The sequence below is a fragment of the Luteimonas padinae genome, from assembly GCF_014652935.1.
Classification (GTDB): Bacteria; Pseudomonadota; Gammaproteobacteria; order Xanthomonadales; family Xanthomonadaceae; genus Luteimonas; species Luteimonas padinae.
Window position 1 is genome coordinate 1 of record NZ_BMZT01000006.1, and the last position, 54,551, is coordinate 54,551.

Here is a 54,551-nt window from a genome sequence, read left to right on the forward strand (position 1 = left end):
CTTGGGCAGATCAACGCCATGCTCAGGGATGGCGGGCAGTGGCAGCCAACCCCCGCCTGATCAAAAGACAGTTGCTCCTACAGCCGGGTCTCCGGGGCCTGGTCCGCCTGGTAGACAGGCTTGCCGTCGACCCAGGTCGAGCGCACGACGATGTCGTCGAGCTCGCTCCCGGGCACCGCCAGCGGATCGCGGTCGAGCACCACGAAATCCGCGCGCAGCCCCGGCGCCAGCCGGCCGACCCGGCCCTCGTCGAACGCCGACCACGCCGCACCCGAGGTGAAGCCGTGCAGCGCCTCGGCCGCCGTCAGCACCTGTCCCGGCAGCCAGCCGCCCGGCGGCTGGCCATGCACGTCCTGGCGCGTTACCGCCGCCAGCAGGCCCAGTCGCGGGTCGGCGAACTCCACCGGGAAGTCCGACCCCAGCGCCAGCGGCACGCCGGCCTCGACGAAGCTGCGCCAGGCGTAGGCACCGGCCAGCCTCGCCTCGCCGAGGCGGTCGCCGGCCCAGCCCATGTCCGAGGTCGCGTGCGTGGGCTGCATCGAGGCCACCAGCTTCAGGCCGGCAAAGCGCGCGATGTCGCCCGGCGCGAGCACCTGCGCATGCTCGATGCGCCAGCGGTGGTCGCTCCCGGCCTGGTCGCCCAGCACGCGCGCGTAGGTGTCGAGCACGATGCGGTTGCCGCGGTCGCCGATGGCATGCGTCGCCACCTGCAGTCCGCAGTCGCGCGCGCGGCGCACGGCGGCTTCGAAGCCGGCCTCGTCCTGCACCAGCAGGCCGCGATTGCCGGGATCGTCGCTGTAGTCCTCGATCAGCGCGGCGCCGCGGCTGCCCAGCGCGCCGTCGATCATCAGCTTCACCCCGCGCATGTCCAGGCGCCCGGATGGATGCCGGTACGCACCGTCGCGGCACATCGCCTCGATCGCGTCCGCGCCGCGGCTGGCATAGGCCTGCACGCGCACGCTGAGCGCGCCACGGTCGGCGAAGCGCTGCATCAGCGCGAAGCCGTCGTCACCGGTGCCCATGTCGTGCACGCCGGTCAGGCCGAGGCTGGCCACGTGCTCCAGCGCGCGCGCGAAGGCCTGTTCCTGCCAGGCCGCGCCAGGCTCCGGCGCGGCCGCGTAGACCAGGTTCGCGGCCATGTCGACGAACACGCCCGTGGGCTTGCCGTCCTCGCGCACCACCAGGCCACCGTCGGGCTGCCAGTCGCCGGCGAGGTCGCGGTCGATCGCGCGCATCGCGGCGCTGTTGGCCCAGGTGGCGTGCCCGTCGATGCGCTCCAGCACCACGGGCCGGTCGGGGAAGGCGGCGTCGAGCACGGCCGCGGTCGGGAACGCGGTGTCGGGCCACAGGTTCTGGTCCCAGCCGCGGCCCATCAGCCAGGCGTCTGCCGGCAGGTCGCGCGCGAAGGCCTGCAGCCGCTCGACGACCTCCGCCGTGCTGCGCGCCCCGACCAGGTCGGCCTGCATCAGCGCATGCCCCAGCCCGACCAGGTGCGCGTGCGCGTCGATCAGGCCCGGCACCACCGTGGCGTCACCGGCATCGATGCGCTCGGCGTCCGGATGGCGTGCAACCAGCTCGGCCGCGTCGCCCAGCGCCAGGATGCGGCCGTCCGCGTCCCAGACCACGGCCGTGGCCACGGGCATGTCCGCGTCGGAGGTGTGGATGCGGGTCGCGGTGAGCAGGCGTTCGCCGCTGGCGGCGGCCGCGGTGGCGGACAGCGCCAGCAGGATGCCCGCTGACACGGGCGCGAAGGATGCGGAAACGATGCGGCGCATGCGGCGGACTCTCCCTGGACGATCCGCCGACTATGTCCACGAACGCGGCGCGGGGCAATGTTCCGCGCCGCGCCGGACGCGCCGCGGCTTATTCCGGGCGCACGTCCACGCGCACGCGGATGGTGTCGCCGGGGTGGTAATCGGTGCGCGTGGTGTACTGGCGGCCGCCGTATTCGTAGGTCACGTCGTAGGCGCTGACGCCGCCATAGCGGTCGGACGCCGGGTAGCTGGCCGGCACCGGATCGCAGACCGTCACCTGGCCGCGGCGCTCCTGGCGGTCGCGACGCGTGGCCTCGTAGATCTCGCGCCCGGCCATGCCGCCGACCATGGTGCCGATGGCGGAGGTGGCGTAGCGCCCCGAGCCCCCGCCCACCTTGCTTCCGAGCACGGCGCCGACCACGCCGCCGACGACGGTGGCGACCATGCGCCCGTTCCCGGCGTCGCGGTCATTGCCATACCGGTCACGGCCGTACGGGTCGTAGCCGTCGTAGCCGCCGCCGTCCACGTAGCTGTCCTCGCGCGTGTAGCAGCGCTGGCCGTATCCGTCGAACACCGGGTCCACGCGCACCACGCGCGCGACGTCGTAGCCGGCGTCGCGCTGCTGGCCGTAGCGGTCGTACTGCGGATATCCGGCATCGTAGCCGAGCGGCTGCGCGGAGGCGGCGCCGGTGGCGGCGACCAGGGTGATGGCGAGTACGGAGGCGACGACGGCACGCATGGCAGGCTCCCGCGCCGGGAGCGGCGCACCGGCCCACGCTAGGATGCACGGCTTGACGCGCCGCTGAACCAGGCCGCCCTGCAGGGCGGCCCTTGCCCGCGGTTCATCTACGAGGCGAAGGCGCCCGGCGGCGCCCCGCGGCCTCAGGACAGCAGCTCGGCCTCCAGCGTGATCGGCACCGCCGACAGCGCCTTCGACACCGGGCAGTTGGTCTTGGCGTCGTCGGCGACGGCGCGGAATTTCGCCTCGTCGATCCCCGGCACCTTCGCCTTCGTGAAGAGCCGGATCGCGCTCATCGTCGGCCCGCCTTCCATCGACAGGTCGACCTCTGCGCGCGAGTCCAGCGACTCCGCCGGGTGCCCGGCCTCGGCCAGGGCATTGGCCAGCGCCATGGTGAAGCAGCCGGCGTGCGCGGCGGCGATCAGCTCCTCGGGGTTGGTGCCCTTCTCGTCGCCGAAACGGCTGTTGAAACCGTAGCGGGTGTCCTGCATCAGCCCGCTGGCCGGGGTGCTGATGGTGCCGCGGCCGGACTTGAGGTCGCCTTCCCAGTGCGCGGTGGCCTTGCGCGAGATGCCCATGTGCGTGTTCTCCGTGGATGCGTTCGGGCCTGCCATCCTGGCGGCGCGTCCGTTACGCGGGTGTCTGCCGGCGTGGATGCTGCGACGCAACGCGACGCCCGCGCGGCGCCCGCGCTACTGTGCCTGTCCGCCATGACAACCCGCCGCTCGCAGGCCCGGTCGCAGCATGCGACGGACAGCCATGACGTCCTTTCCATCCCTCCAGGGAGAAACGGACCCATGTCCCACGCCACCGAACAGATCCGCAACGTGGCCCTCGCAGGCCACCCCGGCGCCGGCAAGACCACGCTCTTCGAAGCCCTGCTGCATGCCGGCGGCACGATCCAGGCGGCAGGCAGCATCGAGCGCGGCAGCACCACGTCGGACTTCGACCCGCAGGAGCGCAACCGCGGCCACTCCATCGACGCCGCCATCGCCGGCATCGACCACCGCGCGGCCGACGGCACGCGGGTCCACGTCAACCTGCTCGACACCCCCGGCTATCCGGATTTCCGCGGCGCGGCGCTGTCGGCGCTGTCGGCGGTGGACACGGTCGCCGTGGTCGTCGACGCCACCACTGGAATCGGCCACGGCACGCGCCGGATCATGGACCACGCGGCGCGGCGCGGGCTGTGCCGCGCGATCGTGGTCAACCGCATCGACGCCGACGGCGCAGACTGCGCAAGCCTGCTCCACGAGCTGCGCGAGGAATTCGGCGCCTTCGTGCTGCCGGTCAACCTGCCCGCCGACGGCGGCACGCGGGTGGTGGACTGCTTCGCCGGAGACGGCGGCGACAGCGACCTCGGCCCGGTGGCGGACTGGCACCGCCGCATCCTCGACCAGGTGGTCGAGGTCGACGAAGCGGTGATGGAGCACTATCTCGACGCGGGCGAGGGCTCGCTGGGCCGGCAGGAGCTGCATGACGCCTTCGAGCAGTGCCTGCGCGAGGGCCACCTGGTGCCGGTGTGCTTCGCGTCCGCGCGCAGCGGCACCGGCGTGCGCGAGCTGCTCGACGCCATCGCCGGGCTGTTCCCGCACCCGGGCGAAGCCAATCCGCCGCCGTTCCGGCGCGGCGAAGGCGACGCCGCGGAACCGGTGCTGTCGCGCCCCGACCCGTCCGCGCACGTCATCGCCGACGTCTTCAAGGTCGTCAACGATCCCTTCGTCGGCAAGCTGGGCATCTTCCGCGTGCACCAGGGCACGGTGCGGCGCGACCAGCAGCTGTTCGTCGACGACGGCCGCAAGCCATTCAAGGTGGCGCACCTGTACCGCATCCAGGGCCGCGACCACGTCGAGATCGACCAGGCCGTGCCGGGCGACATCGCGGCGGTGGCCAAGGTCGAGGACCTGCACTTCGACGCGGTGCTGCACGACAGCCACGACGAGGACCACATCCACCTGGCGCCGATGGAATACCCGCGGCCGATGTTCGGCCTCGCGGTCGAGGCCGGCAGCCGCGGCCAGGAGCAGAAGCTCGCGACCGCGCTGCACAAGCTGTCGGAAGAGAATCCGTGCTTCCGCGTCGAGCAGGACCCCGACACCCACGAGACCGTCGTGCGCGGCCTCTCCGAACTGCACTTGCGCATCCAGCTCGAACGCCTGCGCGAGCGCCACGGCGTCGAGGTCGAGTCGCGGCCGCCGCGCATCGCCTACCGCGAAACCGTCGGCGCCGCGGCCGAAGGCCACCACCGGCACAAGAAGCAGACCGGCGGCGCGGGCCAGTTCGGCGAGGTCATGCTGCGCGTCGAGCCGCTGCCGCGCGGCGCCGGCTTCGAGTTCGTCGATGCGGTCAAGGGCGGCACCATCCCCGGGCAGTTCATCCCCGCCGTGGAGAAGGGCGTGCGCCAGGCGCTGGCCACCGGCGCGGTGGCCGGGCATCCGATCCAGGACGTGCGCGTCATCGTGCACGACGGCAAGCACCACCCGGTCGACAGCAAGGAGGTCGCGTTCGCGACCGCGGGCCGCAAGGCCTTCCTGGACGCGGTGGCCAAGGCCTCGCCGAAGGTGCTCGAGCCCATCGTCGACCTGGTGGTGACCGCGCCGGAGGTGCACATGGGCGACATCAGCGGCGGGCTGGCCGGGCGCCGCGCGCGCATCCTGGGCACCGGCGCCGCGCGTGGCGGCGACATCGTGGTCAAGGCCCAGGTGCCGCTGTCGGAGCTCGACGGCTACCCCGCCGAGCTGCAGTCGGTGACCGCGGGCCGCGGGCGTTATTCGCTGGATTTCAGCCATTACGAGCCCGTGCCGGCAGCGCTGCAGCAGAAGCTCGCGGATGCCTGGCATCCCGGCCAGGAGGACGATTGAGCGCCGCATGCGCCACCACCGCCGGGGAAACTCGAGGTTTTCTGCGCTTTCCCACTTGGCGCGGCCCCGGGCATGCCCTACATTGCGATTGCCGACGGGGTCGGCCGACATCCCATCTACCGATAAACGGAATCACACTCACATGGCGAAGAAAGCAACCAAGGCGGTGAAGAAGGCCGCCCCGAAGAAGGCCGCCGCCGCTGCCAAGCCGGCCGCCGCTCCGAAGGCGATCAAGGAAGCCCTGACCAAGTCGGGCCTGGTGTCCCACATCGCCGAGTCCACCGGCGTCGCCGCCAAGGACGTCCGCGCGGTGCTGGCCTCGCTGGAAGGCGCGGTGCACGGCTCGATCAGCAAGAAGGGCGTCGGCAGCTTCACCCTGCCCGGCCTGCTGAAGATCACCTCGGTCAAGGTGCCGGCCAAGCCGAAGCGCAAGGGCATCAACCCCTTCACCAAGGAAGAGCAGTGGTTCGCCGCCAAGCCGGCCTCGGTCAAGGTGAAGGTGCGTCCGCTGAAGAAGCTCAAGGACGCCGCCGCCTGACCGCGACGCGTCACCGCTTCATCCTGCTCGGGACGGCATTGCCGTCCCGAGTCGTTTCCGGGCCACGCAACGCGCGCGAAACACCGCCTCGTGCATGCTGGGCATCCCGGCACCGCGCCAGCCCCTCCACGCACGACACGGAACACGCATGAACCTGCAAGGCTTCCTCGACCACCTCCTCAAGTCGCAGTCACAGTCCCTGTCCGCCGCGCCCGGCAGCGGAACCTCGCCCGGCGGCGGCCTGCTCAACGCCGACTTCGGCAAGGGCGCGATCACCGGCGGCGCGCTCGGCCTGCTGCTGGGCAAGAACAAGACCACGCGCAAGCTCGCCACCTACGGCGGCCTGGCCGCGATCGGCGTGATGGCCTACAAGGCCTACGGCGACTACAAGGCGCAGCAGGGCGGCCAGGCCGTGCAGCCGCAGACCGTGGACCGCCTGCCGCCGCCTCAGGCGGCGCTGCACAGCGAGGCGATCCTGCGCGCGCTGGTTGGTGCGGCAAAGGCCGACGGCCACATCGACGACCGCGAACGCAGCGTCATCGAGGGCGAGTTCGCCCGCCTCAATCCGGACCGCGAAGTGCAGCAGTGGCTGCACGCCGAGCTCGCCAAGCCGCTGGATCCCGCCGAGGTCGCACGCGCGGCGACCACGCCGGAGATCGCGTCGGAGATGTACCTCGCCAGCCTGCTGGCGGCCGACGAGCAAAGCTTCATGGAGCGCGCCTACCTCGACGAGCTCGCGCGCCAGCTCAGGCTCGACGACGACCTGCGCCAGCGCCTCGAACGCGAACTCCAGCGCGGCTGAGCATGCGCGGGCTGCTGCGCCTGCTCGCCTGGCTGCTGGTGCTGGCAGCACTCGCGGTCGTCGCCGACTGGGCGTGGCGGCAGCCGTTCATGGACCGGCCGCGCACGCTGTGGGAACTGTCGCGGATGCCGCCACCGGACGCCGTCGCGATGCCGGTGGCCGGCGTTCGCGCGCGACAGGTGGCCGACACCTTCGGTGCGGCGCGCGGCCGCGACCGCACGCACCAAGGCGTGGACATCTTCGCCACCCGTGGTACCGACGTGGTGAGCGCGACCCGCGGGGTGGTGTCCTCGGTGCGCGAGGGCGGCCTGGGCGGGCGCCAGGTGTGGGTCCTCGGGCCCGCCGGCCAACGCCACTACTACGCCCACCTCGACGACTGGGCGCCGGGACTGGCGGCAGGCGACGTGGTGGAGGAAGGCCACGTGCTGGGCAGCGTCGGCGACACCGGCAACGCACGCGGCACGCCCCCGCACCTGCACTACGGCATCTACGGCGACGACGGCGCCATCGATCCGCTGCCGCTGCTGCGGGCCGCGGCACGCGACGGCGAAGCCGCGCCTGACGCACCGGACGCGCCGGACGCGCCGGCCAGATGATCGACGCCGTCATCCCTTGACGCTAGGCTGCGACAGGTCGCGAAGGCACCCACGGGGACGATGGATGGACAAGCGCTTCTGGATCTGCGGGATCGTCGTGGGCGCGGCCGCGCTGATCCTCGGCATGCTGGTCCACGGCGTGCTGCTGCGCGCCGACTACCAGGCCATGGCCGCCCTCTACCGCACGCAGGCGCAGGCGAACGCGCACGCGGCGTGGATCCTGCCGGCCTACCTGCTGCTCGGCCTCGCGATGACCTGGCTGTACCGTCGTATGCCGGCCAGCGACGGCGTCGAGCTTGCGCGCGGCGCGCGCTTCGGACTCGCGATCGCGCTGGTCTCGTTCGTGCCCTGGCACATGCTGGCCTTCGTCGCGCAGCCGCTGCCACTGTCGCTGATGCTGCGCCAGGTGGTGCTGGACCTGGTGGCCATGGTGCTGCTCGGCATGCTGCTGGCGTGGCTGCAGCCGCACCGCCGCGTGCTCGCGCCGCCGCCCTGATCCGGCACTGACGATGCGTTCATCGTGCGCGCGTATGGTTCGGCGCTGCCCCCCACCCGCGATCGACGCCATGCCTCCTGCCAGCCGCCTCGTTCCCGTCCTGCTGTGCCTCGCGCTCGTCGCCTGCGGCGGCGACGACCAGGTCGCGCCCGCCGCCGCCACCGATGGCAACCCGGCCGAGGCCCTGCCCGCTCCGGGGCAGGCCACGGGATCCGTCACCGGCATGCCGGATGGCCCGGGGCCCGGCGACGTGCCGCTCGGCGGTGCGACGCCGGTGCCGACCACCGTCGACGGCGTCGCGATGGTGGTGCCGATTCCCGGCGTCGCTTCTACGGACGGACTGCCGCCGCTGGAGGACGAACCGGAAGCCGGGCTGGCCAGCGGCGGGCCGCCGGTGATCCTGGTGGGCGAAGCGCTGCTCCCCGCCGCCGACGCGGGCCTCGACCCCTCCGTGCCGATGGCAGCGGGACCATCGGCCACCGCGCCAGCCGAACCCTCCGCGGCCGACGCCGTCGCGGTGGTCCGCGCGTACTACGCCGCGATCTCCGCCGGCCGCCACGCCCAGGCCTACGCGCTGTGGTCGGACGGCGGCCGCAGCAGTGGCCAGACGCCGGAGCAATTCGCGGCAGGCTTCGCCGACACGCGCGCGGTCACGGTGCAGCCGGGGGAAGCGGGCCGCATCGAGGGCGCCGCCGGTTCGCGCTATATCGAAATCCCGGTGTCGGTCACGGCCACCCGCGCCGACGGCAGCGAACAGCGCTACGTCGGTGCCTACGTCCTGCGGCGCGCGGTGGCCGATGGCGCCAGCCCCGGACAGCGCGCGTGGCGCATCGCCTCGGCCGAGCTGCGCGAATACCAGCCCTGAGCGGGCCTGCAGCTCGAAGCGGTAGCTCAGCTTGACCAGCAGCTGCTCGTCGCCGCGCAGGTCGAAGCTGTCGCGCAGTCCGTCGAGCGACGCGAGCGCCCGAAGTCCTCGCGGTAGCCGCCACGTGCATGCCGGCGGCCAGGGCAAAGCGGATCGCGTTGTACGCCCGCCTCAGCGCTTGGGCTGGAGCATCGTCCCGGTGCAGTCCGGCGCGCCGCAGCGGCAGCCCCAGAGCTTCTTCAGCTTCGGCGTGTAGCGCTCCTCGAGCACGATGCCGTAGTTGTAGGTCAGCTCCTCGCCGGGCTCGATCCGGCGCAGGGCCTCGATGAAGACCTTGTCCTTGTGCCGGCGGTCGCGGTCGTCCTCCTCCACCACCGCCTCGCAGTTGGGCGCGCAGCTGTGGTTGATCCAGCGCGCGACGTTGCCGTCGATGTTGCCGTCGATGACGTAGTCGTCGTTGAGCGTGAACAGGAAGGTATGGCCGTTCTCGTCGATGTCGCCGTATGCCTCGTCGACCTCGTCGTGGCTGCGCAGCAGGCCCTTGTAGCGGATGATGCGCTCGCCGGCCTCGATCACGTCGGTGGCGAAGACGCCGTTGCCGTGGATCTCCGAGCGGCGGGCCTCGATCTTCTTTTTCTTCTTGTCCGACTTGTCCTTGCTGGCCATCGGCAACATCGTCTCGCGGGGAAAGGGGGCATTGTGGCCGCGACACCGCGCCTGCGCCACCGCGCCCGGACCGCGTGCCGGCGGGCGCGACCGGAACACGGCGTTCAGGGCCGGGCTTGGACCGGCGCGGCGCAAAAGCGTACAATTTCGGTCCTGATTGATGGACCCCGCCCCGGCATGCTCCGCGTCACCCGCCTCACCGACTACGCCACCGTCGTGCTCACCGTGCTTGCGGTCGAGCCCGATCGCGTGCTCAGCGCGGCCGAGCTGGCCGAGCGCGCGGGGCTGGAGCCGCCGACGGTGAGCAAGGTGCTCCGTCCGCTGGCGCAGGCCGGCCTGCTGGAGGCCTTCCGCGGCGCGCACGGCGGCTACCGCCTGTCGCGCGCGCCGGAGGAGATCAGCCTGATCGCCATCGTCGAGGCCATGGAAGGTCCGCTGGCGATGACCGAATGCAGCCTCGACGACACCAGCTGCGGCATCGCCAGCCAGTGCGGCGCCCGCGCCAACTGGCGGCGCATCAACGACATCGTCGCCGACGCCCTGCGCGGCGTCAGCCTGGCGCAGATGCTGGACGCGCCGCCCCACCCCGATCCCGAGGCCGGCGGAACGCGCCGCATCCCCGCCCGCCTCGCCACCGTTTGAATACCAGGCAGCCCGCAATGGCCACCCAGATCGACACCCCCATCGAAGAACCGGTCGCGAACCGGGAGATCCACGAACAGCTCGGCCGCAAGTACGAGGCCGGCTTCGTCACCGACATCGAGTCCGACTCGCTGCCGCCCGGCCTGGACGAGGACGTGATCCGCGCGCTCTCGGCCAAGAAGGAGGAGCCGGAGTGGATGACCGAATGGCGCCTCGAAGCCTACCGCCACTGGCTGACCATGCCGGTGCCGCACTGGGCGAAGCTTTCGATCGCGCCGATCGACTTCCAGGCGCTCAGCTACTACTCCGCGCCCAAGGGTCCGAAGTACAAGTCGCTCGACGAGGTCCCGCAGGAGCTGCTCGACACCTACGACAAGCTCGGCGTGCCGCTGCACGAGCGCGCGAAGCTCGCCGGCGTGGCCGTGGACGCGGTGTTCGACTCGGTCTCGGTCGGCACCACGTTCCAGAAGGAGCTGCAGGAGAAGGGCGTGATCTTCTGCTCCATGTCCGAGGCCATCAAGAGCCATCCGGAGCTGGTGAAGAAGTACCTGGGCACCGTGGTGCCGGTGGGCGACAACTACTTCGCGGCGCTGAACTCGGCGGTGTTCTCGGACGGCTCGTTCGTGTTCATCCCGAAGGGCGTGCGCTGCCCGATGGAGCTTTCCACCTACTTCCGCATCAACGCCGGCCACACCGGCCAGTTCGAGCGCACCCTGATCATCTGCGAGGACAGGGGCCACGTCTCCTACCTCGAAGGCTGCACCGCGCCGATGCGCGACGAGAACCAGCTGCACGCCGCGGTGGTCGAGCTGGTGGCGCTGGAAGACGCGGAAATCAAGTACTCCACCGTGCAGAACTGGTATCCCGGCGACGAGAACGGCGTCGGCGGCATCTACAATTTCGTGACCAAGCGCGCCGAGTGCCGCGGCGACCGCAGCAAGGTGATCTGGACCCAGGTCGAGACCGGCTCGGCGATCACCTGGAAGTACCCGAGCTGCGTGCTGCTGGGCGACGAGTCGTCGGGCGAGTTCCACTCGGTGGCGCTGACCCACCACCGCCAGCAGGCCGACACCGGCACCAAGATGATCCACCTGGGCAAGCGCACCAAGTCGAAGATCATCAGCAAGGGCATCAGCGCCGGGCGTGGCCAGAACACCTACCGCGGCCTGGTCAAGGTCGGCTCGAAGGCCGAGGGCGCGCGCAACTACACCCAGTGCGATTCCCTGCTGATCGGCAAGGAGTGCGGCGCGCACACCTTCCCCTACATCGAGGTGAAGCACCCGACCGCCACCGTCGAGCACGAGGCCACGACCTCGAAGATCAGCGACGACCAGATGTTCTATTGCCGCAGCCGCGGGCTGGGCGAGGAGGACGCGGTCAGCCTGATCGTGGACGGCTTCTGCAAGCAGGTGTTCCGCGAACTGCCGATGGAGTTCGCGGTGGAGGCGAAGAAGCTGCTGGAAGTGAGCCTCGAGGGCTCGGTGGGCTGAGACCGGGCGGTCGCGGGTGCGGCTGCCGCGAGGGCGGGTCGCAGCTGTAGCTGCTCCTACAGGAATCGGGAGGTCGGTCGGTTGGCCGGTCGTCCCAGACACGAGAGAACGAAATGCTGAAGATCGACAACCTGCACGCCACCGTCGGCGGCGGCCGCGAAATCCTCAAGGGCCTCTCGCTGGAGGTGAAGCCCGGCGAGGTGCACGCCATCATGGGCCCCAACGGCGCCGGCAAGTCCACGCTGGGCAACATCATTTCCGGGCGTGACGGCTACGAGGTCACCGACGGCAGCGTCGCCTTCGAGGGCGCCGACCTGCTGGCGCTGGAGCCCGAGGAGCGCGCCGCCGCCGGCGTCTTCCTCGCCTTCCAGTACCCGGTCGAGATCCCTGGCGTGAACAACACCTACTTCCTGCGCAGCGCGCTCAACGCGCAGCGCAAGGCGCGCGGCCAGGACGAGCTGGACTCGATGCAGTTCCTGAAGGTGGTGCGCGAGAAGCTCGGCGTGCTGCACCTGGACGACAAGCTGCTGCACCGCGGCGTCAACGAGGGCTTCAGCGGCGGCGAGAAGAAGCGCAACGAGATCTTCCAGATGGCGGTGCTGGAGCCGAAGCTGGCGATCCTGGACGAGACCGACTCCGGACTCGACATCGACGCCCTGCGCCAGGTCGCCGACGGCGTCAACGCGCTGCGCTCGCCCGAGCGCGCCTTCCTGGTGATCACCCACTATCAGCGCCTGCTCGAGTACATCAAGCCGGACTTCGTGCACGTGCTGGCCGACGGCCGCATCGTCGAGTCCGGCGGCCCGGAGCTGGCCCTGCAGCTGGAAGCCCAGGGCTACGAATGGCTGCGCGAGCGCAAGGTGCCGGAGGCGGTGGCGTAATGGCGACCCTGCTCGATTCGCTGGCCGCGGGCTTCAGCGGCGGGGGCGCGCGCCGCGCCGCGATGGAGGCCGCGCTGCGCGACGGCCTGCCGCATGCGCGCAGCGAGGCCTGGAAGTACACCTCGCTGCGCCAGCTCGAGCGCCGCGGCTTCTCGCCGGTACCTCTAGCCCACGCCGGCGTCGACCCGGCGCTGCTCGCCGGCATCCCGGCGCCGCGGCTGGTGTTCGTCAACGGTCGCCATGATGCGGCGCTGTCCGATCTGTCCGGCTTGCCCGAGGGCGCGCGCCTGCTGACCATGGCCCAGGCGCTTGCCGATCCCGACCCGCGCGAAAGCAACGTGCTCGCACGCAGCTATGAGCGCGCGGACGAAGTCTTCGCGCGCCTCAACGCCGCACTCGCCGACGACGGCGCGGTGCTGCGCATCGCCGAAGGCGTGGCGGTGGAGGCGCCGGTGCACCTGGTCTTCATCGGCCTGCCCGCAGAAGGCGACCTCGCCTGGCATTCGCGCCACCTGGTCGAACTGCGCCGCGGCGCCTCGGCCACGGTGATCGAGCACCACGTCGCCGGCGGCGAGCATGCCCACCTCGGCAACACCGTCGCCCACGTGCACCTGGCCGCGAACGCCACGCTGCGCCACGCCCGCGTGCAGGACGAGTCGGACCGCGCGACGCTGTTCACCCACACCGACGCCGTGCTCGCACGCGAGTCCAGCTACCGCCGCCTCGACCTCGAGCTGGGCGGCGCGCTGTCGCGCCACGAGCTCAACGTGCGCCTGGAAGGCGAGCGCGCCGAGCTGGTCGCCAACGGCGTGCTGCTGGCCTCGGGCCGGCGCCACCTCGACACCCGCCTGGGCATCGTCCACATCGCCCGCGACACCCGCTGCGAACTGGGCTGGCGCGGCATGGCCGCCGGCCGCGGCCGCGCGGTCTTTCACGGCGGCATCGAGATCCGCGAGGGCGCCGACGGCACCGACGCCAGGCTGTCGAACAAGAACCTGCTGCTGTCCGACACCGCCGAGATCGACACCCAGCCGGTGCTGGTGATCCACGCCGACGAAGTCACTGCCGCACACGGCGCCACCGTCGGCCAGCTCGACGACAACGCGATGTTCTACCTGCGTTCGCGCGGCCTGCCGGAAGACGAGGCGCGGGCGCTGCTGACCGCGGCCTTCGTGCGCGAGCCGCTGGTGTCGGTGGTCGGGACGCCGGCGATGCGGGAGATGCTGGAGGAATGGCTGGACCGGGCGATTGCCGGGCAGGTGCTGGCGTGAGCGAGGCCGGCAAGCTTCGCCCCCGTCCGCCCTCCGGGCACCTTCCGCCGCAGGGGGAAGAGGGAGCGGGCTCCGGGATCGATTGGGCCAGGGTGCGCGGGGACTTCCCGCTGCTGGCGCGCGAGGTCCACGGCAAGCCGCTGGTCTACCTCGATTCCGCCAACACCGGGCAGAAGCCCGCGGCGGTGATCGAGGCGGTCGACGGCTTCTACCGCCGCCACAACGCCAACGTCAGCCGCGCCGTGCACCAGCTCGGCAGCGAGGCCACCGAGGCCTACGAGGGCGCGCGGGCCAAGCTGGCGCGCTTCATCAACGTGCGCGCCGACGAGCTGGTGCTGACCAGCGGCACCACCTTCGCGATCAACCTGGTGGCCTATTCCTGGGCGCTGCCGCGGCTCAAGGCCGGCGACGTGATCCTGCTCACGCGCATGGAGCACCACGCCAACATCGTGCCCTGGCAACTGGTGGCGCAGCGCACCGGCGCGCGCATCGAGGTGGTCGACCTGTTGCCCGACGGCCGCCTCGACCTCGACATGCTGCGCGCGAAGATGACCGGCGAGGTGAAGCTGCTGGCCGTGACCCATGTCAGCAACGTGCTCGGCACCGTCAACCCGGTGGCCGACATCTGCCGCGAGGCGCGCAGGCGCGGGATCGTCACCGTGGTCGACGGCTCGCAGGCGCTGCCGCACCGCCCGGTGGACGTCGCCGCCATCGGCTGCGATTTCTATGCGCTCACCGGCCACAAGATGTGCGCGCCCACCGGCACCGGCGCGCTGTGGGCGCGGCGCGAGCACCTCGAGGCCATGCCGCCCTTCATCGGCGGCGGCGAGATGATCAAGGAGGTGCGGCTGGACGGCGGCACCGTGTTCAACGACCCGCCGCGCAAGTTCGAGGCCGGCACGCCCAACATCGCCGGCTTCGTCGGCATCGGCGCGGCGGTGGACTACCTGTGCGCGCTCGGCATGGAGAACATCGAGGCGCGCGAGCGCGAGCTGCTGGCGCATCTGGACGAGGAGTTCGGAAAGGTCGAAGGCTTGCGCGTCTTCGGCACCGCGCCCGGCAAGGCCGCCGTGGTGTCGTTCGCGATCGACGGCGTGCATTCGCACGACCTCGCCACCCTGCTCGACCTGGAGGGCGTGGCGGTACGCTCCGGCCAGCACTGCGCGCATCCGCTGCTGGAATGGCTGGGCGTCACCGCCACCTGCCGCGCGTCGCTGGCCTTCTACAACACCCACGCCGAGATCGAGGCCTTCATCGCCGCGCTGCGCAAGGTGCGTGGGCTTCTGGCGTAGGGCCGCCGGCCGGCGGCACAATCGCGCGATGACCGACCTGCACTTCCGCCCCGCCACCGACGCCGACATCGACGCGATCATTCTGCTGGTGACCCGCGCCTACCGCGGCGACGCCAGCCGTGCCGGCTGGACCACCGAAGCCGACCTGCTCGACGGCGAGCGCATCGACGCCGACGTATTGCGCGCGGACATCGGCCGCCCCGGCAGCCGCGTGGTGCTGGGCCTGCGCGACGGCGCGCTGCTGGCCTGCGCCCACGCCGCCGACCTCGGCGGGCGCGCCTACTTCGGCATGTTCGCGGTCGAACCGACCTGCCAGGGCGGCGGTATCGGCCGGGCCACGCTGGCCGAGTGCGAGCGCATCGCCCGCGACGAGTGGCGCCTGCCGAAGATGCAGATGACGGTGATCGACCTGCGCGACGAGCTGATCGCCTGGTACCAGCGCCTCGGCTACCGGCGCACCGGCGTCCACCACCCGTTTCCCTATGGCGACGCCCGCTTCGGCATTCCGAAGCGCGACGACCTGCGCTTCGAGGTCCTGGAGAAGATGCTGTGAGCGAGACCTGGACCTTCGTCTGCACCAGCGCCGAGCTGCTGCCGGGCGAGATGCAGACGGCCTTCGACGAGGTCACCGGCGCCCCGATCCTGGTGCTCAACCTGGACGGCGAGCTGTACGCGCTGGAGGACGTCTGCAGCCACGAGGACTTCGAGCTCTCCGCCGGTGCCTTCGACCCGGCCGAAGGCACCATCGAATGCGTGCTGCACGGGGCGAAGTTCGACGTCCGCGACGGCCGCGCGCTCTGCGCCCCGGCCTACGAGCCTGTGGCCAAGTTCCCGGTGAAGCGCGAACACGACGGCATCTGGACCCGCGACGACCGGGACTGAGCACGGCGCCGCATCCAGGCTGGCGGCACCCGATCCCCGATACCCGGCACGCGGCACGCGGCGCGCAAATGGGATCACGAATCCATTGCACATGCTAATGGTTCTCATTAAGATGCAGCCCATTCATGGAGCCGCCCGGCCGCCTGCAGGCCCGGCGCCCCTCCACGCGTCCAGCAGCCGCCAGTGACGCGGGCCCGTCAAAACCCCGCTCCGGAGCACTCCGTCCCATGTCCATCCACGCCGCCCGCCTCCCCGCGCGACGTGCGCCCGTGCGCACCCTCCTGTCCGCCTCGATCGCCCTGCTGCTGCCGCTGTCGCACGCCGTGGCGCAGGAGGCCATGCCCGACGGTGGCGCCGATGCCACCGACTTCGACACCATCGTGGTGACCGCCGCCGGCTTCGAGCAGAAGATCACCGACGCGCCGGCCAGCATCAGCGTGATCACGCGCGATGAGCTGGAAAAGCGCCCCTACGTCACCCTGATCGACGCCGTGCGCGACCTCGAGGGCGTGGACGTGGGCGAGACCTCGGACAAGACCGGGCAGAAGACGATCAGCATGCGCGGCATGGGCTCGGACTACACCCTGATCCTCATCGACGGCCGCCGCCAGAACAACCACGGCGACATCTACCCGAACAACTTCGGCGGCAACCAGTTCAACCATATCCCGCCGCTGGACATGATCGAGCGCATCGAAGTGATCCGCGGGCCCGCATCGACCCTGTACGGCGCCGACGCCCTGGGCGGCGTGATCAACATCATCACCCGCAAGGTCGGCCAGCGCTGGTACGGCTCGGCCACGGTGTCGCGCAATTTCCAGGAGGACGACCAGTTCGGCACCGACAGCACCATCGACTTCGCCATCAGCGGCCCGCTGGTGAAGGACACGCTGGGCCTTGGCGTGCGCGGCTCCTGGTACGAGCGCGACGCATCCACGCCCGAATACGAGCTCATCACCGCGCCCGACGGCACGGAGCATGAGCGCTCGCTGGGCTTCGGCGGCGGCGGCAAGACCGTGGACAACACCAACAAGACCGCCGGCGTGACCCTGAGCTGGACGCCGGGCGAGTTCCAGAGCGTGGTGTTCGACTACGACGTCTCGCGGCAGGACTACGACAACACGCCGTACATCAACAACCTCGGCACCGAGACCTATCCGCTGGGCACCGTCGACGGCATCGAGGGCCTGTGGCGTTCGGCGCCGCGCGTGGGCTACGCCGCCGACCAGGAGTTCACCCGCGACCAGTGGGCGCTGACCTGGAACGGGCAGTGGGACTGGGGCAACAGCTTCGTCTCGCTGGCCCGCATCCAGACCGGGAACAACGGCCGCACCCTGCCCTTCACCGTGGCCGAGCGCCTGCAGCACCTGGACATGTACTGCGACAACGCCGCGGTGTGCGATACCGGCCCCTATGCCGGGCTGACCCGCGACGAGCGCCGCCAGCTGGTCGAGGACACCTTCCTGCCGCGGCCCAAGCGCACCATGGAAAGCAGCCAGTACACCCTGGACGCCAAGGTCGACGTCGCCGTGGGCGAGCAGCACCACCTCATCGTCGGCGGCCAGCTGATCGACGGTGAGCTCGAGGACGGCGTGTTCGGCATGGAAGGCGGCGGTGACGGCGGCGGCACCGTGCAGGACCACGAGATGTGGTCGCTGTTCGCCGAGGACAACTGGAGCCCGACCGAGGCCCTGACCATCACCCTGGGCCTGCGCCACGACGACCACAACGTCTTCGGCAGCCACCTCAGCCCGCGCGCGTACGCGGTCTGGGACCTGAGCCCGGGCTGGACCCTGAAGGGCGGCGTCAGCACCGGCTACAAGACCCCCAAGACCACCGACCTGTACGACGGCATCACGGGCTTCGGCGGACAGGGCACCTCGCCCTTCGTCGGCAACCCGGACCTCGAGCCGGAAACCAGCGTCAACAGCGAGATCGCGCTGTACTGGACCTCGCCCGACAGCCTCCACAGTTTCAACGCCACCATTTTCCGCAACGACTTCGAGGACAAGATCGCCCGCGGCGAAGGCAACCTGAGCTGCGAGCAGACCGGAGGCGTGCGGCCCTGTGCCAACCTCGGCGACTTCGGCATGCTCGGCTACACCACCTACGCGCAGAACATCAACATCGACGAAGTCCGCATCCAGGGCGCCGAGCTGGCCGGGCGCTGGGGCATCACCGAGACCTGGTCGCTGCGCGCCAACTACACCTACACCGACAGCGAGCAGCTCAGCGGCGCCGACCAGGGCCTGCCGCTGACCGACACCGCCAGGCACATGGCCAATGCCAGCCTGGCCTGGCAGGCCACCGACCGCTTCAGCATGCAGCTGGTCTCCGAAACCCGCTCCAAGCGCTACCGCGACGTGGTCGATGGCGTCCGCCGCGACTACGAGGACTACACCGTGCTCCACCTGGCCGCGCAGTACCGCTTCAATGACCACGTCAGCGTCAATGCCCGGATCAACAACCTGCTCGACGAGGACTTCACCTCGTTCCAGACCCTGTGGACGCAGGACCCGAACACCGGCGAGTGGGCGCCGACCTATCTCGACGACTACAACAACAAGGACAAGGCGCGGAACCTCTGGCTCAGCCTGAACGTGCGGTTCTGAGCGCAGCCTTCAGGCCGTCCCGTTGCCGGCACCCCGGTGACGGGGCGCAGGCCTGCCGGCTCAGTCATATGAGAACGCTTCTCATCAGCAGCTATACTTCCGCCCCCCCAGTTCCGGTATCGACGTGACAGCATCGTCCCCGACCACCGACACCGCGGCGGCCCGCCAGCGCCGCGGCTTCTGGCTGCGCACCCTGCACCAGTGGCACTGGATCAGCTCGGCGGTGTGCCTGGTCGGCATGCTGCTGTTCGCGATCACCGGGATCACGCTCAACCACGCCGCGAAGATCGAGGGCAGCCCGGAGGTCGACAACCGCCAGCTCGAGCTGCCCGCGGAGCTCCTCCCGCAGCTCGACGCCCACGCCGAAGGCAACGCGCCGCTGCCGCGCGAACTCGAGCGCTGGCTGCGCGACGAACTGGGCGCCTCCACCGGTGGCCGCGAGGCCGAGTGGTCGGAGGACGAGGTCTACCTGTCGATGCCCGGCCCCGGCCGCGACGCCTGGCTGGCGATCGACAAGGCCGGCGGCACGGTCGAGTACGAACGCACCGACCGCGGCTGGGTCTCCTACCTCAACGACCTGCACAAGGGCCGCAATTCCGGGCCGGCCTGGGGCTGGTTCATCGACGTCTTCGCCATCGCCTGCATCGTGTTCACGCTGACCGGGCTGTTCCTGCTGCAGATGCACGCCCGGCAGCGGCCCGGCACCTGGCCCTGGGTGGGCCTGGGCCTGGTGGTCCCCGTGCTGCTGGCGCTGCTGTTCATCCATTGACCCACTTCAACCCAGGAACCCGCATATGCGCATTCCCCTGACCATCGTCATCGGCGGCCTGCTGGCCACGCCGGCCTATGCCGCGGAGCTGACCGTCGAGGTCGAGGTGCCGTCGATGTCCGTCGCCGAGTACCACCGGCCCTACGTCGCGGTCTATGTCGAAGGCGCCGACGGCAAGGCCGCGGCCGACCTGTCGGTCTGGTACATGATGAAGGACACCGCCGAAGGCCACGGCACCAAGTGGCTGCCCGACCTGCGCCAGTGGTGGCGCAAGTCGGGGCGCGCGCAGCAGATGCCGGTGGACGGCGTCAGCGGCCCGACCCGGCCCGCCGGACGCCATGCGCTGAAGTTCAACGCCCGCGACCCGCGGCTGTCCGGCCTCGCGCCCGGGCGCTACAGCGTCGTGGTGGAAGCCGTGCGCGAAGTCGGCGGCCGCGAGCTGCTGAAGATCCCCTTCGACTGGCCGGCAACCGCCGCGCAGTCGGGCAAGGCCCAGGGCAAGACCGAGCTCGGCGCGGTGAGCCTCGCCATCCGGCCCTGACGCCCGCCCGCACGCCGCGCCGCACGCACGCCGCGACGGCGACTCCACCGCATTTCCTTCCGGAGACATGATGATGAAGAAGACCCTCGCCCTCGCGCTCGCCCTGGCCACCGCACTGCCCATGGCCGCCTCCGCGCACAAGCAGTGGATCATCCCCTCGCAGGCCGTGGTCGCCGGTGGCGACGTCTGGGTGACCTTCGACGCCGCGGTGTCCAACCAGCTGTTCTTCCCCGACCACGTGCCGATGCGCCTGGACGGCATCACCGTCACCGCCCCCGACGGCAGCCGCGCGGAACTGGCCAACGGCGCCACCGGCAAGTACCGCAGCACCTTCGACGTGCAGCTCGCGCAGCAGGGCACCTACCGCATCGCCAACGCCGGCAGCGGCATGGCGGCGCGCTGGGACACTGCCGAGAGCCTGGCCGCGAAGGCGAAGGCCGAGGCCGACGGCACGCCCCCCGGCCCGGCCGCCCGCGGCGGCTTCCTGCGCAGTGCCACCGCCGAGGACCTGGCCACCAAGGTGCCGAAGGACGCGCGCAACCTTGAAGTCACCGAGACCGTCCGCCGCGTCGAGACCTTCGTCACCAACGGCGCGCCGAACGCCACCGCGCTGGCCCCGACCGGCAAGGGCATCGAGCTGGAGCCGGTGACCCATCCCAACGATCTGTTCGCCGGCGAGGAGGCGACCTTCCGCATCCTGGTCGACGGCAAGCCGGCCGCCGGCCTCGAGTTCGAGATCGTCCGCGGCGGCACCCGCTACCGCAACGCCCAGGACGACATCGCCGCGACCACCGACGCCGAAGGCCTGCTCCGCGTGACCTGGCCCGAGGCCGGCATCTACTGGCTGGAAACCGGCCTGCAGGACGACAAGGCCAGCCTGCCGCAGGCCACCGGCCGCCGCCTCGGCTACGTCGCCACCCTGGAAGTGCTGCCGCAGTAATGGGCCCGCACGGCGCCGTCGATGCGCGTCCCGCCCTCGCGGTGCACGCGCTGGGCGGCGCCACCATGGGCACGCGCTGGCACGCGTCGGTCGCGGCTGCGCCGGGCGCGGACCTGCATCCGCTGCACGACGGCGTCCAGGCCTGCCTGGACCGCGTGGTCGCGCAGATGAGCCCCTGGGAGCGCGACTCCGACATCAGCCTCTACAACCGTGCACCCGCCGGCAGCTGGCAGGCGCTGCCGCAGCAGTTCTTCGACGTGCTGCGCGAGGCGCTGGCGATCGCCGCCGCCAGCGGCGGCGCGTTCGACCCGACCGTCGGCGCCTTGGTCGAGGCCTGGGGCTTCGGCCCCGGCGGCGCGGGCGGGCGCGTGCCGGACGCGGACACGCTGGCCTCGGCGCGCGAGCGCAGCGGCTGGCAGCGGCTGGTCCTCCACCCGCCCGGCCAGCGGCTGCTGCAGCCCGGCGGCGTGTCCCTCGACCTGTCCGGCATCGCCAAGGGCCATGGCGTGGACGCGGTGGTGGACTGGCTGCAGGCCCGGGGCGTGCCCGCCGCGCTGGTCGAGGTCGGCGGCGAGCTGCGCGGCTACGGCCGCAAGCCGGACGGCAGCGCCTGGAAGGTGCTGGCCGAAGCCTGGCCGGACGCCGACGGCGACGGCGACGGCGACACCGGCACCGGCACCGGCACCGGCACCGGCACCGGCCCCGGTCCCGGATCCGGGGACGACGGGCACCGCGACGACGCCGGGGAGGCCACCACGGCCTGCGTGATCGAGCTCGACGACGCCGCGGTCGCCACTTCGGGCGACCACTGGCACCGCTTCGAGCACGGCGGCCGCCTGTATTCGCACACGATCGACCCGCGCAGCGGCGCGCCCGTCGCCCACGCACCGGCGGCGGTCACCGTGGTGGCCGACACCGCGCAGGCCGCCGACGCCTGGGCCACCGCACTGACGGTGCTGGGGCCCGACGCGGGCCTGGCGCTGGCACAGGCGCGCGGCCTGGCTGCGCGCTGGGTGATGCGCGCGGCCGACGGCGTCCGCGTGCAGGCCACCGCCGCCTTCCAGCGGCGGCTGGCCCCGTGACCGGCGCGCGCACGTCCACCGCCGCACGCGCGGCGCAGGCCGGCGTGCTGCTGGCGCTGTGCGCGGCCGCGCTGGCCTTCCTGCCCCTGCACGACGAGGCCTGGTGGCCGGGCCGCCCGACCGGCGGACGCGGCATCGCCGCCGTCCTGGTCGCACTCGCCTGGCTGCTGGCCAGCGCCACCATCCTGCTGCGCGCCCGCCGCGCCGCCCGCGCCGATGCCGCAACGTCGGCAGCCGACGCGGCCCTGCCGGCCGCCGGCGACTGGCTCGTGGTCCACGCCAGCCAGACCGGCCAGGCGGCGGAAATCGCGCAGCGCACGGCGACGTCGCTGCAGGCGGCCGGCCTCGCGGTGCGCACCTGCGGTATCGCATCGCTGGACGCTGAGACCCTGGCGGCCACGCGGCAGCTACTGTTGATCGCGAGCACCACCGGCGAGGGCGATCCGCCCGACGCCGCCGCCGGCTTCATCGGCACCTGCATGCGCGACGACGTCCGCCTGCCCGGGCTGCGCTACGCCGTGCTGGCGCTCGGCGACCGCGGCTACCGCAACTACTGCGCCTTCGGGCACGCGCTCGACCAGTGGCTGCGCCAGGCCGGCGCGAGCCCCCTGTTCGACCTGGTCGAAGTCGACAATGGCGATCCTGCGGCGCTGCGCCACTGGCAGCACCATCTGGGCGTTGCAGCCGACGCCCCCGCCCTGCCCGACTGGACACCGGTGGCCTACCAGCCCTGGCCCCTGTCCGGGCGCCGCGAAGTCAACCCGGGCAGCGAGGGCGCGCCGGTATTCGAACTGCGAATGCTGCCGCCGGACGGATCCGCCAGCTGGCGCGCGGGCGACATCGCCGAAGTCGGACCGCAGCAGGCGCCCGCCGCGGTGGCCGCGCTGCTCGCCGAAGCGGGCCTCGACGCCGCTTCGCCGGTTCGCGTCGACGGGATCACGCACACGCTCGGCGCGCGGCTGTCGCGCTCGCAGCTCCCGGACGCCGACGCGATCCGCGGCCTGGCCCCGCAGGCCGTGGCCGACCGGCTGCAGCCCCTGCCCTCGCGCGAGTATTCGATCGCCTCCATCCCCGGCGAAGGCAGCCTGCGCCTGCTGCTGCGGCGCATGCTGCGCCCCGACGGCACGCCCGGCGTCGGCAGCGGCTGGCTGTGCGACCACGTGCAGGCCGGCGGCGACATCGACCTGCGCATCCGCGCCAACCCCGGCTTCCACGGCCCGCCGGCCACCACGCCGATGGTGCTCGTCGGCAACGGCACCGGCATCGCCGGCCTGCGCGCGCACCTCGCCGAGCGTCAGGCCGGCAGCCACGCGCGCAGCTGGCTGCTGTTCGGCGAGCGCCACGGCGACCGCGACTTCCACCAGCGCGATGACATCCTGCGCTGGCTCGGCGATGGCGGACTCGAGCGCCTGGACCTGGCCTTTTCCCGCGGCACCGAGGGCAGCGGCGTGCCCGCCGATGCGCTGTCTTCCGGCCGCGCGGCCGTGCACCGCGGCTACGTGCAGGATGCGCTCCGCGCCGAAGCCTCCCGCCTGCGCGACTGGGTCGACGCGGGCGCGATCATCCTGGTCTGCGGCAGCCTCCAGGGCATGGCCTCGGGCGTCGATGGCGCGCTGCGCGAAATCCTCGGCGACACATGCGTCGACGGCCTGCTGGCCGCCGGCCGCTACCGCCGCGACGTCTACTGAGCGACGTCTACTGAGCGACGTCTATTGAGCGACGTCTATTGAGCGACGCCGGCGCCGGCACCGGAGCCCGCCGCGACCTGCACCAGCAGCAGCTCGCCGCTGCCTTCCAGCATGTACCGGCTGCGCGCGTGCGAGGCGTCGAGCAGGACGCTGTCACCGCGCTCGAGCAGCGGCGCCGCGCGTCCGCCATCCAGCATCGCCTGGCCGGCCATGACGTGCACCGCCCAGCAGTCCCCGGGTTCGGCGAACAGCAGCATCGACCCCACCAGCGGGCGGTGCCACAGCCGCGGTGCAGCGCGTGCGGGACGCCACATCAGGTTGAACACCTCGGCCCGGCCTAACTGCAGGCGCGCGGTGACCGGGACCTCGCCGCCGAAGCGCTGGCGGCCGTGCGGCGGCAGCAGCGGTCGCAGGTCGCCGTGGCCGAAGTCCAGCACCAGGCCATCGCCCGACAGCAGCACCTGCTCGCGATCGGTGCCGGGGAAGGCCGAGTACGCGGCATCGGCCTCGATCTCGGCGATCGACAGCCGCCAGTCCCAGCCATCCCCGCCCGGACCCTCCGACCCGGCCGCATGGATCTCCCGCGTCCAGCCGAGGCCGTTGCGCCAGCGCAGGCGCCGGTACCCGCACGCGGGGAGATGCCGCACGGAATCGACGTCGCTGCGCATCCGAGAAGTGTAGCCGTGCACGAGGCGCGGGACGCCTCCATGCGTCCCGGACCTCGTCCATGGCCGGGGACACGGCACGCGATGTCGCGCCGCGCCACCGCCCTCCCGGCGCGTCCCTGCGCCGGATGCATTCCCGGGCGTCAGGACTTGCCGGGCGCACCCGTGGCCGCGGACTTCGCCGCGGGCCGGGTTGCGGCCGCCGGCTTGCCCGCCGCGCCGCCACCCACCACGATCCGGTCGCGGTTGCGCTCCACCGTCTTCAGGCCCACGCCCTTGACCTTGACCAGCTCGTCGGCGCTCTTGAAGGCGCCGTTGGCCTTGCGGTAGGCGACGATGGCCTCGGCCTTGGACATGCCGATGTTGACCATGACCCGCTCGATGGTCGCGGCGTCGGCGGTGTTGATGTTGACCTTCTCGCTGGCGAAGGCGCTGCCGGCCATCAGCAGCGACAGCAGCACGGGGGCAAGCACGGATTTCAGGGGCTTCATGGCGCTCTCCTTGCGTTGTGGATTCCGTTGACCGCCGGGGCCTTCCTGGCACCGGCGCGGCCAGTCTCCGACGTCGCCGGGGAGCCACGGCATCGCCGCAATGCCCGCCTGCCTGCCAGCCGCCCGCGCCGACTGCTGTCCGGAAAGCCCGACGCCGGGGGCGTAGAATGCGCGTTTCACCGCAGAACACAGGACGCCGCCATGGACACCAGCCTGATCGACCCGACCCGCGCCGAGCGCTTCGTCTCGTCCAAGTGGGACGACGAGATCGTGCCGCAGCTGGTGGAATACATCCGCATCCCCAACAAGTCGCCGATGTTCGACGCCGACTGGGTCGCCAACGGCTACATGGAGGACGCGGTGCGCCTGATGGAAGGCTGGGCGCGCGCACAGGACATCCCCGGCATGCAGCTCGAGGTGATCCGCCTGGAAGGCCGCACGCCGCTGATCTTCATCGACATCCCGGCGGCCAACGGCGGCAACGCCGACGACTGCGTGCTGCTTTACGGCCACCTCGACAAGCAGCCGGAGATGACCGGCTGGGACGAGGACCTTGGCCCCTGGAAGCCGGTGCTGCGCGACGGCAAGCTCTACGGCCGCGGCGGCGCCGACGACGGCTACGCCATCTATGGCTCGCTGGCCGCGATCATGGCGCTGCAGGAGCAGAAGCTGCCGCACGCGCGCTGCGTGGTGCTGATCGAGGCCTGCGAGGAGTCCGGCAGCTACGACCTGCCCGCCTACGTCGACCACCTGGCCGACCGCATCGGCCAGCCGTCGCTGGTGGTCTGCCTGGACTCGGGCTGCGGCAACTACGACCAGCTGTGGTGCACCACCTCGCTGCGCGGCCTGGCCGGCGGCAACTTCACCGTGAAGGTGCTGGAGGAAGGCGTGCATTCGGGCGACGCCTCGGGCGTGGTGCCATCGAGCTTCCGTCTGCTGCGCCAGCTGCTGTCGCGCATCGAGGACGAGAAGACCGGCCGCATCCTGCTCGAGGGCCTGCACGTCGAGATCCCGGCCGAGCGCCAGCAGCAGGCGGAGAAGTGCGCCGAAGTGCTTGATACGGCGGTGTTCGACAAGTTCCCCTTCCTGCCGGGCATGACCCCGATGAGCGACGAGCTCGCCGAACTGGTGCTCAACCGCACCTGGCGCCCGGCGCTGTCGGTGACCGGCATCGGCGGCATGCCGCAGCTGGAATCGGCCGGCAACGTGCTGCGCCCGCACACCGCGGTGAAGCTGTCGCTGCGCCTGCCGCCCACGCTCGACGGCAAGCGCGCCGGCGAGCTGCTGCAGGAAGCGCTGCTCAGCGATCCGCCGAACGGCGCCAAGGTCACCCTCGAGCTCGAGAAGGCCTCCTCGGGCTGGAACGCCCCGGCGATGGCGCCGTGGCTGGAAAGCGCGGTGGACGCCGCCAGCCAGGCCTTCTACGGCCGGCCGGCGATGTACATGGGCGAAGGCGGCTCGATCCCGTTCATGGGCATGCTCGGCGAGAAGTTCCCCGGCGCGCAGTTCATGATCACCGGCGTGCTCGGCCCGCATTCCAACGCCCACGGCCCGAACGAGTTCCTGCACATCGACATGGGCAAGCGGGTCACCGCCTGCGTGGCCCACGTGATCGCGGCACACCAGGCGGCGAGCAGCCGCGGCGAAACCACCGGCTCCGCGGTCGCGGCCGACAGCGGCACGCGCCACGGCGACCACGGCTGCTGCTGATCGCGGCACGGGGCGGTCGCCCGCTGGCACCGCCCCGGGGCCTGTTAAGCTCCCGACCTCATCGACTCGAAGGGGGCGGCAATGGAAGGTGTGTTCGGCGGCAGCAGCTGGCTCTGGATCATCCTGGTGGGCTTCGTGGTCGGCGTGCTGGCGCGCCTGATCAAGCCCGGCAAGCAGGACATCGGCATCATCCTCACGGTGGTCCTCGGCATCGTCGGCGCGCTGTTCGCCGGCTGGATCGGGCGCCTGCTGGGCTGGTACGCCGAGGGCGAAAAGGTCGGCTTCATCGCCTCGCTGGTCGGCGCGATCGTGATCCTGTTCATCGCGGAGGCGATCAACGGCAAGCGCCGGCGCTGACGGACTTCGGAGCTGCGAAAAGCCGGGGCATGCCCCGGCTTTTTCGTGGTGATCCGCGCGGGACCGGGCGCAGGTCAAATCGCATGCCGGCTGCGCCCGGCCACAGCTAGTCGAGCAACCGCGCGATGACGCGCTCCGCAAGCGCTTCCGGGCCCCCGGACATCGTGTCCAGCACCAGCTCCGCCGCCTCGGGCGGCTCGTAGGGCGAGTCGATGCCGGTGAAGTTGGGCAGCTCGCCGCGGCGCGCCTTGGCGTAGAGGCCCTTGACGTCGCGGCGCTCGGCTTCGGCCAGCGTCGTGTCGACGAACACTTCGATGAAGTCGCCGTCGTCGAACAGCGCGCGCGCCGAGGCGCGCTCGGCGCGGAACGGCGAGATGAAGCTCACCAGCACGATCAGGCCGGCGTCGGTCATCAGCCGCGCCACGTGGGCGATGCGGCGCAGGTTCTCTACCCGGTCCTCGTCGGTGAAGCCGAGGTCGCGGTTGAGGCCGTGGCGGACGTTGTCGCCGTCGAGCAGGTAGGTGTGGCAGCCGCGCGCGACCAGGCCGCGTTCGACGAGGTTGGCGATGGTCGACTTGCCGGCGCCGGACAGGCCGGTGAACCAGACGCAGCGCGGACGCTGGCCCTTGAGCGCGGCGCGCACCGCGGGCGTCACGTCCAGCGCCTGCCAGTGCAGGTTGTCGGCGCGGCGCAGGCCGTGGCGCACCATGCCGGCGCCCACGGTCGCGCGGGTAAGCATGTCGACCAGGATGAAGCTGCCCAGCGCCGGCTCTTCGGCATACGGGGCGAACGGGATCGGCGCGTCCAGCGCCAGCGCGACCTCGCCGATGTCGTTGGCCTCGAGGCGCTTGGCGGCCAGCGGCTGCAGGGTTTCCGGATCCAGCAGGTGCTTGATCTCGCCCACGCGCGCGCCGACGACGCGGGTACCGGCCTGCAGCTGGTAGCGGCGACCGGGCAGCAGCGCGGCCTCGTCGAACCACAGCAGGTCGGCGACGAACTGGTCGGTGGCGGCCAGCGGCGCGGACGCGGCGGCCAGCACGTCGCCGCGCGCGGCGTCGACGTCCTCGGCCAGCCGCACCGAGACCGCTTCGCCCGCGTGGGCTTCCGCGGCGGACTCGCCCGAGCGGCGCAGCGCCGCCACGGTCGCGGCCACGCCGTCGGGCTCGATGCGCATGGCATCGCCCGGGCGCAGCGTGCCGGAGGCCAGGGTCCCGGCCAGCCAGCGGCCGCCGTCGCCGTCGCGCAGCACCAGCTGCACCGGCAGCCGCGCCGGGAGGCCGGCGCCGCGCGGCGTGACCACCACCGATTCGAGGTGTTCCAGCACCGTCGGGCCGGGGTACCAGGGCATGGCGTCGCGCGCGGGCGTGGTGACGTTGGCGCCCGTGGCGGCGGCCAGCGGGATCACCGCGACGTCGGCGATGCCGAGCTTCCCGGCGTGCGCGCGGTAGGCATCGGCGATGGCCTCGAACACCGCCCGGTCGTGGCCGACGCGGTCCATCTTGTTCACCGCCAGCAGCACGTGGCGCACGCCGAACATCGAGGCGATGGCGGTGTGGCGGAAGGTCTGCGGCAGCAGCCCGCGGGTGGCGTCGACCAGCACGATCGCGAGGTCGGCGACCGAGGCGCCGGTGGCCATGTTGCGCGTGTACTGCACGTGCCCGGGGCAGTCGGCGATCAGGAAGCGGCGGCGCGGCGTGTCCAGGTGGCGCCAGGCGACGTCGATGGTGATGCCCTGCTCGCGCTCGGCCTCCAGGCCGTCGAGCAGCAGCGCGTAGTCGATGTCGCCGCCGCGCGTGCCGTGGGTCGCGCTGGCCTTCGCGAGCGCGGCGCGCTCGTCGTCGGGCACGCGCCCGGCCTCGGCGAGCAGGCGGCCGATCAGGGTGCTCTTGCCGTCGTCGACGCTGCCGCAGGCGACGATTCGCAGGAAATCGCGCGCCATCAGAAGTAGCCCTCGCGCTTCTTCTTCTCCATCGAATCGCCCTCGGCGTGGTCGATCAGGCGGCCGGCGCGCTCGGACTGCGTCCCGGCTTCCATCTCGGCGATGATCGCGTCGAGGTCGGCGGCATCGGATTCCACCGCGCCGGTCAGCGGGTAGCAGCCGAGGGTGCGGAAGCGCACGCGGCGCATCGCGGGCGCCTCGCCCTCGCGCAGCCGGAAGCGGTCGTCGTCGACCATCACCAGGGTGCCGTCGCGTTCCACCACCGGGCGCTCGGCGGCGAAATACAGCGGCACTACCGGGATGCCTTCGCGGCGGATGTAGCGCCAGACGTCCAGCTCGGTCCAGTTCGACAGCGGGAACACGCGCGTGCTCTCGCCGGGATTGACCCGCGCGTTGTACAGGTTCCAGAGCTCCGGGCGCTGCCGGCGCGGATCCCAGCGCTGGTTGCCGTCGCGGAAGGAGAACACGCGCTCCTTGGCGCGCGACTTCTCCTCGTCGCGGCGCGCGCCGCCGATCGCGGCGTCGTACGCACCCGCGGCCAGGGCCTGCTTCAGCGCCAGCGTCTTCATCACCTCGGTGTGGCGGCTGGCGCCGTGGCTCTGCGGGCCGATGCCCTCGCGCACGCCGTCGGGATTGATGTGCACGCGCAGGTCCACGCCGGTGTCCGCCGCGCGCTGGTCGCGGAAGGCGATCATCTCGCGGAACTTCCACGTGGTGTCGACGTGCAGCAGCGGGATCGGCGGCTTCGCCGGCGCGAAGGCCTTCAGCAGCAGGTGCAGCAGCACCGAGCTGTCCTTGCCGATCGAATACAGCATCACCGGCCGGCGGCACTGGCCGGCGACCTCGCGCAGGATGTGCAGGCTCTCCGCCTCGAGGCGGTCGAGCTGCCGGTCGATCGCGCCCGCGTCGCTCACGAGCGGCCGTAGACGTCTTCGTAGCGGACGATGTCGTCCTCGCCCAGGTAGTCGCCCGACTGCACCTCGATCAGCTCCAGCACCTCGGTGCCGGGGTTTTCCAGCCGGTGCTTCGCGCCCAGCGGGATGTAGGTCGACTGGTTGGCATGCAGTTCGAAGACATCGTTGTCGCGGGTGACGCGCGCGGTGCCGCGGACCACGATCCAGTGTTCGGCGCGGCACCTGTGGGACTGCAGGGAGAGCCGCCCGCCGGGCTTGACCTTGATGCGCTTGACCTGGAATCCCTCGTCCTGATCGATCGAGTCGTAGCTGCCCCAGGGGCGATGCACCTCGCGGTGGAGCACGGCGTGGCTGCGGTCGTCGGCCTTCAGCCGCGCGACCACGTCCTTGACCTGCTGCACGCGGTCCTTGGCGGCGACCAGCACCGCGTCGTCGGTCTCGACCACCACCAGGTCGTCGACGCCGACCAGGGCCACCATGCGCCGCGACCAGACGTAGCTGCCGTGGCTGTCGACGGCGATGACCTCGCCGTTGTGCGCGTTGCCGTCGGCGTCCTGTTCGCTCACCGCCCACAGCGCCGACCACGAGCCGACGTCGTTCCAGCCGATGTCCACCGGCAGCACCATCGCGCGGTCGGTCTTCTCCATCACCGCGTAGTCGATAGAATCCGAGGGCGCGGCGGCGAAGGCGTCCTTGCCCAGGCGCACGAAGTCGCCGTCGCGCGCGGCGCCGTCGAACGCAGCGCGCACCGCATCGAGCATGTCCGGGCGGAAGCGGCCGAGCTCCTCGAGGTAGCGCGAGGCCCGGAACAGGAACATGCCGCTGTTCCAGTAGTAGCCGCCGTCGTCGACATAGGCCTGCGCGGTGGCGGCGTCGGGCTTCTCGACGAAGCGCAGCACCTCGCGCACGCCTTCGCCCGCCTGGCCCGCCCCCGCCTGGCCCGCCCCCGCCTGGATGTAGCCGAAGCCGGTCTCGGCCGCCTCGGGCACGATGCCGAAGGTCACCAGCGCACCGGACTCCGCTGCCGGCATCGCCTCGCGCACGGCCGCCTGGAAGGCAGGAGCGTCGCGCACGACGTGGTCGGACGGCAGCACCAGCAGCAGCGGATCGGCGCCGCCGGCCATGGCCTGCAGCGCGGCCGCGGCGATCGCCGGCGCCGTGTTGCGGCCGACCGGCTCGAGCACGATCGCCGCGCCGTCCACGCCGGCCTGGCGCAGCTGTTCGCCGGCCAGGAACCGGTGCTCTTCGTTCGCGACCACGATCGGCGCCAGCGTCGCCAGCGGCGCCACCCGCAGCCAGGTGTCCTGCAGCATGGTGCGGTCGCCCGACAGCGCCAGGAACTGCTTCGGATAGGCCTCGCGCGAGAGCGGCCAGAGCCGCGTGCCGGAGCCTCCGGACAGGAGCACGGGTTGCAGCTGGGTCATGGTGCGGCGGGCCTGTGGTGTCGTGCGGGAAGCCCGCAGTTTACCCTGTGCGCGACGCCGCCCCGCCGGCCCGGAGACCGCATGAGCACCGCCACCGAAGACCCCCGCGCCGGCGAGCGCGACGACTGGGCCCGCGCCGCCACCGGGCGGCCAGACCTGGCGTTGGCGCGTGCCTCGGCCGATGCCGGGTTCCGCAGCTACTGGCGCGCCACCGCCCCGGGCCACGACAGCCTGGTGGTGATGGATTCGCCACCGGCGCTGGAGGACGTGCGCCCCTGGCTGCGCATGCACGAGCTCTTCGAGCGCGGCGGCGTGCGGGTGCCGCGGGTGCTCGCGTGCGACGTCGAGCGCGGCTTCCTGCTGCTCGAGGACCTCGGCGTGGACACCCTTCTGCACGTGATCGACGCCGGCAACGCCGATGCGCACTTCGACGCCGCCATCGACCAGCTCCTGCGCATCCAGGCCATCCCCGCGCCCGACGACCTGCCGCGCTACGACGAGGCCATGCTCGGCCGCGAACTGCGCCTGTTCGACGACTGGTTCCTGGGACGCCATCTCGGCGCCACGCTGGACTGCGGCGACCTCGAGGCGCTCGACCTCGCCTACCGCGTGCTCGTCGATGCCGCCCTTGCGCAGCCGCGGGTGCTGGTGCATCGCGACTACATGCCGCGCAACCTGATGCCGGCGGCCGATGGGCTGGCCGTGCTCGATTTCCAGGACGCCGTGGCGGGGCCGGTGGCCTACGACGCGACCAGCCTGTTCAAGGACGCGTTCCTGAGCTGGCCGCCCGCACGCGTGGACGCATGGCTGCTGCGCTACCACGCCCGTGCCCGCGACGCCGGCGTGCCGGTCCCGGCGGCGCCCGAACGCTTCCTGCGCGATGCCCGCCTGATCGGCATCCAGCGCCACCTGAAGGTGCTCGGCATCTTCGCTCGGCTGAAGCACCGCGACGGAAAACCGAAATACATCGCCGATGCGCCGCGCTTCCTCGCCTATCTCGACGAAGCGCTGCCGCGGCACCCGGAGCTCGCGCCGCTCGCCGGAGTGCTCGATCGCCACGTGCGTCCGGCCCTGGCCGTCGCCGGCGAGCGGCCAGGCGCGGCGACGTGAAGGCGCTGGTCCTTGCGGCCGGGCTCGGCGAGCGCATGCGTCCGCTGACCGACACCACGCCCAAGCCGCTGCTGGCCGTGGGCGGCAAGCCGCTGCTCGCCTGGCACCTCGAGAAGCTGGCGGCGATCGGCGTGCGCGACGTCGTGGTCAATACGTCGTGGCTGGCCGACCGCTTCCCGCTGGCATTGGGCGACGGCGCGCGCTGGGGCCTGCGCATCGACTACTCCTACGAAGGGCCGACGCCGCTGGAGACCGGCGGCGGCATGTGGCAGGCACTGAGCCTGCTCGGCGACGCCCCCTTCATCGCGGTCAACGGCGATGTCTGGGCCGACTTCGATTTCGCGCGACTGCCGGCGTCGCCGCGCGGCGACGCGCACCTGGTGCTGGTCGACAGCCCGGAGCACAACCGCGGCGGCGACTTCGCGCTCGACGCAGGCGGCACCGTCTCCAGCGAGGGCGCCGAACGGCTCACCTTCGCCGGCATCGGCGTGTACCGGCCGTCGCTGTTCGACGGCTGGCGCGACGTGATCGGCGACGCAACCGGCGCCGGCGACACCCCGCCGCGCTTCAAGCTCGCGCCGCTGCTGCGCGCGGCCATGGCGCGGTCACGGGTGACGGGCGAACACCACCGCGGCCGCTGGACCGACGTCGGCACGCCCGCGCGGCTGGCGGCGCTGGACGCGGAGCTGCGCGGGACCGGGCACGGCGGGGCATGAATCGCGGCGTATGCTGTAGCCCCATGCGCAGCGCCCTCCTCGCCACCCTGGCCTTCGCCGCGGCCGCATCGCCGGCCTCCTTCGCCATCGGGCCCGCGGGCATCGTCGGACCCCCGCCTACGCCGTTGACCATCGTGGTCGTGCGCCACGCCGAGAAGGCCAGCGATACCGCGCGCGATCCGGAGCTGTCCGATGCCGGCCACGCACGCGCCCGCGCGTTGGCCGCAGCGCTGCGCGACGAGCCGCTGGTCGCGGCCTGGTCCAGCGACTTCCGGCGCACCCGCCAGACCGCGGAACCTGCGGCGCAGGCACACGGACTGGACGTGCGGACCTACGACGCCGCGCTCCCCGCAGAAGAATTCGCCAGGCAGCTGCGCCGCGCCAACGACAGCGGCTTCGTGCTGGTGGTCGGCCACAGCAACACCGTGCCCGGCATCGTCGCCGCCCTGTGCGGCTGCGAGGTCGACCCGATCGACGAAAGCGTCTACGGCGGCCGCTACGACGTGCGCTTCGACGCGGATGGCCGCGCCACGCTCACCGTCAGCCACTTCCCTGCGTGACCCGCGCACGGTCCGCCGCCGGCATCACGCCGGCGGCCGTCCGAGCCTGGATCCGCGGGAAACCTCGCATTCGCTCCGCAAAGCGTGACATTCATCACGGATTTTGACGCGCCGCACCAGACACTCTCCAGAAGACGGGGCGCATGCTCAGGCGCTGCCCAGGGGGACATCATGAAAGCGAAGACTCTGCTGGCCACGGCCATCCTGCTTTTGGCGGGCACTGCCCATGCCCAGTCGTCGAGCAGTTGCCCGACGCTGCCGGCCAACAGCGGCACGGCATGGGAACGGCTCGACGGCGACGGCTACACCTTCTGCAAGGCCATCCGCGAGAGCGACGGGCACCAGGTGCTGGCGGTGATGATCACCGACGACGCGCCGTTCAAGCCGCGACGCGCCAACCGCATCCAGGAAGCCCGGATCGACGGCGACCCGAACTGGTGGTACCGCAGCGAGCTCTCCGGCAGCGTCGGCATCGAGGTGCGCGAGACCCTGGTCGAACTCGATTCCAGGCACGTCGCCCACATCTCGGCGCGCGCGACCAACGAGCAGGACATGTCGCAGGCGATGTCCCTGGCTGAAACGCTGCGCTTCGACGACGTCCGCCTCTCGATCAATTGATCCGGCCGGCGCCGGCTTAACGCGGCGCGAACATCTCCGGGCCTGCCCGGAGTTAGCGTATCCCCCGGAGAGGGCGGCCAGCCCGGCCGCCCGATATCGAGGGGGCAACATGATCAGGAAACTCGCGGCCGAGTTCATCGGCACGTTCTGGCTGGTCCTTGGCGGTTGCGGCAGCGCCGTGCTCGCCGCGCACTTCGGCGGCGACGGCAATCCGCTGGGGATCGGTTTCCACGGCGTCGCGCTGGCCTTCGGCCTGACGGTGCTGACCGGCGCCTATGCCTTCGGCCACATTTCCGGCGCGCACTTCAATCCGGCGGTCAGCGTGGGCCTGTGGGCCGGGGGCCGCTTCCCGGTGTCGGCGCTCGTGCCCTACATCATCGCCCAGGTGGCCGGTGGCGCCTTCGCAGGCTGGATCCTGTACCTCATCGCCAGCGGCAACCCGGGGTTCTCGATCGACCCCGCGGCCGCGGGCGCCTTCGCGAGCAACGGCTACGGCGCGCTGTCGCCGGGCGGCTATTCGCTGGTCGCCGCCGCGCTGTGCGAAGCGGTGCTCACCGCGATGTTCGTGGTCGTGATCATGGGCGCGACCCACGGCCGCGCACCCGCGGCGCTGGCCCCGGTGGCCATCGGCCTGGCGCTCACCCTGATCCACCTGGTCAGCATCCCGGTCACCAACACTTCGGTGAACCCGGCGCGTTCGACCGCGGTGGCGTTGTTCGCAGGCTCCGGTGCGATGGGCCAGCTGTGGCTGTTCTGGGTGGCGCCACTGCTGGGCGCAGTGGTCGGCGGCGGCATCTACGGCTGGCTGGGCCGCGAGCCGGCGGCGGCGGACTGACCCGCGCGAGGCGGACTGCATGACGAAGAAGGGCGGCGCACCGGCGCCGCCCTTCTTCTGTCACCGTGCTCCACAGCGGTCAGAAGCGGCCTTCCTGGAAGTCGACGAAGGCCTGCATGAGTTCCTGCCGCGTGTTCATCACGAACGGCCCGTGGCGCGCCACCGGTTCGCGCAGCGGCCGTCCGGCGATCAGCAGCACGCGCGCGCCCTCGGCGCCGGCCTGGATGCGCAGCAGGTCGCCGCCGCCGAGGATCGCCAGCTCCTGGCTGGCCACGGCGCGGGCTTCGTCACCGGAGCCGAGCGTGGCCTCGCCCTCGAAGACATAGGCGAAGGCGTTGTGGCCCTCGGGCAACCGGTGCTCCCAGGCGACGCCGGCTTCCAGCGTGGCGTCGAGGTACAGCGGCGATGTCGCCGGCTGCTCGATCGGCCCGCGCACGCGGCCGCCGTCGCCCGCGTCCAGTTCGCCGGCGATCACGCGCACCTCCACGCCCGCGGCGGGACGCGCCACCGGGATGCGGTCGGGCGCGAACTCCTGGTAGCGCGGCTCGGTCATCTTGTCCTTCGCCGGCAGGTTCACCCACAGCTGGAAGCCGCGCATGCGGCCTTCCTCCTGCTCGGGCATTTCCGAGTGCACCAGGCCGCGGCCGGCGGTCATCCACTGCACGCTGCCGGGCACCAGCAGGCCTTCGTTGCCGTGGTTGTCGCGATGGCGCATGCGGCCGTCGAGCATGCTCCGGGAAGCCGGCGATGTAGTCCTCGGCGCGGTCGGTGCCGAACTCGTCCAGCAGCAGGAACGGGTCGAGGTCGGGCAGCCCGGGGCCGCCGATGACGCGCGTGAGTTTGACGCCCGCGCCGTCGGACGCGGCGCTGCCGCGCACCTTGCGCACCACGCGGGTGGAATCGAAGCGGGTCGTGGCCATGGCGGACTCCTCCTGGGGACTCCCTCCATCATGGTGCCGCGGCTCCGGCGCGGAAGTCCCGCCCCTGCAACGCTGCGGTGCCGGCGGTCGCGGCCGCCCGACGGCGGCCCCCGCAGGCGCCATCAGCGCAGCTGCAGGCGCCAGGCGCGGTGGATCCGCGGGTTGCGAGCGAAATCGGGCGGCACCGTCCCGGCGGTGATGTCCTCGCAGGCCGCGAACGCCGCCACCGCCTCCTCGTCCAGCCGGAAGCGCCGGTAATTGTTGGAGAAGTACAGCACGCCGTGCGGCGACAGCCGCGCCACCGCGGCCTGGAGCAGGCGCACGTGCTGGCGCTGCATGTCGAAGTCGTCGGCGCGCGCGGAGTTCGAGAACGTCGGCGGATCGCAGAACACGAGGTCGTATTCGCCGTCGTCGGCCTCCAGCCAGGCGACCGCGTCGGCCTGCACCATCCGGTGCGCCTGGCCGCCGAGCGGGCGGCCGTCGACGCGGTTGCCGCGCAGGTTGTCCGCGGCCCACTGCAGGTAGGTCGCCGACAGGTCGACGCTGGTGGTGCTGGCGGCGCCGCCCACGGCGGCGTGCACGGTGGCCGCGCCGGTGTAGCAGAACAGGTTGAGGAAGCGCTTGCCGCGCGCCTCGCGCTGCAGCCGCGCGCGCAGCGGGCGGTGGTCGAGGAACAGGCCGGTGTCGAGGTAGTCGAACAGGTTCACGCGCAGGCGCGCGGCGCCTTCGCGCACGGTGATGTACTCGCCGCGACGCTCGGGGCCGCCGGCGCCTGCGTACTTGCTGCCGCCCTTGCCGCGCGCGCGGACCTTGGTGGCGATGCGCTCGCGCGGCACGCCGAACACCTCGCGCGCGGCGGCCAGCACCTCGCCGAAGCGGCGGCGCACGTCGGCCTCGGGGATGTCGGCGGGCGCGGCGTACTCCTGCACGTGCAGCCAGCTCGCGTCGGGGTCGTCGGCCTCGGTGTAGACGTCGATCGCGACCGCGTATTCCGGCAGGTCGGCGTCGTAGGCGCGATAGCAGGACACGTCCTCGCGCACCCGCCAGGACTTCGACGCGCGCAGGTTCTTGCGCAGCCGGTTGGCCAGCATCTGCGCACCGGGACCCAGCGGCCGCGGCGCGCTGTCCTCACGCAGCGGCGGCTGCACCGGGTCAGCGACCAGCAGCGCGCACTCGAGCGCGCCGTTGAACACCTGGTAAACCTTCTGCGGGCGCAGGCCGGTGGCGCGCGCGAGCTCGGGGCTGCCGCAGAGCAGGCTCGCGCGCCAGTACGGCGCGATGCGCCTGAGCGCGTCGCCAAGGCCGCGGTAGAGCTGGGCGTCGGCCGCCAGGCGGGCATCGTAGGGCGGATTGCTGGCCACCAGGCCGCGCACCTGCTGCATCGGCCGCAGCGCGGCGACCTGGCGCTCGTCGAACTGGACGGCCTCGGCGAAGCCGGCCGCTTCGACGTTGGCACGCGCGGCGCGCAGCGCGGCGGGATCGACGTCGCTGCCGAAGAACACCGGACGCAGCGCCTCGCGGCCGGCGCGCTCGCGCTGCAGCGCCTCGGCGCGCAGCGCGTCCCAGGCGGCGAGGTCGAAGCCGCTCCAGCGCGAGGGCACCGCGCCGCCGTGGCGCAGCAGCCCGGGCGCGACGTCGGCGGCCATCGCCGCGCCTTCCAGCAGCAGGGTGCCGCTGCCGCACATCGGGTCGAGCAGCGCGCCGCCCTCGGCGTGCACCTGCGGCCAATGCCCGCGCAGCAGCACCGCCGCGGCCAGGGTTTCCTTCAGCGGCGCATCGCCCTGGGCACGGCGCCAGCCGCGGCGATGCAGCGCGCCGCCGCCGAGGTCGACCGACAGCACCGCGCGGCCCTTGCGCACCACGAGGTTGAGCAGCAGGTCCGGCGACTCGAGGTCGACGTCCGGGCGCTCGCCGGTCCCGGCGCGCAGGCTGTCGACCACGGCGTCCTTGACCCGCTGCGCGGCGTAGCGCGCGTGGGTGATGGCATCGCCGGACACGCGGGCGTCGACCGCCAGGGTGCGCCCCGGCGCCAGATGCTCCTGCCACGGCAGCGCCGCGACGTTGCGGTACAGCGCGTCCTCGCTGTCGCAGTAGAACTCGGCCAGCGGCCACAGCACCCGGCTGGCCAGGCGCGACCACATCACCGCGCGCTGCGCGTCGGGCAGTTCGCCCTCGACGTTGACGCCGGCCACGGTGGCGGTGGCGCGCTCGCAGCCGAGCGCGACCAGCTCGTCGGCCAGCAGGTATTCGAGGCCCTTGCCGCAGCTCGCGAAGAACTTCACGGCGCCAGCGACCCGAGCAGTTCGGCGAACAGCGCGGCGGAGGCGTCGACGTGGCCGGACAGCCGGTGGCCGTCGTCGACCAGCAGCAGGCGGTCGCGGCGCGGTGCGGCCCAGGCGATGACATCGGCGGCCGGGATCAGCTCGTCGTCCCAGCCATGGATGATCGCGGTCGGCACGGCGGCGGCCTCCAGCGGGTACTCGCCGCCGCGATTGATCGGCGGCGCCATCAGGAACAGCGCGCGCACCGGGACCTGCAGCGACATCCGCCCGGAGATCCAGGCGCCCAGGCTCGATCCCGCGAGCACCAGGGGGCCGTCCGCGGCACGGGCGGCCGCCAGCGCCTGCAGGTGCGCCAGGCGCGCGGCGACGTCGCCGTGCCGGCCCAGCTCGAGCTTCGCGTCGAACGCGGTGTAGTCGGGACGCTCGTGGCTCCAGCCCAGGCGCTCGGCGACCTCGGCCAGCGCGGTGACCTTGGTCGCGTCGGGGCCGCTTTCGAAGCCGTGGGACAGGATGCAGTGGCCGCGAAGGCTCATGGTGTCGCCGGTGCCGGGGGAACCGTGAATGCTAGCATCGCGGCCGTCTCCAGCCCGGGCCGCGACGTGCGCATCCACCCCCTGCCCTACGAACGCCTGCTGGACGCGCGGCCGCTGTTCCAGGTGGACCTGGTGGTGATCCACTGCACCGAACTGCCCGACCTGGCGACGGCGCGGGAATACGGCGAACGCGTGCTGTACCCGGCCAGCGGCACCGGCAACAGCGGCCACTGGTACGTCGACCGCGACGGCGGCATCGAGCGCTGGGTCGATCCCGCCCGCATCGCCCACCACGTGCGCGGCTTCAATCCGCGCTCGGTGGGCATCGAACTGGTGAACAGCGGCCGCTTCCCGCACTGGCTGGATTCGCGCCACCAGGCGATGGACGAGCCCTATCCCGAAGAGCAACTCGAGGCGCTGGCGGTCCTGCTGCGGACGCTGTGCGCGGAGCTGCCGGCACTGCGCTGGATCGCCGGCCACGACGACCTGGATACGGACCAGGTGCCGGCCAGCAACGACGCCTCGGTCCTGGTCCACCGCAAGCGCGACCCGGGGCCGATGTTTCCGTGGCCGCGGGTGCTCGAAGCGGTGCCGCTGCAGCGGCTGCCACTGACCGGCTGATCTTCCTCGCGCCGCCGTCGCCCCATCTGTGGGAGCGGCTACAGCCGCGATTGGCGCCGCGGGAATGGCGATCGCAGCTATAGCTGCTCCTACATAAAGGCAAGGGGAAGGCTGCATATGCAGGCCCGAGCCGGCTCCCCGCCGGGCGCCAAAGCTATACTCGCGCGATGCCCGACCACGCCCCCGCCCCTGCCTCCGAACTCCTCGACCTGCTCACCCTCGAGCGCCTCGAGGACAACCTGTTCCGCGGCCAGAGCCGCGACATCGGCACGAAGTACGTCTTCGGCGGCCAGGTGCTGGGCCAGGCGCTGTCGGCCGCGCAGGCCACGCTGACGCAGCCGCGCGGCGCGCACTCGCTGCACGCCTATTTCCTGCGCGCCGGCGACATCGAGCATCCGATCGTCTACGACGTCGACCGCACCCGCGACGGCGGCAGCTTCTCGGTGCGCCGGGTCACCGCGATCCAGCACGGCAAGGTGATCTTCTTCTGCGCGGCCTCGTTCCAGGACGCCGAGCACAGCGCCGAGCACCAGCTGTCGATGCCCGAGGTGCCGAAGCCGGAGGACATCGAGCCCGCGCACGCCATCCCCGAACAGGTGCTGGCGACCCTGCCGACCAAGGTCCAGCGCTGGCTCGACCGCAGCGGCCCCTTCGAGTTCCGCCACGTCTATCCGCGCGACGAGCTCAATCCGCCCAAGCGCCCGCCCTACCAGCAGGTCTGGTTCCGCCTTGCCGAGAAGGTCGGCGATGCGCCCGAGCTGCACCGCACGCTGCTGGCCTACGCCTCCGACTTCCATCTGCTGGGCACGGCCACGTTCCCGCACGGCATCAGCTACTACACGCCCAACGTGCAGATGGCGTCGCTCGACCACGCGCTTTGGTTCCACCGGCCGTTCCGCGCCGACGACTGGCTGCTGTATTCGATCGACAGCCCGAGCGCGCAGGGATCGCGCGGCCTGGCGCGCGGCCTGATCTACGACCGCCAGGGCCGCCTGGTCGCGAGCACCGCCCAGGAAGGCATGATCCGCGTCGTCGGCGGGGCCCCCGCACCGGCCGCGGCCGGGAGCTGACGCCGTGCGCCAGGTGTTTTCCAGCCCCCGCATCGAGAACGTCGAGGCGGTGGCGAGGATGCTCGAAGAGGCGGGCATCGAAGTCCGCGTCAACAACGGACGCTCCTACCGCGGCGCCATCCGCGGCAACTTCAGCTATCGCGAGGAAGGCGGCGGCGGGCCGCGGCCTTCGGTGTGGGTGATCCGCTCGGACCAGCAGCCCGAGGCGCGGCGCATGTTGCGCGAAGCAGGCCTGCTGCAGTCGCCGGTGCGCGGGGACAGCTTCCTGCCTGGCGGGACTGCGTCGTCCACGCAGGCGGCGGCGCAGCCCGCGCGCGGCGCCGGCCGCTTCCGCTACGGCCTGCTGCTGGCCGTAGCGGTGACCGCGGCGCTGGCGCTGCTGGCCTGGCGCGCTGGCCGCGACGATACCGGCATCGCGGACGGGGCCGCAGGTCGCGCCCCGGCCGCTCCGACGTCCGCCCCGGCCGCACAGCCGGACCTGCCCGGCATGCCCGAGGTCGCCTTCCTTCCGGAGGAGGCCTTCACGGTCGCGACGCCGCCCGCCCTCGCGGCCACCCTGCTGCGCGCCGAACTGGCCGCGGCCGGCACCTCCCGCGGCTGCCTGGCCATCGACGGCATCGACCCTGACCCGGAACTGCTGCGGGAACTCGCCGCCGCCGGGCTCGACGTGCTGGCGGCCTCGGCCTGCGCCGGCGACCGCCTGACCGTCTCCGTTTCCGGGTACCGCACCGACGGCTCCGGTGCCGGCACCGTGCAGGTGGCTGTCGACGACGGCGACGCACGGACCCTGGCGGTGCGCCGCGAAGGCCGCGACTGGCTGCGCGAGCCCGCGCCCTGAGCCACGCCCCGGCTGGCGCAAGCACGCCCGTCCCGGTCGGCCCGGGCCGCAGGTGCCCCGCACGGCCGCATCCGGCGGCCATCGGTCACGTTCCGCGCCGGGCCCCGTCTGGCTAGGATGGTGCCCGCCCGGCACCGCCACGCGACCCGCCCATGACCGCCTGTGCCATCGACGCCCTGATCCACCGCGAACTGCCCGCCGCCGCCGGTGGCTGCGAGCAGGCCTATACGCGCATCATCGTCGCCAGCCAGAACACGGTGACCGCCGTGGCCCTGGCGATCACCCGCGACCCGACGGCCAGCGAGGACATCGCGCAGGAGGCCTTCCTCTCCGCCTGGCAGAACCTCAGGCGCCTGCAGAACCCGTCCAGCTTCCTGCCCTGGCTGCGCCAGATCACCCGCAACCTGGCCTTCGACCACCTGCGCCGCCACCGCAACCGCGCGATCGGCGGCGAGGTCGCGGAGATCGCGATCAGCCATGCCGCCGACCCGTCGCTGCTGCCCGAAGAGCAGCTGATCGACGCCGAGCGCGAGCGCATGGCGGCCGAGCTGATCTCCGAGCTGCCCGAGGACAGCCGCGAAGTGCTGCTGCTGTACTACCGCGAGGGCCAGAATTCGCGCCAGGTGGCCGAGCTGCTCGGCCTGTCCGACGCCGCCGTGCGCAAGCGGCTGTCGCGCGCGCGCAAGAGCCTGCGCGGCGACCTGCTGTCGCGCTTCAGCGAGTTCGCGCGCGCCACGGCGCCGGGCACCGCGTTCGCGGTCGGCGTCACCGCGATGCTGGGTTTCAGCCGCCCGGCCGCGGCGGCGGGCTTCGCCAAGGTCGGCGGCAGCGTGCTCGGCAGCGTGCTTGGCAAGGGTGTGCTGGGCACGGCCGGCGCGCTCGGCGGCGGCCTGCTCGCCGGCCTGGTCACCGCCTGGCTGTGCCGGAAGATGCTCACCGCCTACGCCGATGACGAGTCCGAGCGCGCGGACATCCTGCGCGTCTACCACACCTACATCTGGACCTCGCTGGTGGCGGTGGGCCTGACCCTGGCCTCCGCGTTCGTGTTCGACAGCCTGGTGCCGACCTATGCGCTGGCGCTGGCGGCGATCGCGGTGCTGAACTGGCAACTGCTCGGCCCGCTGGCGCGCGTCATGAATCCGCTGCTGCGCCGCGACGCCATGCGCAACCCCGAAGGCGCGCGCATGCGCCAGCTGCTGTACCGGCTGACCTTCGGCCCCAGCGGCGTGGTGATCAGCAACCTGGCGATCATCGGCGGCCTGGTGCTGCTGTACCTCAAGGGCTGAGGCTCACGCCACGAAATACGAAAAAAGGCCCGCGCCGTGAAGCGCGGGCCCCGGCGCCGGTCGTCCCGGCGCCACCCCATCATCGTGGACGCTGCGCTCAGCGGCGCTTGCCGGCCTCGAGTTCGGCGCGGCTGAGGAAGCCGTCGCGGTTGTCGTCCATCCACGCGAAGCGCTTCGACAGGCGAGGCATCTTCTCGTCGACCTCGACCCGGCTCAGCCTGCCGTCCTTGTTGAGGTCGGCGGCGGCGAAGGCCTCGGCGAAGCGCTTCTCGCCCGCCTCGCGCATCTGCGTGCGCATGCGCTCCTGGTGCTCGGCGGCCTCGCTGCGGACGATGTAGCCGTCCTTGTTGACATCGATGGCGTCGAAATCGAAGCCCATGCGCGGGCCGGCCGGCATGCCTGCGCGCTCGTGACGCCCGCCGCGGTCGGCGCGCTGCGGCTTGGCGGCGCCGGCTTCCGCACGCTTGGCGATGCGGGCTTCGCGAGCCTCGTCGCGCGCGGCCTTGGCGGCGTCGAACTCGGCGCGGCTGACGCGACCGTCGCCGTCGGTGTCCATGCGCTCGATGCCGCCGTGCATGGCGTGGCCACGATGGCCGAAGTGACCCCGGCCGTGGCGCTTCGCACGGTCGCCCGCGGCGTCGGCGTGCGCGGCCCCGGCGGAAGCATCCGCCTTGGCGGCGGGCGCGGACTGGGCGACGGCCAGGCCGGCGGCACCAAGGGAAGCCACGGCGATGGCGGTGGCGAAGAACAGGGCATGACGCTTCATGCGTGACTCCTTTGCTGGCAGCGGCATTGCTGCAGGTGCACCGGTCAACGCATGGCCCCGGACGCGGTTGACCCCAGGCCCGACGCGTTCAGCCTCCAGCCGGTTCGCAGGGGATGCGACGCGGCGCAGTATCCTGCCGCGATGACCAGCGCCGTCCATGCCAAGTCGCCGCGGGCCCGCCATGGCTGAGTCCGCACCGCTACGCCTGTTCCACACCGCGGAGCATCCCTGCGGCTACTGGCCCGAACGCGCCGCGCGCGACCTCGTACTCGACCCCGGCGACCCGCGCCTGGCCGAGGCCTATGCGCGCGCGCTGTCCTGGGGCTTCCGCCGCTCCGGCGATCTTGTCTACCGCCCGCACTGCCACGGCTGCCGCGCCTGCGTCCCGGTGCGGATCCCGGTGGAGGCCTTCGTGCCCGACCGCAGCCAGCGCCGCTGCCTGGCCCGCAACGCGGACGTGCAGGCGCGGATCCTGCCGGCCGGCGAGAGCAGCGAGCGCTTCGAACTCTACCGCCGCTATCTCACCGGCCGGCATCCCGGCGGCGGCATGGACGACCATGGCAAGGCCGAGTTCGCCCAGTTCCTGGTCGGCAGCTGGTCGCAGGGGCGCTTCCTCGAACTGCGCGCCGATGGCCGGCTGCTGGCGGTGGCGGTCACGGACCTGGTGGACGATGCGCTGTCGGCGGTCTACACCTTCTACGATCCCGAGCAGTCCGCGCGCGGGCTCGGCACGCTCGCGATCCTTCACCAGATCGACTGGGCGCGCCGCGACGGACGCCGCCATCTCTACCTTGGCTACTGGATCCCCGGACACCGGAAAATGGACTACAAGCGCAGATACCAACCCCTCGAACAGTTCGACGGCCGCACGTGGCGGCCGCTGCCCCCGGACGCCGGCGCATGAGCGGCCGCCTCCTCGCGCTGCTCTGCTGCGCGCTGCTCGCCGGCTGCGTGCGCGTCAACGTCCACGGCGATCCCGGCCAGGCCATGACTCAAACCCACACCCTCCGCGTCGCCACCTACAACGCCTCGCTCTACTCCGACGAGGCGGGCGGCCTGCTGCGCCGCCTGGAATCCGGCGACGCCAACGCACGCAAGGTGGCGGCGGTGCTGCAGCGCGTCCGCCCCGACGTGGTGTTGGTCAACGAGTTCGACCACGACCCGTCCGGACGCGCCGCGGACGCCTTCCAGCGCGCCTACCTGGAAGTGCCGCAAGCCGGCGGAGGCGCCGCGCTGCGCTATCCCTACCGCTACTTCGCACCGGTCAACACCGGCGTGCCCAGCGGGCTCGACCTCGACCGCAGCGGCCACGTCGCCGCGTCGGCGCCGGTCGAGGGCGAGGACGCCGCCGGCGCGCGCGAGCGCGGCAACGACGCCTGGGGCTACGGGCTGCACCCCGGCCAGTACGGCATGCTGCTGCTGTCGATGCATCCGATCGACGCCGCGGCGGCGCGGACCTTCCAGCGCCTGTCCTGGAGCGCGATGCCGGGCGCCGCACGCCCCGTCGATCCGGCCACCGGCGCACCCTGGCACGACGACGCGACCTGGTCGAAGCTGCGGCTGTCGTCGAAATCGCACTGGGACGTGCCGGTGCGCACGCCGCTGGGCACGGTGCACGTCCTGGCCTCGCACCCCACGCCGCCCGTGTTCGACGGCCCCGAGGACCGCAACGGCGCGCGCAACCACGACGAGATCCGTCTGTGGACCGACTACCTGGGTGGCGGCGACCTGTCCTGGCTCTGCGATGACGCCGGCCGCTGCGGCGGCCTGGATGCCGACGCGCGCTTCGTCGTCCTCGGCGACCTCAACAACGATCCCGCCGACGGCGACGGCCGCCACCAGGCCATCGTCGACCTGCTCGGGCACCCGCGCGTGCTGCGCGCGGCCACCCCGCGCAGCGAGGGTGCGGCGCACGCGGAAGGCGCGGACAAGGCCGGCCGCCGCGGCGACGTGGCGCACGCCACCGGCGATTTCGGCCCGCGCGTGGGGCCGCTGCGCCTGGACTACGCGCTGCCGTCGACCGGGTTCCGGCTGCTCGATGCCGGCGTGTACTGGCCGGCGCCCGGCACGGACGGTGCCGACGTCGTCGACGGCACCGACCACCGCCTGGTCTGGGTGGACCTGGCCGACTGAGGCGGCGGTCCCGGCGCGACGGACGGCGTCCGGCGGCGGGCGCGACCTCCATGGCGCGGCGTCAGGGCGCCGGCTTGCCGGCGGCGTCCCCGGACGGCTCGCCTTCCAGCGCCGGCGATCCCGCGGCGGCGCTGTCCGGCACGGCCTCCGCGGGGGCCTCGGCGGGCGGCGCCGACGGCCCGATGGTCGGCAGGACGGGCGGCGGCGCAGAGGCCTCGTAGCTGCGCGGGCCGAAGCCGAACACGCCCCCGCTCTGCCGCGACACGATCATGCGCACCATCGACGACGGCACCATCAGCTCGAGGTCCACGTATTCTCCCGTGGGCATCCGTCCCTTCAGCGTCATCTCGATCAGCGCGCCGGCGGTATCGACCTCGTCGCAGGCGACGTGCGGGCCCACCGCCGGGTTGTCCTGGATGTACGGCTTGATGGCATCGCCCAGCGCCTCCAGCGCCTGCGGGAAGAAGAACACGGCATAGCCGTCGCGGCCTGTCATCGGTGGGCGGCTCCAGAGGGGCGGGCGCACATCTTGGCAGAGACGCGCGGGCGAGCGGCCGCGCAGCCCCGCGCGATGGCGCGTCCCGCCATCAGCGGCTAGCCTGTCACCATGCGCGGCCGCGACCCCATCCTCGCCAACACCCCGGACATCGAGCTGTGGCCGGGCGGCGTGCTGCGTGCGCGCGGCAACCGCGACGCCCGCGTGCTCGCGCGCGCGCGCACCGTGCTCAGGCGCAAGCGCGACGGCGTCCTGCTCGCCGCCGACCTGCCCGAGGGACTGCGGCCGCTGGTGCCGCGGCTGGCGCGCGAACCCGGCCTGGACGCCGCCCTGCGCACCCTCGCCCGCCCGCGTCATCCGGCCCTGCGCGCCGGCATCGACGCCGTGCCGGACCTGCCGCCGACCCGGCTGGCCGAATGGCTGGACATCCTCGGCATCGACGGCGACGCCTACGCTGAGCGCACGGGACTGGCCCTGGAGCCGGAGCCGGCATGGCTGGCCTGGGCCGGGCGCGACCGCTACGGCCGCGCGCTGTGGCTGCGCGCCGACGCCGCGCGCGGCTGGCGCCACCTGGTCGCGTCGGCCGCCCGGGACGGCGTGGTGCTGGAAGCGGTGTCCGGCTACCGCAGCCACGACCACCAGGCCGGGATCTTCCAGCGCAAGCTGGCCCGCGGCCAGTCCATCGACGCGATCCTGGCGGTCAACGCCGCCCCGGGCTGGTCGGAACACCATTCCGGCCGCGCCATCGACATCAGCGCGCCGGGCGAGCCGGCCGCCGAGGAATCCTTCGAGGACACGCCGGCCTTCGCCTGGCTCCAGGCCAACGCCGGCGGCCTCGGCTTCACCATGAGCTACCCGCGCGGCAACCCGCACGGCATCGTCCACGAGCCCTGGCACTGGCGCCACGACGGGACCGCACGGACCGATTGAGATCGCGGGCCGCTGCCGCTACATTGACGGCAACGAACACCATCGCCGCCAGCCCACCCGCGCCCCGGCCGACGCGAAACGTCGCCGGGGCGCGTTGCTGGCGGCAAGCGCATTGCAGGAGACGCACGCGTGAACACCCGACCCAACATCACCATCTCGACGCTGGATGCGGAGCGGCTGGAGAGCCTGCTCGAATCCCTCCCCGACGGCACCTTCCCCGGCCGCGAGGCGCTCGAGGCCGAGTTGCTGCGGGCCGACGTGGTTGCGCCGAAGGACATCCCGCCGACCACGGTGACCATGAATTCGACCGTGCGCTTCCGCGTCGGCCCCGACGAGACCTTCAAGCTCACCCTGGTCTACCCCCGCGACGCCGATGGCAGCCCCGACCGCATCTCCGTGCTCGCGCCGGTGGGCAGCGCGCTGCTGGGCCTGTCGCAGGGCGACGAGATGGAATGGCCGAAGCCGGGCGGCGGCGCCGTCAAGGTGCTGATCGAGGAAGTCACCTACCAGCCCGAGCGCGCCGGCGAACTCCACCGCTGAGCCACCGCGGCATCCGCGCGGGCCGCCTCAGCCAGCCGCGTGCCCCAGGACCTCGCGCAGGAACGGCACCGTCACCCGGCGCTGCGCCGCCAGCGAGGCCCGGTCCAGGGCGTCGAGCCGGGCGGTGAGCCCGGCCAGGTCGCGCCCGGCCCGCTTCAGCAGCCACGCGATCGCGGCCTCGTCGAACTGCAGGCCGCGCCGGCGCGCGCGCAGCCGCAGCACCTCCGCCCGTCCGTCGTCGTCCAGCGGCAGCAGGGTGACCCGGGCGCACTGCGCCAGGCGCGAGCGCAGGTCCGGCAGTCCGAGGGCCAGCAAGGCCGGCGCGGCGACCGCGGCATAAAGCACGCCGATGCCGGCCGCGCGCGCGCGGTTGTGGAAGTCGAACAGGGCCACTTCGTCGCCGCGATCGCCGGCGATCGCCTCGAGGCCGTCCAGCGCCACCAGGCCCATGCCGTCCAGTGACTCCAGGGCCTGGCCCAGGCGTCCGGCGGCAGCGGCCAGCGGCAGGTAGGCGGCGCTGCGCCCCTGCGCTTCGGCCTCGGCACAGGCCGCCAGCGCGAGGTGGGTCTTGCCGGTGCCTGTGGCGCCTTCGAGGTACAGCCAGTCGCCACCGCCTGCGGCCAGCGCCCGCAGCTGCGCCAGGGCGCCCGGCGGGGCGCCGACGAAGGTGTCGAAGCGCTGGTCCGGCGGGTAGCGCAGCGCCAGCGGCAGCTGCCGGCTCACGCGCCGCCGCGGCGGTACGCCGCCCCCGGTGGACACTCCATCCCGGGCCTCAGCGCAGCTGGAACTCGGGCGGCAGGCCCTCGATGTTGGCGCCGGACTCGACCAGCACGGAGTCGTCCAGGACGCGACGGAAGCCCGCCAGGCCGGTCAGCAGGTCGAGCTCGAGCTCGAGGCTGTCGGGCGTGGCCCGCAGCGGACGCAGCCCGCGCACCACCGAGGTCGACTGCAGCCACGACGCCAGGCGCACGTAGTCGTTCGCACTGTGGATGCCGGTGACCACCACGCGCTCGATCGCGGGCTCGCCGACGCTGCTCGCCTTCGCGTAGCGGCGCACCAGGGCGTCGGCGGCGCCGTCGGCGCCCGAGGCGATGACCCGGCGCGCCTGCGCACCCTCTTCGGACCAGGTCTTGAGCACGCGGCCGTTGTCGACGAAGGTCCAGTCGGCCTTCCAGCCACCGCCAGACCGGTAGAGCTTGCCGATCAGCTGCATCGGCGGGCTGTAGCGGGCCGACAGGCGCGCCACCGCGGCGGAGTCGCCGCGCCAGATCGCGCCCACCGCCGCGCGCTCGGCGGCACTGCCGCCCGGCAGGCCAAGGCGGAAGCCGCGCTCCTGCGCCCGGTCGAGCACCGGCCGGGCGACGTTGTTCTGTCCCACGGCCACCAGCCGCGGCCCGGTATCGTCATCGATCGCCAGCCACAGCACGGGCTTCGGGCGCGGCTCGGGCCAGACCGGCAGGCCCAGCGCACCGGCGATGGCATCCACGTCGTCCCTGCGGAAGCGCACCACGAGCGTCGTGGTGTAGGTCGGCGAGCCGGCGGCCGAGCGTCCCTCGTCCTGGCGGTAGTCGTAGTGCTCGACGAAATCGCCGGCGCGGCGCAGCTCGCGGGCCACGCCCGGGCGCCGGGCGACCCCGGCATCGCCGGAGAGCTTGCCCAGCACCTGGGCCAGCGCGCGCTGGAAGCCGGACTGGCGCGCGGATTCGGCCTGGCTGCCGACCGCCACTTCGGCCTCGTACAGGCCGCTGGCGCCCGCGCGATCACCCTCGACCCGCTGGGCCTGGGCCCAGCCGGCGGGCAGGAGTGCGAGAAGCAGCGTGAGCAGCAACGCCTTGGGCATCATCGTTCCCGGGACCGTGTCAGCGGGGAATGGTGCCGCACGGGCCGCGTCGCGTCCATGAAGGCGCCCCCGGGACTGCTAAAATGGCGGCTTCCCCGCGCCTGCGAGCCACCGTGACCAGCCCCACTCCCCTGACCTACCGGGACGCCGGCGTCGACATCGACGCGGGCAATGAAGTCGTCGAGCGCATCAAGCCGCTGGTGAAGCGCACCTTCCGGCCCGAGGTGATGGGCGGACTGGGCGGCTTCGGCGCCCTGTTCGACCTGTCGGGCAAGTACCGCGAGCCGGTGCTGGTCTCGGGCACGGACGGCGTCGGCACCAAGCTCAAGCTGGCACAGCAGCTCGGCCGCCACGACACCATCGGCATCGACCTGGTCGGCATGTGCGTCAACGACGTGCTGGTGCAGGGCGCCGAGCCCCTGTTCTTCCTCGACTACTTCGCCACCGGCAAGCTCGACATCGACACCACGGTGGCGGTGGTCGGCGGCATCGCGAAGGGCTGCGAGCTGGCCGGCTGTGCGCTGATCGGCGGCGAGACCGCCGAGATGCCGGACATGTACGGCCCCGGCGAATACGACCTCGCCGGCTTCACCGTCGGCGCGGTGGAGAAGTCGGAGCTGCGCGACGGCGCCCGCGTCGCCGCCGGCGACGTGCTGATCGGCATCGCGTCCAGTGGCCCGCACTCCAACGGCTATTCGCTGATCCGCCGCATCTACGACCGCGCCGGCCGCCCCGGCGACACCGACGTCGGCGGCGTGCGCCTGGAGGACGCGCTGATGGCGCCCACCGCGCTGTACGTGAAGCCTGTGCTGGAGCTGCTGCGCGGCGCCGAAGGCGCGTCGATCCACGCCATGGCGCACATTACCGGCGGCGGCCTGACCGAAAACATCATCCGCGTGGTGCCGGAAGGCCTGGGCCTGGACATCGACGCCTCGTCCTGGACGATGCCGGCGGTCTTCGACTGGCTGCAGCGCGAAGGCGCCGTGGCGCGCGAGGAGATGTGGCGCACCTTCAACTGCGGCATCGGCTTCGTGCTGGCGGTCGACCCGGCAAGCGCGGGCGCGGTGGGCGCGGCGCTGGACGCGCTGTCGCTGGCGCACTGGACCATCGGCTCGGTATCGCCCGCCGGCGGCGACGCCCCGCGCGTGCGCATCGGCTGAGCCCCGTGGCCGACGCGACGCCGCGCCTGGCCGTGCTGGCTTCGGGCCGCGGCAGCAACCTGCAGGCGATCCTGGATGCCATCGACGACGGGCGGCTGCACGCGCAGGTGGCCGGCGTCTTCGGCGACAAGCCCAGGGCCTTCGCGCTCGAGCGCGCACGCGCGGCCGGCATTCCCGCCCGCGCCCTGCGCCCGGGCGACTTCGCCGGCCGCGACGAATTCGACGCCGCGCTGTTCGCGGAGGTCGCGTCGGTGCGGCCGGACCTCATCGTCTGCGCCGGCTACATGCGCCTGCTCGGCGCCGCGGCGCTGGCGCCCTGGGCCGGGCGCATCATCAACATCCACCCGTCGCTGCTCCCGGACTTCAAGGGCCTGGACACGCACGCGCGCGCGCTCGCCGCCGGCGTCCCCGAGCACGGTGCCAGCGTGCACTTCGTGACCGCCGACCTCGATGGCGGCCCGGTCATCGCCCAGGCGCGCGTGCCGGTCCTCGACGGCGACGATGCCGACGCGCTGGCCGCGCGCGTGCTCGACACCGAGCATCCGCTGCTGGTAGCCACCCTCCAGCTGCTCTGCGCGGCCCGCATCGTCCTTCGCGACGAGGTGGTGGAGCTCGACGGCAGGCCGCTGGCGGCCCCGCTTCAGCTGGCATCCAACCGCCTGCCGGCATGATCCCGGCGGCATGAAGACCGCCCCCCGCCTCCTGTCGACCACGCTCGCCGCCGCGCTGGCCATCCTGCCGGCACTGGCCGCGGAAGCCCCGCTTCCGCCCCCGGCAGCGCCGGATCCCGCTGCCGCGCCGACCGGTGACGATGCCGCACCAGCCGTCGCGCTCGAGCCCTTCGTCGCCACCTACGACGCCTGGAACGGCGGCAAGCCCGCAGGCACCGCGAGCATGCGCCTGGCGCGCGAAGGCCGGCTCTGGCGCGTGGACCTCGACGTCACCGGCAACCGCGGGCTGGCCCGCTGGGTGCGCCTGGACATCGACCAGGGCACCGTGTTCGACGAGGCCGGCGGCGACTACCGCCCGCTGCGCCAGGACACGCGCCGCAAGGCGCTGTTCATGGGCCGCCACGTCGAGGGCGTGTACGACTGGAACACCGGCATCGCGCAGTGGAGCGGCGACATCAAGGACGCGCGCAGGCAGCCCGTGCCGCTGCGCGAGGGCGACAAGAGCGGCCTGCTGATCAACCTCGCCATCGTGCGCGACGCCGCGCCTGGCCGCAGCCTGCGCTACCGCTTCGTCGATGGCGGCCGCGTGCGCGACCACCAGTACGCAGTGGCCGAAACCACCGAATACGTCGAGGTCGACGGCCTCTCGTACGACGCCATGCGTGTTTCACGCACCAACGGCGGCAATGATGAAACCATCTTCTGGGTAGCGCGTGGCGTGCCCACGCCTATCCGGATCCTGCAGCGCGAGAATGGCGAGGACGCCATCGACCTGCGCCTGGTCGCATACGAAGGAGCTCACTAGATGTCGAACATGAAGTCGTTCCGTCGCCGCGCCGCGGCCACCATCGCCGTGGCCGCCATGGCATTCGCCTCGGCGCCCGCGCTCGCGGTCAAGCCGTTCAACGCCGACTACCAGGCCAACTACATGGGCATGCAGGCGACGGCGAAGATGAGCCTGGCCAGCGCCGGACAGGGCCGCTGGGAGTACCGCATCGACATCGGCGGCATGGGCGCGGAGCTCGTGCAGAGCACGGTGTTCGAAGTGGACGGCGACCAGTGGCGCCCGCTCGAGAGCACCGACAGCCAGCGCGGCACCAGCGGCCTGGCGGCGATGCTGGTCAAGCGCAGGACCGTGACCGCCGACTACGACTGGGACCGCGGCGAGGCGCGCTGGTCCGGGGACGTGAAGGAAGACCGCGCCGGCCCGGTGAAGCTGCAGGCCGGCGACCTCGACGGCATGCTGATGAACCTGGTGCTGGTGCGCGACGTCGCCGCCGGCAAGCCGCTGGAGTACCGCCTGGTGGAGGACGGCCGCGTCAAGCGCCAGCGCTTCCAGGTCGAGGGCACCGAGCAGGTGCAGGTCGGCGGCAAGTCGCACGAGGCCACCCGCGTGGTGCGCCGCGACGGCAAGCGCGAGATCATCGCCTGGGTGGTCGACGGGCTGCCGGTGCCGGCGCGCGTGCTGCAGCGCCGGGACGGCAAGGACCACATCGACCTGACGCTCACCGCGGTCAACTGACCGCAGTCAGTCGATCCGCGTGATCCGGGCGCCCAGCCCGGACAGCTTGCGCTCGATGTGCTCGTAGCCGCGGTCGAGGTGGTAGATGCGGTCGATGACCGTCTCGCCCTCGGCCACGAGCCCGGCCAGCACCAGCGACGCCGAAGCGCGCAGGTCGGTCGCCATCACCGGCGCGCCGCTCAGGCGCTCGACGCCGGTGACGGTGGCGCGGTGGCCTTCGATGTGGATGTCCGCACCCAGCCGCATCAGCTCGTTCACGTGCATGAAGCGGTTCTCGAAAATCGTCTCGTCGATCGTCGCCACGCCCTCGGCGATGCAGTCCAGGGCCATGAACTGCGCCTGCATGTCGGTGGGGAACGCCGGGTGCGGCGCCGTGGTGATGTCCACCGCGCGCGGGCGGCGGCCGCGCATGTCGACGGTGATGCGGTCGCCATCGATGCCGATGTCGGCGCCGGCGGCGGACAGGCGCTCGAGCACCGCGTCCATCGTGTCCGGGCGCGCATGGGTGATGGTGACGCGGCCGCCGGTGATCGCACCGGCGACCAGGAAGGTGCCGGCTTCGATGCGGTCGGCGACCACGTCGTGGCGCGCGCCGTGCAGGCGGTCGACGCCATGCACCACGATGCGAGACGTGCCCGCGCCCTCGATGTCCGCGCCCATCGCCAGCAGGCAGTCCGCAAGGTCGACGATCTCCGGCTCGCGCGCGGCGTTGTCGATCACCGTGGTGCCCTGGGCCAGGGTGGCGGCCATCAGCACGTTCTCGGTCGCGCCCACGCTCACCATGTCGAAGGCGACATGGCCGCCGCGCAGGCGGCCGGCGCGGGCGTTGATGAAGCCGTGCTCGACGGTGATGCGCGCGCCCAGCGCCTCGAGGGCGCGGATGTGCAGGTCGACCGGCCGCGAGCCGATCGCGCAGCCGCCCGGCAGCGCGACCTCGGCGGCGCCGTGGCGGGCCACCAGCGGCCCCAGCACCAGCACCGAGGCACGCATCGTGCGCACCAGCTCGTAGGGCGCGACGTGGCTGTCGACGCCGCGGGGGTCGACCACGACGTGGCTGCCGTCGGCATCGTGGGTGACGCCCGCACCGAGGCCTCCGAGCACCTTGGCCGTGGTCACCACGTCGTGCAGGTGCGGCACGTTGCCGATCTCCACCGGCTCGTCGGCCAGCAGGGTCGCGCACAGGATGGGAAGGACGGCGTTCTTGGCGCCGGACACGCGGACGTCGCCCTCCAAGGCCACGCCGCCGGTCACCGCGATCTTCTGCATCAGCCGGGCCGGTGCTCGTCGGGGGTCAGGGTGCGCAGTGCAAGGGCGTGGATCTCGTTGCCCATCAGCGTGCCCAGGGTCGCGTACACCATGCGGTGGCGGGCCAGCGGCAGCTTGCCGGCGAAGTCCGGATGCACCACCACGGCCTCGAAATGCACGCCGTCGTCGCCCTGCACCTCGACCACGGCGCCGGGCAGGCCCTGTTCGATGAGTTTGCGGATGGTGTCTGCGTCCAAGGCGGTCTTCCAGGTGATGAAGGGCGGATGAGGCGGCCGTCCCGCCGTCGCGCAAAGGCGCGGGAACGGGCAGGATTCCGCGTAAGATGAACCGGTTAGCCTAACGGAAAAGGGTCCGGCCCGGAAATGCCCGGAAGCAACGAGCACCCCAGCGGCGCCCCCGGCGCGCACGACTTCGCGGCCAGCGGCCGGCGGGTCTTCGAGATCGAGCGCCAGGGCCTGGCCGCCGTGGAAGCCCGCATCGACGGCGACTTCGGCCGCGCCTGCGCCCTGCTGCTGGCCTGCCGCGGCCGCGTGGTCTGCACCGGCATGGGCAAGTCCGGGCACGTGGCGCGCAAGATCGCCGCCACCCTCGCCTCCACCGGCACGCCGGCCTTCTACGTCCACCCCGGAGAGGCCGGCCACGGCGACCTCGGCATGGTGACCGACGCCGACGTGGTGCTGGCGCTGTCGTATTCCGGCGAATCCGACGAAGTGCTGCAGCTGCTCCCGGTGCTCAAGCGCCAGGGCAACGCCCTGGTCTCGATGACCGGGCGGCCCGGCTCGACCCTGGCCGCCGCCGCCGCCGTGCATCTCGACGTCAGCGTGCCCGCCGAAGCCTGCCCGCTGCACCTGGCGCCGACTTCCAGCACCACCGCCTCGCTGGCCATGGGCGATGCCCTGGCCGTGGCCCTGCTGGAGGCGCGCGGCTTCAC

Annotated in this window: 56 protein-coding genes and 1 pseudogene (1 of these 57 running past the window's edge); 39 read left to right on the plus strand and 18 right to left on the minus strand. The window is 72.4% G+C overall.

Annotated features, from left to right (window positions below; all coding sequences use genetic code 11):
* Positions 1 to 77: 77 nt before the first annotated feature.
* The 3 genes from IE168_RS07890 to IE168_RS07900 all read right to left on the minus strand — a co-directional run bounded on the left by IE168_RS07890 (position 78) and on the right by IE168_RS07900 (position 3,071).
* On the minus strand, positions 78 to 1,775 hold the full coding sequence (locus IE168_RS07890; protein ID WP_189496954.1) for an amidohydrolase: 1,698 nt from the start codon (positions 1,773 to 1,775) through the stop codon (positions 78 to 80).
* Positions 1,776 to 1,863: 88 nt separating this feature from the next.
* Positions 1,864 to 2,493 carry a glycine zipper 2TM domain-containing protein gene (locus tag IE168_RS07895; protein ID WP_189496957.1) on the minus strand — a complete coding sequence of 210 codons (630 nt, stop codon included), beginning with the start codon at positions 2,491 to 2,493 and terminating at the stop codon, positions 1,864 to 1,866.
* A 143-nt stretch (positions 2,494 to 2,636) separates the two neighbouring features.
* Positions 2,637 to 3,071 (minus strand): OsmC family protein, encoded by a 435-nt coding sequence (locus IE168_RS07900; RefSeq protein WP_189496959.1) that lies wholly within the window; start codon positions 3,069 to 3,071, stop codon positions 2,637 to 2,639.
* Between the two features lie 219 nt (positions 3,072 to 3,290).
* On the opposite strand from IE168_RS07900, the gene fusA reads away from it, so the two are divergent.
* The 6 genes from fusA (at position 3,291) to IE168_RS07930 (ending at position 8,651) form a co-directional block, all read left to right on the plus strand.
* The gene (gene fusA / locus IE168_RS07905; RefSeq protein WP_189496961.1) at positions 3,291 to 5,354 is read left to right on the plus strand and encodes an elongation factor G; all 2,064 of its coding nucleotides are present in this window, start codon (positions 3,291 to 3,293) and stop codon (positions 5,352 to 5,354) included.
* 142 nt (positions 5,355 to 5,496) lie between these two features.
* Positions 5,497 to 5,892 carry an HU family DNA-binding protein gene (locus IE168_RS07910; protein WP_189496963.1) on the plus strand — a complete coding sequence of 132 codons (396 nt, stop codon included), beginning with the start codon at positions 5,497 to 5,499 and terminating at the stop codon, positions 5,890 to 5,892.
* Positions 5,893 to 6,040: 148 nt separating this feature from the next.
* A complete protein-coding gene (locus tag IE168_RS07915; RefSeq protein ID WP_189496965.1) occupies positions 6,041 to 6,694 on the plus strand; it encodes a tellurite resistance TerB family protein in 654 nt (217 codons plus the stop codon).
* Between the two features lie 2 nt (positions 6,695 to 6,696).
* Positions 6,697 to 7,290 (plus strand): M23 family metallopeptidase, encoded by a 594-nt coding sequence (locus tag IE168_RS07920; protein WP_189496967.1) that lies wholly within the window; start codon positions 6,697 to 6,699, stop codon positions 7,288 to 7,290.
* A gap of 64 nt (positions 7,291 to 7,354) precedes the next feature.
* Positions 7,355 to 7,786, plus strand: coding sequence for a hypothetical protein (locus IE168_RS07925; protein WP_189496969.1), 432 nt, complete (start codon positions 7,355 to 7,357; stop codon positions 7,784 to 7,786).
* A gap of 70 nt (positions 7,787 to 7,856) precedes the next feature.
* Positions 7,857 to 8,651, plus strand: coding sequence for a hypothetical protein (locus tag IE168_RS07930; RefSeq protein ID WP_189496971.1), 795 nt, complete (start codon positions 7,857 to 7,859; stop codon positions 8,649 to 8,651).
* A 171-nt stretch (positions 8,652 to 8,822) separates the two neighbouring features.
* Here the strand turns inward: IE168_RS07930 and IE168_RS07935 are convergent, their stop codons facing one another.
* The gene (locus IE168_RS07935; RefSeq protein ID WP_189496973.1) at positions 8,823 to 9,317 is read right to left on the minus strand and encodes an SET domain-containing protein; all 495 of its coding nucleotides are present in this window, start codon (positions 9,315 to 9,317) and stop codon (positions 8,823 to 8,825) included.
* Between the two features lie 177 nt (positions 9,318 to 9,494).
* On the opposite strand from IE168_RS07935, the gene IE168_RS07940 reads away from it, so the two are divergent.
* The 13 genes from IE168_RS07940 (at position 9,495) to IE168_RS08000 (ending at position 23,407) form a co-directional block, all read left to right on the plus strand.
* Positions 9,495 to 9,959: an SUF system Fe-S cluster assembly regulator gene (locus IE168_RS07940; RefSeq protein WP_189496975.1), complete on the plus strand. Its 465-nt coding sequence runs from the start codon at positions 9,495 to 9,497 to the stop codon at positions 9,957 to 9,959.
* A gap of 17 nt (positions 9,960 to 9,976) precedes the next feature.
* The gene (gene sufB / locus IE168_RS07945) at positions 9,977 to 11,449 is read left to right on the plus strand and encodes a Fe-S cluster assembly protein SufB (RefSeq protein ID WP_189496977.1); all 1,473 of its coding nucleotides are present in this window, start codon (positions 9,977 to 9,979) and stop codon (positions 11,447 to 11,449) included.
* Positions 11,450 to 11,562: 113 nt separating this feature from the next.
* Positions 11,563 to 12,330 carry a Fe-S cluster assembly ATPase SufC gene (gene sufC / locus IE168_RS07950; RefSeq protein WP_189496979.1) on the plus strand — a complete coding sequence of 256 codons (768 nt, stop codon included), beginning with the start codon at positions 11,563 to 11,565 and terminating at the stop codon, positions 12,328 to 12,330.
* Positions 12,330 to 13,601, plus strand: coding sequence for a Fe-S cluster assembly protein SufD (gene sufD / locus IE168_RS07955; protein ID WP_189496981.1), 1,272 nt, complete (start codon positions 12,330 to 12,332; stop codon positions 13,599 to 13,601). Before sufC ends, sufD begins: the two co-directional genes overlap by 1 nt.
* A 77-nt stretch (positions 13,602 to 13,678) precedes the next feature.
* Positions 13,679 to 14,893, plus strand: a complete 1,215-nt coding sequence (locus IE168_RS07960) for a cysteine desulfurase (RefSeq protein ID WP_229823301.1) — start codon at positions 13,679 to 13,681, stop codon at positions 14,891 to 14,893.
* A gap of 28 nt (positions 14,894 to 14,921) precedes the next feature.
* Positions 14,922 to 15,446, plus strand: a complete 525-nt coding sequence (locus IE168_RS07965; RefSeq protein WP_189496985.1) for a GNAT family N-acetyltransferase — start codon at positions 14,922 to 14,924, stop codon at positions 15,444 to 15,446.
* Entirely contained in the window at positions 15,443 to 15,775 is a 333-nt protein-coding gene (locus tag IE168_RS07970) for a non-heme iron oxygenase ferredoxin subunit (protein ID WP_189496987.1), read from the plus strand. Before IE168_RS07965 ends, IE168_RS07970 begins: the two co-directional genes overlap by 4 nt.
* A 227-nt stretch (positions 15,776 to 16,002) precedes the next feature.
* Positions 16,003 to 18,387, plus strand: coding sequence for a TonB-dependent receptor domain-containing protein (locus IE168_RS07975; RefSeq protein ID WP_229823254.1), 2,385 nt, complete (start codon positions 16,003 to 16,005; stop codon positions 18,385 to 18,387).
* A gap of 124 nt (positions 18,388 to 18,511) precedes the next feature.
* Positions 18,512 to 19,156, plus strand: a complete 645-nt coding sequence (locus IE168_RS07980) for a PepSY-associated TM helix domain-containing protein (protein ID WP_189496989.1) — start codon at positions 18,512 to 18,514, stop codon at positions 19,154 to 19,156.
* Between the two features lie 25 nt (positions 19,157 to 19,181).
* Positions 19,182 to 19,697, plus strand: a complete 516-nt coding sequence (locus IE168_RS07985) for a DUF2271 domain-containing protein (RefSeq protein WP_189496992.1) — start codon at positions 19,182 to 19,184, stop codon at positions 19,695 to 19,697.
* A gap of 73 nt (positions 19,698 to 19,770) precedes the next feature.
* Entirely contained in the window at positions 19,771 to 20,637 is an 867-nt protein-coding gene (locus IE168_RS07990; protein WP_189496994.1) for a DUF4198 domain-containing protein, read from the plus strand.
* Positions 20,637 to 21,719 (plus strand): FAD:protein FMN transferase, encoded by a 1,083-nt coding sequence (locus tag IE168_RS07995; protein ID WP_189496996.1) that lies wholly within the window; start codon positions 20,637 to 20,639, stop codon positions 21,717 to 21,719. Before IE168_RS07990 ends, IE168_RS07995 begins: the two co-directional genes overlap by 1 nt.
* On the plus strand, positions 21,716 to 23,407 hold the full coding sequence (locus tag IE168_RS08000) for a sulfite reductase subunit alpha (RefSeq protein WP_189496998.1): 1,692 nt from the start codon (positions 21,716 to 21,718) through the stop codon (positions 23,405 to 23,407). The genes IE168_RS07995 and IE168_RS08000 overlap by 4 nt, the downstream gene beginning before the upstream one ends.
* A 35-nt stretch (positions 23,408 to 23,442) precedes the next feature.
* Here IE168_RS08000 and IE168_RS08005 read toward each other — a convergent pair whose 3' ends face one another.
* Together IE168_RS08005 and IE168_RS08010 are read right to left on the minus strand one after the other, a co-directional pair.
* Positions 23,443 to 24,075 (minus strand): HutD/Ves family protein, encoded by a 633-nt coding sequence (locus IE168_RS08005; RefSeq protein WP_189497000.1) that lies wholly within the window; start codon positions 24,073 to 24,075, stop codon positions 23,443 to 23,445.
* Between the two features lie 140 nt (positions 24,076 to 24,215).
* Positions 24,216 to 24,563, minus strand: a complete 348-nt coding sequence (locus tag IE168_RS08010; RefSeq protein WP_189497002.1) for a ComEA family DNA-binding protein — start codon at positions 24,561 to 24,563, stop codon at positions 24,216 to 24,218.
* A gap of 201 nt (positions 24,564 to 24,764) precedes the next feature.
* Between IE168_RS08010 and IE168_RS08015 the strand changes: the two genes are divergently transcribed.
* Entirely contained in the window at positions 24,765 to 26,273 is a 1,509-nt protein-coding gene (locus IE168_RS08015) for a M20 family metallopeptidase (protein ID WP_386659704.1), read from the plus strand.
* 81 nt (positions 26,274 to 26,354) lie between these two features.
* A complete protein-coding gene (locus IE168_RS08020) occupies positions 26,355 to 26,630 on the plus strand; it encodes a GlsB/YeaQ/YmgE family stress response membrane protein (protein ID WP_189497004.1) in 276 nt (91 codons plus the stop codon).
* Between the two features lie 106 nt (positions 26,631 to 26,736).
* Here IE168_RS08020 and cysC read toward each other — a convergent pair whose 3' ends face one another.
* The 3 genes from cysC to IE168_RS08035 are packed head-to-tail and all read right to left on the minus strand — an operon-like array spanning position 26,737 to position 30,907.
* Entirely contained in the window at positions 26,737 to 28,569 is a 1,833-nt protein-coding gene (gene cysC / locus IE168_RS08025) for an adenylyl-sulfate kinase (RefSeq protein ID WP_189497006.1), read from the minus strand.
* On the minus strand, positions 28,569 to 29,483 hold the full coding sequence (cysD, locus tag IE168_RS08030) for a sulfate adenylyltransferase subunit CysD (protein WP_229823257.1): 915 nt from the start codon (positions 29,481 to 29,483) through the stop codon (positions 28,569 to 28,571). Before cysD ends, cysC begins: the two co-directional genes overlap by 1 nt.
* Positions 29,480 to 30,907 carry a mannose-1-phosphate guanylyltransferase/mannose-6-phosphate isomerase gene (locus IE168_RS08035; RefSeq protein ID WP_189497008.1) on the minus strand — a complete coding sequence of 476 codons (1,428 nt, stop codon included), beginning with the start codon at positions 30,905 to 30,907 and terminating at the stop codon, positions 29,480 to 29,482. Before IE168_RS08035 ends, cysD begins: the two co-directional genes overlap by 4 nt.
* Before the next feature lie 81 nt (positions 30,908 to 30,988).
* On the opposite strand from IE168_RS08035, the gene IE168_RS08040 reads away from it, so the two are divergent.
* From IE168_RS08040 to aqpZ, 5 genes are all read left to right on the plus strand, one after another.
* Entirely contained in the window at positions 30,989 to 32,017 is a 1,029-nt protein-coding gene (locus IE168_RS08040; protein WP_189497010.1) for an aminoglycoside phosphotransferase family protein, read from the plus strand.
* Positions 32,014 to 32,733 (plus strand): N-acetylmuramate alpha-1-phosphate uridylyltransferase MurU, encoded by a 720-nt coding sequence (gene murU, locus IE168_RS08045; RefSeq protein ID WP_189497012.1) that lies wholly within the window; start codon positions 32,014 to 32,016, stop codon positions 32,731 to 32,733. The genes IE168_RS08040 and murU overlap by 4 nt, the downstream gene beginning before the upstream one ends.
* A gap of 23 nt (positions 32,734 to 32,756) precedes the next feature.
* A complete protein-coding gene (locus IE168_RS08050; protein WP_189497014.1) occupies positions 32,757 to 33,293 on the plus strand; it encodes a SixA phosphatase family protein in 537 nt (178 codons plus the stop codon).
* Between the two features lie 171 nt (positions 33,294 to 33,464).
* Positions 33,465 to 33,911, plus strand: coding sequence for a hypothetical protein (locus tag IE168_RS08055; RefSeq protein WP_189497016.1), 447 nt, complete (start codon positions 33,465 to 33,467; stop codon positions 33,909 to 33,911).
* 109 nt (positions 33,912 to 34,020) lie between these two features.
* The gene (aqpZ, locus tag IE168_RS08060; RefSeq protein ID WP_189497018.1) at positions 34,021 to 34,746 is read left to right on the plus strand and encodes an aquaporin Z; all 726 of its coding nucleotides are present in this window, start codon (positions 34,021 to 34,023) and stop codon (positions 34,744 to 34,746) included.
* Between the two features lie 79 nt (positions 34,747 to 34,825).
* Here aqpZ and IE168_RS08065 read toward each other — a convergent pair.
* The 3 genes and pseudogenes from IE168_RS08065 to IE168_RS08075 form a co-directional block, all read right to left on the minus strand.
* Positions 34,826 to 35,666: pseudogene (locus IE168_RS08065) on the minus strand (pirin family protein).
* 122 nt (positions 35,667 to 35,788) lie between these two features.
* Positions 35,789 to 37,948, minus strand: coding sequence for a bifunctional 23S rRNA (guanine(2069)-N(7))-methyltransferase RlmK/23S rRNA (guanine(2445)-N(2))-methyltransferase RlmL (rlmKL, locus tag IE168_RS08070; protein WP_189497020.1), 2,160 nt, complete (start codon positions 37,946 to 37,948; stop codon positions 35,789 to 35,791).
* Positions 37,945 to 38,481 carry an alpha/beta hydrolase gene (locus tag IE168_RS08075; RefSeq protein WP_189497022.1) on the minus strand — a complete coding sequence of 179 codons (537 nt, stop codon included), beginning with the start codon at positions 38,479 to 38,481 and terminating at the stop codon, positions 37,945 to 37,947. Before IE168_RS08075 ends, rlmKL begins: the two co-directional genes overlap by 4 nt.
* 24 nt (positions 38,482 to 38,505) lie before the next feature.
* Here IE168_RS08075 and IE168_RS08080 point away from each other — a divergent pair, with 24 nt between their 5' ends.
* The 4 genes from IE168_RS08080 to IE168_RS08095 all read left to right on the plus strand — a co-directional run bounded on the left by IE168_RS08080 (position 38,506) and on the right by IE168_RS08095 (position 42,296).
* On the plus strand, positions 38,506 to 39,102 hold the full coding sequence (locus IE168_RS08080) for an N-acetylmuramoyl-L-alanine amidase (RefSeq protein ID WP_386659715.1): 597 nt from the start codon (positions 38,506 to 38,508) through the stop codon (positions 39,100 to 39,102).
* Between the two features lie 167 nt (positions 39,103 to 39,269).
* Positions 39,270 to 40,172: an acyl-CoA thioesterase II gene (tesB, locus tag IE168_RS08085; RefSeq protein WP_189497024.1), complete on the plus strand. Its 903-nt coding sequence runs from the start codon at positions 39,270 to 39,272 to the stop codon at positions 40,170 to 40,172.
* A gap of 4 nt (positions 40,173 to 40,176) precedes the next feature.
* Positions 40,177 to 41,010, plus strand: a complete 834-nt coding sequence (locus tag IE168_RS08090; RefSeq protein ID WP_189497026.1) for a putative signal transducing protein — start codon at positions 40,177 to 40,179, stop codon at positions 41,008 to 41,010.
* Positions 41,011 to 41,162: 152 nt separating this feature from the next.
* Positions 41,163 to 42,296 (plus strand): RNA polymerase sigma factor, encoded by a 1,134-nt coding sequence (locus IE168_RS08095; RefSeq protein ID WP_189497028.1) that lies wholly within the window; start codon positions 41,163 to 41,165, stop codon positions 42,294 to 42,296.
* A gap of 97 nt (positions 42,297 to 42,393) precedes the next feature.
* Here the strand turns inward: IE168_RS08095 and IE168_RS08100 are convergent, their stop codons facing one another.
* The gene (locus IE168_RS08100; protein ID WP_189497030.1) at positions 42,394 to 43,062 is read right to left on the minus strand and encodes an EF-hand domain-containing protein; all 669 of its coding nucleotides are present in this window, start codon (positions 43,060 to 43,062) and stop codon (positions 42,394 to 42,396) included.
* A 181-nt stretch (positions 43,063 to 43,243) separates the two neighbouring features.
* On the opposite strand from IE168_RS08100, the gene IE168_RS08105 reads away from it, so the two are divergent.
* On the plus strand, positions 43,244 to 43,966 hold the full coding sequence (locus IE168_RS08105) for an arginyltransferase (protein ID WP_189497032.1): 723 nt from the start codon (positions 43,244 to 43,246) through the stop codon (positions 43,964 to 43,966).
* The gene (locus IE168_RS08110; RefSeq protein WP_189497033.1) at positions 43,963 to 45,195 is read left to right on the plus strand and encodes an endonuclease/exonuclease/phosphatase family protein; all 1,233 of its coding nucleotides are present in this window, start codon (positions 43,963 to 43,965) and stop codon (positions 45,193 to 45,195) included. The genes IE168_RS08105 and IE168_RS08110 overlap by 4 nt, the downstream gene beginning before the upstream one ends.
* Before the next feature lie 61 nt (positions 45,196 to 45,256).
* On the opposite strand, the gene IE168_RS08115 is transcribed toward IE168_RS08110, so the two are convergent.
* Entirely contained in the window at positions 45,257 to 45,691 is a 435-nt protein-coding gene (locus IE168_RS08115) for a hypothetical protein (protein WP_189497035.1), read from the minus strand.
* A gap of 111 nt (positions 45,692 to 45,802) precedes the next feature.
* On the opposite strand from IE168_RS08115, the gene IE168_RS08120 reads away from it, so the two are divergent.
* Entirely contained in the window at positions 45,803 to 46,621 is an 819-nt protein-coding gene (locus IE168_RS08120; RefSeq protein ID WP_189497037.1) for a M15 family metallopeptidase, read from the plus strand.
* A gap of 129 nt (positions 46,622 to 46,750) precedes the next feature.
* Positions 46,751 to 47,161 carry a nucleoside diphosphate kinase regulator gene (gene rnk / locus IE168_RS08125; protein WP_189497039.1) on the plus strand — a complete coding sequence of 137 codons (411 nt, stop codon included), beginning with the start codon at positions 46,751 to 46,753 and terminating at the stop codon, positions 47,159 to 47,161.
* Between the two features lie 27 nt (positions 47,162 to 47,188).
* Here the strand turns inward: rnk and hda are convergent, their stop codons facing one another.
* Both hda and IE168_RS08135 read right to left on the minus strand, forming a co-directional pair.
* The gene (hda, locus tag IE168_RS08130; protein WP_189497041.1) at positions 47,189 to 47,884 is read right to left on the minus strand and encodes a DnaA regulatory inactivator Hda; all 696 of its coding nucleotides are present in this window, start codon (positions 47,882 to 47,884) and stop codon (positions 47,189 to 47,191) included.
* Positions 47,885 to 47,933: 49 nt separating this feature from the next.
* Positions 47,934 to 49,001: a DUF2066 domain-containing protein gene (locus tag IE168_RS08135; protein ID WP_189497043.1), complete on the minus strand. Its 1,068-nt coding sequence runs from the start codon at positions 48,999 to 49,001 to the stop codon at positions 47,934 to 47,936.
* 83 nt (positions 49,002 to 49,084) lie between these two features.
* Here IE168_RS08135 and purM point away from each other — a divergent pair, with 83 nt between their 5' ends.
* Genes purM through IE168_RS08155 form a run of 4 tightly spaced genes read left to right on the plus strand, consistent with a single transcriptional unit; the run spans position 49,085 to position 52,354 of the window.
* Positions 49,085 to 50,161, plus strand: a complete 1,077-nt coding sequence (gene purM, locus IE168_RS08140; RefSeq protein ID WP_229823260.1) for a phosphoribosylformylglycinamidine cyclo-ligase — start codon at positions 49,085 to 49,087, stop codon at positions 50,159 to 50,161.
* Positions 50,162 to 50,166: 5 nt separating this feature from the next.
* Positions 50,167 to 50,832: a phosphoribosylglycinamide formyltransferase gene (gene purN / locus IE168_RS08145; protein ID WP_189497047.1), complete on the plus strand. Its 666-nt coding sequence runs from the start codon at positions 50,167 to 50,169 to the stop codon at positions 50,830 to 50,832.
* A gap of 10 nt (positions 50,833 to 50,842) precedes the next feature.
* The gene (locus tag IE168_RS08150) at positions 50,843 to 51,637 is read left to right on the plus strand and encodes a DUF3108 domain-containing protein (protein ID WP_189497049.1); all 795 of its coding nucleotides are present in this window, start codon (positions 50,843 to 50,845) and stop codon (positions 51,635 to 51,637) included.
* Between the two features lie 9 nt (positions 51,638 to 51,646).
* The gene (locus tag IE168_RS08155; protein ID WP_189497403.1) at positions 51,647 to 52,354 is read left to right on the plus strand and encodes a DUF3108 domain-containing protein; all 708 of its coding nucleotides are present in this window, start codon (positions 51,647 to 51,649) and stop codon (positions 52,352 to 52,354) included.
* A gap of 6 nt (positions 52,355 to 52,360) precedes the next feature.
* On the opposite strand, the gene murA is transcribed toward IE168_RS08155, so the two are convergent.
* Positions 52,361 to 53,620 carry a UDP-N-acetylglucosamine 1-carboxyvinyltransferase gene (murA, locus tag IE168_RS08160; RefSeq protein ID WP_189497051.1) on the minus strand — a complete coding sequence of 420 codons (1,260 nt, stop codon included), beginning with the start codon at positions 53,618 to 53,620 and terminating at the stop codon, positions 52,361 to 52,363.
* Complete coding sequence (locus IE168_RS08165) at positions 53,620 to 53,856, minus strand: BolA family protein (protein WP_189497054.1); 237 nt, start codon at positions 53,854 to 53,856, stop codon at positions 53,620 to 53,622. Before IE168_RS08165 ends, murA begins: the two co-directional genes overlap by 1 nt.
* Before the next feature lie 126 nt (positions 53,857 to 53,982).
* Between IE168_RS08165 and IE168_RS08170 the strand changes: the two genes are divergently transcribed.
* Positions 53,983 to 54,551, plus strand: partial view of a KpsF/GutQ family sugar-phosphate isomerase gene (locus IE168_RS08170; protein WP_189497056.1) — the 5' portion only. It continues 436 nt past the right edge of the window; the window shows 569 of its 1,005 coding nt (coding positions 1-569); its start codon is at positions 53,983 to 53,985; its stop codon lies beyond the right edge, outside the window.

What these genes read in the sequence shown, in the direction of transcription:
- IE168_RS07890 (WP_189496954.1), bottom strand. Translation starts at nt 1,775, where the DNA reads ATGCGCCGCATCGTTTCCGCATCCTTCGCGCCCGTGTCAGCGGGCATC.
- IE168_RS07895 (WP_189496957.1), bottom strand. Translation starts at nt 2,493, where the DNA reads ATGCGTGCCGTCGTCGCCTCCGTACTCGCCATCACCCTGGTCGCCGCC.
- IE168_RS07900 (WP_189496959.1), bottom strand. Translation starts at nt 3,071, where the DNA reads ATGGGCATCTCGCGCAAGGCCACCGCGCACTGGGAAGGCGACCTCAAG.
- fusA (WP_189496961.1), top strand. Translation starts at nt 3,291, where the DNA reads ATGTCCCACGCCACCGAACAGATCCGCAACGTGGCCCTCGCAGGCCAC.
- IE168_RS07910 (WP_189496963.1), top strand. Translation starts at nt 5,497, where the DNA reads ATGGCGAAGAAAGCAACCAAGGCGGTGAAGAAGGCCGCCCCGAAGAAG.
- IE168_RS07915 (WP_189496965.1), top strand. Translation starts at nt 6,041, where the DNA reads ATGAACCTGCAAGGCTTCCTCGACCACCTCCTCAAGTCGCAGTCACAG.
- IE168_RS07920 (WP_189496967.1), top strand. Translation starts at nt 6,697, where the DNA reads ATGCGCGGGCTGCTGCGCCTGCTCGCCTGGCTGCTGGTGCTGGCAGCA.
- IE168_RS07925 (WP_189496969.1), top strand. Translation starts at nt 7,355, where the DNA reads ATGGACAAGCGCTTCTGGATCTGCGGGATCGTCGTGGGCGCGGCCGCG.
- IE168_RS07930 (WP_189496971.1), top strand. Translation starts at nt 7,857, where the DNA reads ATGCCTCCTGCCAGCCGCCTCGTTCCCGTCCTGCTGTGCCTCGCGCTC.
- IE168_RS07935 (WP_189496973.1), bottom strand. Translation starts at nt 9,317, where the DNA reads ATGGCCAGCAAGGACAAGTCGGACAAGAAGAAAAAGAAGATCGAGGCC.
- IE168_RS07940 (WP_189496975.1), top strand. Translation starts at nt 9,495, where the DNA reads ATGCTCCGCGTCACCCGCCTCACCGACTACGCCACCGTCGTGCTCACC.
- sufB (WP_189496977.1), top strand. Translation starts at nt 9,977, where the DNA reads ATGGCCACCCAGATCGACACCCCCATCGAAGAACCGGTCGCGAACCGG.
- sufC (WP_189496979.1), top strand. Translation starts at nt 11,563, where the DNA reads ATGCTGAAGATCGACAACCTGCACGCCACCGTCGGCGGCGGCCGCGAA.
- sufD (WP_189496981.1), top strand. Translation starts at nt 12,330, where the DNA reads ATGGCGACCCTGCTCGATTCGCTGGCCGCGGGCTTCAGCGGCGGGGGC.
- IE168_RS07965 (WP_189496985.1), top strand. Translation starts at nt 14,922, where the DNA reads ATGACCGACCTGCACTTCCGCCCCGCCACCGACGCCGACATCGACGCG.
- IE168_RS07975 (WP_229823254.1), top strand. Translation starts at nt 16,003, where the DNA reads ATGTCCATCCACGCCGCCCGCCTCCCCGCGCGACGTGCGCCCGTGCGC.
- IE168_RS07985 (WP_189496992.1), top strand. Translation starts at nt 19,182, where the DNA reads ATGCGCATTCCCCTGACCATCGTCATCGGCGGCCTGCTGGCCACGCCG.
- IE168_RS07990 (WP_189496994.1), top strand. Translation starts at nt 19,771, where the DNA reads ATGAAGAAGACCCTCGCCCTCGCGCTCGCCCTGGCCACCGCACTGCCC.
- IE168_RS07995 (WP_189496996.1), top strand. Translation starts at nt 20,637, where the DNA reads ATGGGCCCGCACGGCGCCGTCGATGCGCGTCCCGCCCTCGCGGTGCAC.
- IE168_RS08005 (WP_189497000.1), bottom strand. Translation starts at nt 24,075, where the DNA reads ATGCGCAGCGACGTCGATTCCGTGCGGCATCTCCCCGCGTGCGGGTAC.
- IE168_RS08010 (WP_189497002.1), bottom strand. Translation starts at nt 24,563, where the DNA reads ATGAAGCCCCTGAAATCCGTGCTTGCCCCCGTGCTGCTGTCGCTGCTG.
- IE168_RS08015 (WP_386659704.1), top strand. Translation starts at nt 24,765, where the DNA reads ATGGACACCAGCCTGATCGACCCGACCCGCGCCGAGCGCTTCGTCTCG.
- IE168_RS08020 (WP_189497004.1), top strand. Translation starts at nt 26,355, where the DNA reads ATGGAAGGTGTGTTCGGCGGCAGCAGCTGGCTCTGGATCATCCTGGTG.
- cysC (WP_189497006.1), bottom strand. Translation starts at nt 28,569, where the DNA reads ATGGCGCGCGATTTCCTGCGAATCGTCGCCTGCGGCAGCGTCGACGAC.
- IE168_RS08035 (WP_189497008.1), bottom strand. Translation starts at nt 30,907, where the DNA reads ATGACCCAGCTGCAACCCGTGCTCCTGTCCGGAGGCTCCGGCACGCGG.
- IE168_RS08040 (WP_189497010.1), top strand. Translation starts at nt 30,989, where the DNA reads ATGAGCACCGCCACCGAAGACCCCCGCGCCGGCGAGCGCGACGACTGG.
- IE168_RS08050 (WP_189497014.1), top strand. Translation starts at nt 32,757, where the DNA reads ATGCGCAGCGCCCTCCTCGCCACCCTGGCCTTCGCCGCGGCCGCATCG.
- IE168_RS08055 (WP_189497016.1), top strand. Translation starts at nt 33,465, where the DNA reads ATGAAAGCGAAGACTCTGCTGGCCACGGCCATCCTGCTTTTGGCGGGC.
- aqpZ (WP_189497018.1), top strand. Translation starts at nt 34,021, where the DNA reads ATGATCAGGAAACTCGCGGCCGAGTTCATCGGCACGTTCTGGCTGGTC.
- IE168_RS08075 (WP_189497022.1), bottom strand. Translation starts at nt 38,481, where the DNA reads ATGAGCCTTCGCGGCCACTGCATCCTGTCCCACGGCTTCGAAAGCGGC.
- tesB (WP_189497024.1), top strand. Translation starts at nt 39,270, where the DNA reads ATGCCCGACCACGCCCCCGCCCCTGCCTCCGAACTCCTCGACCTGCTC.
- IE168_RS08095 (WP_189497028.1), top strand. Translation starts at nt 41,163, where the DNA reads ATGACCGCCTGTGCCATCGACGCCCTGATCCACCGCGAACTGCCCGCC.
- IE168_RS08100 (WP_189497030.1), bottom strand. Translation starts at nt 43,062, where the DNA reads ATGAAGCGTCATGCCCTGTTCTTCGCCACCGCCATCGCCGTGGCTTCC.
- IE168_RS08105 (WP_189497032.1), top strand. Translation starts at nt 43,244, where the DNA reads ATGGCTGAGTCCGCACCGCTACGCCTGTTCCACACCGCGGAGCATCCC.
- IE168_RS08110 (WP_189497033.1), top strand. Translation starts at nt 43,963, where the DNA reads ATGAGCGGCCGCCTCCTCGCGCTGCTCTGCTGCGCGCTGCTCGCCGGC.
- IE168_RS08115 (WP_189497035.1), bottom strand. Translation starts at nt 45,691, where the DNA reads ATGACAGGCCGCGACGGCTATGCCGTGTTCTTCTTCCCGCAGGCGCTG.
- IE168_RS08120 (WP_189497037.1), top strand. Translation starts at nt 45,803, where the DNA reads ATGCGCGGCCGCGACCCCATCCTCGCCAACACCCCGGACATCGAGCTG.
- IE168_RS08135 (WP_189497043.1), bottom strand. Translation starts at nt 49,001, where the DNA reads ATGCCCAAGGCGTTGCTGCTCACGCTGCTTCTCGCACTCCTGCCCGCC.
- purM (WP_229823260.1), top strand. Translation starts at nt 49,085, where the DNA reads ATGGCGGCTTCCCCGCGCCTGCGAGCCACCGTGACCAGCCCCACTCCC.
- IE168_RS08150 (WP_189497049.1), top strand. Translation starts at nt 50,843, where the DNA reads ATGAAGACCGCCCCCCGCCTCCTGTCGACCACGCTCGCCGCCGCGCTG.
- IE168_RS08155 (WP_189497403.1), top strand. Translation starts at nt 51,647, where the DNA reads ATGAAGTCGTTCCGTCGCCGCGCCGCGGCCACCATCGCCGTGGCCGCC.
- murA (WP_189497051.1), bottom strand. Translation starts at nt 53,620, where the DNA reads ATGCAGAAGATCGCGGTGACCGGCGGCGTGGCCTTGGAGGGCGACGTC.